The organism is Synechococcus sp. H70.2 (assembly GCF_047462275.1).
Classification (GTDB): Bacteria; Cyanobacteriota; Cyanobacteriia; order Thermostichales; family Thermostichaceae; genus Thermostichus.
Genome location: NZ_JANSIU010000008.1, coordinates 54,795 through 110,424, shown reverse-complemented (window position 1 = coordinate 110,424; position 55,630 = coordinate 54,795). Strand labels below are relative to the sequence as shown.

55 protein-coding genes and 1 tRNA gene (2 of these 56 only partly in view) are annotated in these 55,630 nt (G+C 61.3%); 33 read left to right on the top strand and 23 right to left on the bottom strand.

Going from position 1 to position 55,630, the window contains the following annotated elements; all coding sequences use genetic code 11:
* The 6 genes from truA to rpmJ all read right to left on the bottom strand — a co-directional run.
* Positions 1-806, bottom strand: the 5' portion of a protein-coding gene (truA, locus tag NW822_RS09315) for a tRNA pseudouridine(38-40) synthase TruA (RefSeq protein WP_414404247.1). Its footprint begins 43 nt before the window's first position; the window shows 806 of its 849 coding nt (coding positions 1-806); its start codon is at positions 804-806; the stop codon falls past the left edge of the window.
* Between the two features lie 5 nt (positions 807-811).
* Complete coding sequence (gene rplQ / locus NW822_RS09310) at positions 812-1,162, bottom strand: 50S ribosomal protein L17 (RefSeq protein ID WP_414404246.1); 351 nt, start codon at positions 1,160-1,162, stop codon at positions 812-814.
* 51 nt (positions 1,163-1,213) lie between these two features.
* The gene (locus NW822_RS09305; protein ID WP_414360733.1) at positions 1,214-2,209 is read right to left on the bottom strand and encodes a DNA-directed RNA polymerase subunit alpha; all 996 of its coding nucleotides are present in this window, start codon (positions 2,207-2,209) and stop codon (positions 1,214-1,216) included.
* Between the two features lie 123 nt (positions 2,210-2,332).
* Positions 2,333-2,719, bottom strand: coding sequence for a 30S ribosomal protein S11 (rpsK, locus tag NW822_RS09300; protein ID WP_414360735.1), 387 nt, complete (start codon positions 2,717-2,719; stop codon positions 2,333-2,335).
* A 51-nt stretch (positions 2,720-2,770) separates the two neighbouring features.
* Positions 2,771-3,154, bottom strand: coding sequence for a 30S ribosomal protein S13 (gene rpsM / locus NW822_RS09295; RefSeq protein ID WP_414360738.1), 384 nt, complete (start codon positions 3,152-3,154; stop codon positions 2,771-2,773).
* A gap of 114 nt (positions 3,155-3,268) precedes the next feature.
* Positions 3,269-3,385, bottom strand: coding sequence for a 50S ribosomal protein L36 (gene rpmJ / locus NW822_RS09290; protein ID WP_414360740.1), 117 nt, complete (start codon positions 3,383-3,385; stop codon positions 3,269-3,271).
* A gap of 156 nt (positions 3,386-3,541) precedes the next feature.
* On the opposite strand from rpmJ, the gene NW822_RS09285 reads away from it, so the two are divergent.
* The 5 genes from NW822_RS09285 to NW822_RS09265 all read left to right on the top strand — a co-directional run bounded on the left by NW822_RS09285 (position 3,542) and on the right by NW822_RS09265 (position 10,353).
* On the top strand, positions 3,542-5,458 hold the full coding sequence (locus NW822_RS09285) for a carboxypeptidase regulatory-like domain-containing protein (protein WP_414404245.1): 1,917 nt from the start codon (positions 3,542-3,544) through the stop codon (positions 5,456-5,458).
* A 42-nt stretch (positions 5,459-5,500) separates the two neighbouring features.
* Positions 5,501-6,532, top strand: coding sequence for a carboxypeptidase-like regulatory domain-containing protein (locus NW822_RS09280; protein ID WP_414404244.1), 1,032 nt, complete (start codon positions 5,501-5,503; stop codon positions 6,530-6,532).
* A gap of 104 nt (positions 6,533-6,636) precedes the next feature.
* Positions 6,637-8,262 carry a phospholipid carrier-dependent glycosyltransferase gene (locus NW822_RS09275; RefSeq protein ID WP_414404243.1) on the top strand — a complete coding sequence of 542 codons (1,626 nt, stop codon included), beginning with the start codon at positions 6,637-6,639 and terminating at the stop codon, positions 8,260-8,262.
* 90 nt (positions 8,263-8,352) lie between these two features.
* The gene (locus NW822_RS09270) at positions 8,353-9,402 is read left to right on the top strand and encodes a Gfo/Idh/MocA family oxidoreductase (RefSeq protein ID WP_414404242.1); all 1,050 of its coding nucleotides are present in this window, start codon (positions 8,353-8,355) and stop codon (positions 9,400-9,402) included.
* A gap of 42 nt (positions 9,403-9,444) precedes the next feature.
* Entirely contained in the window at positions 9,445-10,353 is a 909-nt protein-coding gene (locus NW822_RS09265; protein WP_414404241.1) for a sulfite exporter TauE/SafE family protein, read from the top strand.
* A gap of 82 nt (positions 10,354-10,435) precedes the next feature.
* Here NW822_RS09265 and pheA read toward each other — a convergent pair whose 3' ends face one another.
* The 4 genes from pheA to sppA form a co-directional block, all read right to left on the bottom strand.
* Positions 10,436-11,332 (bottom strand): prephenate dehydratase, encoded by an 897-nt coding sequence (gene pheA, locus NW822_RS09260; RefSeq protein ID WP_414404240.1) that lies wholly within the window; start codon positions 11,330-11,332, stop codon positions 10,436-10,438.
* 11 nt (positions 11,333-11,343) lie between these two features.
* On the bottom strand, positions 11,344-11,709 hold the full coding sequence (locus NW822_RS09255) for a late competence development ComFB family protein (protein ID WP_414360753.1): 366 nt from the start codon (positions 11,707-11,709) through the stop codon (positions 11,344-11,346).
* A gap of 82 nt (positions 11,710-11,791) precedes the next feature.
* Positions 11,792-13,102 carry an alanine racemase gene (gene alr, locus NW822_RS09250; RefSeq protein ID WP_414404239.1) on the bottom strand — a complete coding sequence of 437 codons (1,311 nt, stop codon included), beginning with the start codon at positions 13,100-13,102 and terminating at the stop codon, positions 11,792-11,794.
* 35 nt (positions 13,103-13,137) lie between these two features.
* Positions 13,138-14,178, bottom strand: a complete 1,041-nt coding sequence (gene sppA, locus NW822_RS09245; protein ID WP_414404238.1) for a signal peptide peptidase SppA — start codon at positions 14,176-14,178, stop codon at positions 13,138-13,140.
* Positions 14,179-14,532: 354 nt separating this feature from the next.
* Between sppA and NW822_RS09240 the strand changes: the two genes are divergently transcribed.
* From NW822_RS09240 to NW822_RS09225, 4 genes are all read left to right on the top strand, one after another.
* Positions 14,533-14,605, top strand: a tRNA-Ala gene (locus tag NW822_RS09240).
* Between the two features lie 173 nt (positions 14,606-14,778).
* The gene (locus NW822_RS09235; RefSeq protein WP_414404237.1) at positions 14,779-15,978 is read left to right on the top strand and encodes a hypothetical protein; all 1,200 of its coding nucleotides are present in this window, start codon (positions 14,779-14,781) and stop codon (positions 15,976-15,978) included.
* Positions 15,979-16,007: 29 nt separating this feature from the next.
* Entirely contained in the window at positions 16,008-18,401 is a 2,394-nt protein-coding gene (priA, locus tag NW822_RS09230) for a primosomal protein N' (protein WP_414360817.1), read from the top strand.
* A gap of 158 nt (positions 18,402-18,559) precedes the next feature.
* Positions 18,560-19,672 (top strand): isocitrate/isopropylmalate dehydrogenase family protein, encoded by a 1,113-nt coding sequence (locus tag NW822_RS09225; RefSeq protein ID WP_414360762.1) that lies wholly within the window; start codon positions 18,560-18,562, stop codon positions 19,670-19,672.
* A gap of 31 nt (positions 19,673-19,703) precedes the next feature.
* Here the strand turns inward: NW822_RS09225 and NW822_RS09220 are convergent, their stop codons facing one another.
* The gene (locus tag NW822_RS09220) at positions 19,704-20,630 is read right to left on the bottom strand and encodes a D-isomer specific 2-hydroxyacid dehydrogenase family protein (RefSeq protein ID WP_414404236.1); all 927 of its coding nucleotides are present in this window, start codon (positions 20,628-20,630) and stop codon (positions 19,704-19,706) included.
* Positions 20,631-21,188: 558 nt separating this feature from the next.
* Between NW822_RS09220 and pheT the strand changes: the two genes are divergently transcribed.
* Together pheT and argB are read left to right on the top strand one after the other, a co-directional pair.
* Positions 21,189-23,660, top strand: coding sequence for a phenylalanine--tRNA ligase subunit beta (pheT, locus tag NW822_RS09215; protein WP_414404235.1), 2,472 nt, complete (start codon positions 21,189-21,191; stop codon positions 23,658-23,660).
* A 121-nt stretch (positions 23,661-23,781) separates the two neighbouring features.
* A complete protein-coding gene (gene argB, locus NW822_RS09210; RefSeq protein WP_414360819.1) occupies positions 23,782-24,669 on the top strand; it encodes an acetylglutamate kinase in 888 nt (295 codons plus the stop codon).
* A 99-nt stretch (positions 24,670-24,768) separates the two neighbouring features.
* Here argB and NW822_RS09205 read toward each other — a convergent pair whose 3' ends face one another.
* A complete protein-coding gene (locus NW822_RS09205; RefSeq protein WP_414404234.1) occupies positions 24,769-24,963 on the bottom strand; it encodes a hypothetical protein in 195 nt (64 codons plus the stop codon).
* A 314-nt stretch (positions 24,964-25,277) separates the two neighbouring features.
* Here NW822_RS09205 and NW822_RS09200 point away from each other — a divergent pair, with 314 nt between their 5' ends.
* Positions 25,278-27,110 (top strand): ABC transporter ATP-binding protein, encoded by a 1,833-nt coding sequence (locus NW822_RS09200; RefSeq protein ID WP_414404233.1) that lies wholly within the window; start codon positions 25,278-25,280, stop codon positions 27,108-27,110.
* Here NW822_RS09200 and NW822_RS09195 read toward each other — a convergent pair.
* Positions 27,107-27,313: a hypothetical protein gene (locus NW822_RS09195; RefSeq protein ID WP_414360773.1), complete on the bottom strand. Its 207-nt coding sequence runs from the start codon at positions 27,311-27,313 to the stop codon at positions 27,107-27,109. The genes NW822_RS09200 and NW822_RS09195 overlap by 4 nt on opposite strands.
* Before the next feature lie 172 nt (positions 27,314-27,485).
* Between NW822_RS09195 and NW822_RS09190 the strand changes: the two genes are divergently transcribed.
* The 3 genes from NW822_RS09190 (at position 27,486) to NW822_RS09180 (ending at position 29,937) form a co-directional block, all read left to right on the top strand.
* Complete coding sequence (locus NW822_RS09190; RefSeq protein WP_414404232.1) at positions 27,486-27,857, top strand: hypothetical protein; 372 nt, start codon at positions 27,486-27,488, stop codon at positions 27,855-27,857.
* Positions 27,858-27,958: 101 nt separating this feature from the next.
* Positions 27,959-29,470 (top strand): AAA family ATPase, encoded by a 1,512-nt coding sequence (locus NW822_RS09185; protein WP_414404231.1) that lies wholly within the window; start codon positions 27,959-27,961, stop codon positions 29,468-29,470.
* A 116-nt stretch (positions 29,471-29,586) separates the two neighbouring features.
* The gene (locus tag NW822_RS09180) at positions 29,587-29,937 is read left to right on the top strand and encodes a DUF1257 domain-containing protein (RefSeq protein WP_414360780.1); all 351 of its coding nucleotides are present in this window, start codon (positions 29,587-29,589) and stop codon (positions 29,935-29,937) included.
* A gap of 105 nt (positions 29,938-30,042) precedes the next feature.
* On the opposite strand, the gene NW822_RS09175 is transcribed toward NW822_RS09180, so the two are convergent.
* The gene (locus tag NW822_RS09175) at positions 30,043-31,281 is read right to left on the bottom strand and encodes a phosphoglycerate kinase (RefSeq protein ID WP_414360782.1); all 1,239 of its coding nucleotides are present in this window, start codon (positions 31,279-31,281) and stop codon (positions 30,043-30,045) included.
* A 151-nt stretch (positions 31,282-31,432) separates the two neighbouring features.
* Here NW822_RS09175 and pds point away from each other — a divergent pair, with 151 nt between their 5' ends.
* The 3 genes from pds to NW822_RS09160 all read left to right on the top strand — a co-directional run bounded on the left by pds (position 31,433) and on the right by NW822_RS09160 (position 34,695).
* Complete coding sequence (pds, locus tag NW822_RS09170; protein ID WP_414404257.1) at positions 31,433-32,839, top strand: 15-cis-phytoene desaturase; 1,407 nt, start codon at positions 31,433-31,435, stop codon at positions 32,837-32,839.
* Positions 32,840-32,955: 116 nt separating this feature from the next.
* Entirely contained in the window at positions 32,956-33,843 is an 888-nt protein-coding gene (locus NW822_RS09165) for a phytoene synthase (protein WP_414360784.1), read from the top strand.
* 36 nt (positions 33,844-33,879) lie between these two features.
* Positions 33,880-34,695, top strand: a complete 816-nt coding sequence (locus NW822_RS09160; RefSeq protein WP_414404230.1) for an ABC transporter permease — start codon at positions 33,880-33,882, stop codon at positions 34,693-34,695.
* Here NW822_RS09160 and NW822_RS09155 read toward each other — a convergent pair.
* Together NW822_RS09155 and NW822_RS09150 are read right to left on the bottom strand one after the other, a co-directional pair.
* On the bottom strand, positions 34,692-34,958 hold the full coding sequence (locus tag NW822_RS09155; protein ID WP_414404229.1) for a hypothetical protein: 267 nt from the start codon (positions 34,956-34,958) through the stop codon (positions 34,692-34,694). The genes NW822_RS09160 and NW822_RS09155 overlap by 4 nt on opposite strands.
* A complete protein-coding gene (locus tag NW822_RS09150) occupies positions 34,903-35,310 on the bottom strand; it encodes a hypothetical protein (RefSeq protein ID WP_414404256.1) in 408 nt (135 codons plus the stop codon). Before NW822_RS09150 ends, NW822_RS09155 begins: the two co-directional genes overlap by 56 nt.
* 431 nt (positions 35,311-35,741) lie before the next feature.
* On the opposite strand from NW822_RS09150, the gene NW822_RS09145 reads away from it, so the two are divergent.
* Together NW822_RS09145 and NW822_RS09140 are read left to right on the top strand one after the other, a co-directional pair.
* Positions 35,742-36,323: a DUF3727 domain-containing protein gene (locus tag NW822_RS09145; protein WP_414404228.1), complete on the top strand. Its 582-nt coding sequence runs from the start codon at positions 35,742-35,744 to the stop codon at positions 36,321-36,323.
* Between the two features lie 113 nt (positions 36,324-36,436).
* Positions 36,437-38,239: an NFACT family protein gene (locus tag NW822_RS09140; RefSeq protein WP_414404227.1), complete on the top strand. Its 1,803-nt coding sequence runs from the start codon at positions 36,437-36,439 to the stop codon at positions 38,237-38,239.
* Between the two features lie 4 nt (positions 38,240-38,243).
* Here NW822_RS09140 and NW822_RS09135 read toward each other — a convergent pair whose 3' ends face one another.
* A complete protein-coding gene (locus NW822_RS09135; RefSeq protein ID WP_414404226.1) occupies positions 38,244-39,530 on the bottom strand; it encodes a serpin family protein in 1,287 nt (428 codons plus the stop codon).
* 193 nt (positions 39,531-39,723) lie between these two features.
* On the opposite strand from NW822_RS09135, the gene NW822_RS09130 reads away from it, so the two are divergent.
* The 5 genes from NW822_RS09130 (at position 39,724) to NW822_RS09110 (ending at position 44,241) form a co-directional block, all read left to right on the top strand.
* Positions 39,724-40,266: a DUF192 domain-containing protein gene (locus NW822_RS09130; RefSeq protein ID WP_414404225.1), complete on the top strand. Its 543-nt coding sequence runs from the start codon at positions 39,724-39,726 to the stop codon at positions 40,264-40,266.
* Positions 40,267-40,466: 200 nt separating this feature from the next.
* A complete protein-coding gene (locus tag NW822_RS09125) occupies positions 40,467-41,747 on the top strand; it encodes a bifunctional sterol desaturase/short chain dehydrogenase (RefSeq protein ID WP_414404224.1) in 1,281 nt (426 codons plus the stop codon).
* A gap of 192 nt (positions 41,748-41,939) precedes the next feature.
* The gene (locus NW822_RS09120) at positions 41,940-42,716 is read left to right on the top strand and encodes a DUF4397 domain-containing protein (protein ID WP_414404223.1); all 777 of its coding nucleotides are present in this window, start codon (positions 41,940-41,942) and stop codon (positions 42,714-42,716) included.
* A gap of 45 nt (positions 42,717-42,761) precedes the next feature.
* Complete coding sequence (gene thyX, locus NW822_RS09115; RefSeq protein WP_414362901.1) at positions 42,762-43,493, top strand: FAD-dependent thymidylate synthase; 732 nt, start codon at positions 42,762-42,764, stop codon at positions 43,491-43,493.
* A 13-nt stretch (positions 43,494-43,506) separates the two neighbouring features.
* A complete protein-coding gene (locus NW822_RS09110) occupies positions 43,507-44,241 on the top strand; it encodes a class I SAM-dependent methyltransferase (protein WP_414404222.1) in 735 nt (244 codons plus the stop codon).
* Positions 44,242-44,271: 30 nt separating this feature from the next.
* Here the strand turns inward: NW822_RS09110 and NW822_RS09105 are convergent, their stop codons facing one another.
* The 3 genes from NW822_RS09105 to NW822_RS09095 form a co-directional block, all read right to left on the bottom strand.
* Entirely contained in the window at positions 44,272-45,738 is a 1,467-nt protein-coding gene (locus tag NW822_RS09105) for a hypothetical protein (protein ID WP_414404221.1), read from the bottom strand.
* A 209-nt stretch (positions 45,739-45,947) separates the two neighbouring features.
* Positions 45,948-46,295, bottom strand: coding sequence for a hypothetical protein (locus NW822_RS09100; RefSeq protein ID WP_414404220.1), 348 nt, complete (start codon positions 46,293-46,295; stop codon positions 45,948-45,950).
* Between the two features lie 13 nt (positions 46,296-46,308).
* Positions 46,309-47,016: a hypothetical protein gene (locus NW822_RS09095; protein ID WP_414404219.1), complete on the bottom strand. Its 708-nt coding sequence runs from the start codon at positions 47,014-47,016 to the stop codon at positions 46,309-46,311.
* Positions 47,017-47,137: 121 nt separating this feature from the next.
* Between NW822_RS09095 and NW822_RS09090 the strand changes: the two genes are divergently transcribed.
* Positions 47,138-48,592: a BCD family MFS transporter gene (locus NW822_RS09090; RefSeq protein ID WP_414404218.1), complete on the top strand. Its 1,455-nt coding sequence runs from the start codon at positions 47,138-47,140 to the stop codon at positions 48,590-48,592.
* On the opposite strand, the gene NW822_RS09085 is transcribed toward NW822_RS09090, so the two are convergent.
* On the bottom strand, positions 48,589-48,942 hold the full coding sequence (locus NW822_RS09085) for a DUF6464 family protein (protein ID WP_414362866.1): 354 nt from the start codon (positions 48,940-48,942) through the stop codon (positions 48,589-48,591). The genes NW822_RS09090 and NW822_RS09085 overlap by 4 nt on opposite strands.
* Positions 48,943-49,081: 139 nt before the next feature.
* Here NW822_RS09085 and NW822_RS09080 point away from each other — a divergent pair, with 139 nt between their 5' ends.
* The 6 genes from NW822_RS09080 (at position 49,082) to NW822_RS09055 (ending at position 53,237) form a co-directional block, all read left to right on the top strand.
* Entirely contained in the window at positions 49,082-50,380 is a 1,299-nt protein-coding gene (locus tag NW822_RS09080) for an FAD-dependent oxidoreductase (protein WP_414404217.1), read from the top strand.
* A gap of 96 nt (positions 50,381-50,476) precedes the next feature.
* Complete coding sequence (locus NW822_RS09075) at positions 50,477-51,157, top strand: glycerophosphoryl diester phosphodiesterase membrane domain-containing protein (protein WP_414404216.1); 681 nt, start codon at positions 50,477-50,479, stop codon at positions 51,155-51,157.
* Positions 51,158-51,267: 110 nt separating this feature from the next.
* Complete coding sequence (locus NW822_RS09070) at positions 51,268-51,576, top strand: hypothetical protein (RefSeq protein WP_414404215.1); 309 nt, start codon at positions 51,268-51,270, stop codon at positions 51,574-51,576.
* A gap of 68 nt (positions 51,577-51,644) precedes the next feature.
* Positions 51,645-51,884 carry a preprotein translocase subunit SecG gene (gene secG / locus NW822_RS09065; protein WP_414362873.1) on the top strand — a complete coding sequence of 80 codons (240 nt, stop codon included), beginning with the start codon at positions 51,645-51,647 and terminating at the stop codon, positions 51,882-51,884.
* A 6-nt stretch (positions 51,885-51,890) separates the two neighbouring features.
* On the top strand, positions 51,891-52,553 hold the full coding sequence (locus tag NW822_RS09060; RefSeq protein WP_414404214.1) for a YqiA/YcfP family alpha/beta fold hydrolase: 663 nt from the start codon (positions 51,891-51,893) through the stop codon (positions 52,551-52,553).
* Between the two features lie 3 nt (positions 52,554-52,556).
* Positions 52,557-53,237 carry an HAD family hydrolase gene (locus tag NW822_RS09055; RefSeq protein WP_414404213.1) on the top strand — a complete coding sequence of 227 codons (681 nt, stop codon included), beginning with the start codon at positions 52,557-52,559 and terminating at the stop codon, positions 53,235-53,237.
* Positions 53,238-53,379: 142 nt separating this feature from the next.
* On the opposite strand, the gene fabG is transcribed toward NW822_RS09055, so the two are convergent.
* On the bottom strand, positions 53,380-54,123 hold the full coding sequence (gene fabG / locus NW822_RS09050; RefSeq protein ID WP_414362903.1) for a 3-oxoacyl-[acyl-carrier-protein] reductase: 744 nt from the start codon (positions 54,121-54,123) through the stop codon (positions 53,380-53,382).
* 216 nt (positions 54,124-54,339) lie between these two features.
* Between fabG and NW822_RS09045 the strand changes: the two genes are divergently transcribed.
* Entirely contained in the window at positions 54,340-54,825 is a 486-nt protein-coding gene (locus NW822_RS09045; RefSeq protein WP_414362878.1) for a DUF3531 family protein, read from the top strand.
* Between the two features lie 2 nt (positions 54,826-54,827).
* Here NW822_RS09045 and NW822_RS09040 read toward each other — a convergent pair whose 3' ends face one another.
* A protein-coding gene (locus NW822_RS09040; RefSeq protein ID WP_414404212.1) for a sulfatase crosses the window boundary here: on the bottom strand, positions 54,828-55,630 show its 3' end. The gene runs 859 nt beyond the window's last position; only the last 803 of its 1,662 coding nucleotides appear in the window; its start codon lies off the right edge, out of view; the stop codon is at positions 54,828-54,830.

Here is a 55,630-nt window from a genome sequence, read left to right as displayed (position 1 = left end):
GTTGCAGGAGCTTCCCCAAAGGGAAAGGAGGGGGGAAAGCGTCGGCCAAAGGGATCCCTAGCATAGCCCACATCCAGTAGGCACAGGCCCTGCGGGGGAGCGCTGTAGCGGGTGCGCATCTGGCTCCAGTCGTTGTGTTGCCAGAGGTGGACAAATTGCTGCGGGCTAAGCTCGCCCCGGCCCACCACCTCCAGGGATCCCACCAGCAGCCGCATCATCCGGTAGAGGAAGCCGCTGGCCTGCACTTCGATGCTGATGAAGTCCCCTATCCGTTGACAGAGCACCTCCTCCACCCGCACCCACGAGTGGGGTCGATCGGATCCGCGGCAGCGGAAGGCTTCCAGGTTGTGCTCCCCCAAGAGGGAGCGGAGGGCCTCGGCCATTGGCTCCACCTGCAAGGGCCAGCGCACCTGCCAACTGAAGGGCCGCCAGAATACGTCCGGCAGCTCGCGATTGAGGATAAGGTAGCGGTAGCGGCGCCACCTAGCAGAAAAGCGGGCATGCCAATCTTCAGACACAGGGGCTGAAGCCAGCACGACCACATCTTCCGGTAGGCAGTCGTTGAGCACTCGCGCCCACTCCGTTGGCGGAATGCCGCAGGTGGTGTCGAAGTGGGCTACCTGGCCAGCCGCATGTACCCCGGTGTCGGTGCGACCTGCCCCGTACACGGTTACTGGATGGCCAGCCCGTGCGGTAATGGCCTCTTCCAACACCCCTTGCACCGTCCGCTGGCCAGCTTGCCGTTGCCAGCCGCGAAAGCCACTGCCAAGGTACTGAATCTTAAGGGCAATGCGACGGCTCTGCATGGGGCCTACACCAGCTCGATGACGGCCATTTCTGCCCCGTCGCCCCGTCGGCGCACAGTGCGCAGGATGCGGGTGTAGCCTCCCGCTCGATCCCGGTAGCGCTCGGGGGCTTGTTCAAACAGGGAGCGCACCAGCTCCTTGTCGTAGAGGTAGGCTAGGGCCTGCCGCCGCGCTGCCAGGGAGCCGTCCTTGGCTAGGGTAATCATCTTCTCGGTGGTGGCGCGCACAGCTTTGGCCCGAGCTTTGGTGGTAACAATTCGCCCGTAGCGCAGCAAAGCCGTGGTCAACGCCCGCAGCAGGGCCTTGCGTTGGTCAGGGGGCTTGTTGAGGTGAGGGGTACGACGGCGGTGACGCATGGTAACCTCTGCTCTTTGTCCTACGAGTTTTAGGCAGGTCCCCTGAGGAGGCTAGCTCTTGCTCCTTTCGCGGGGCAGCGTCAGGCCAAAGCGGTTTTTCAAAGCCTGCACCACCTCCTCGGCCGATTTCTGGCCGAAGTTTTTGATTTCGAGCAGATCTTCCTCGGTATGGAGCAATAGATCGGCCAGGGTGTGGATCTGGGCTCGCTTGAGGCAGTTGTAGGCCCGCACCGAGAGCTGCAGCTCCTCGATGGGGATTTGGTTTTTCTGGGTGTCCTCTGCTTGCTGAGGGGCTGAGGGGGTGTCAAAGCTAACCTCCTGCAGCGGCGAGAACAGACCTACCAAAATGCGAGCTGCTTGGCTGAGCGCCTCCTGGGGAGTCAGGCTGCCGTTGGTCCAGATCTCCAGGATGAGGCGATCTTTTTCCAGCGACTGCCCCACCCGAGCTGGCTCGACGGTGTAGTTGACCTTGCGCACTGGCATGAAGACGGAGTCAATTTGGAGAAAGTCAATAGACATTGATTTGCTATCGGCGTAATCAACGGCGCGATAGCCCCGTCCGCGGCCAATCATGAACTCCATCTCCAGGATGGCTCCCTCCGCCAGGGTGGCAATGTGGTGACGGGGGTTAATCACTTCCACGCCGCTGGGCAGCTGCAGCTTCTCAGCAGTCACTTCCCCCGGCCCCTGCGCCACTAAACGGCCTACCTGGGGCTCAGGAGAGCTGGAGCGCAGGACCAGCTCCTTCATGTTGAGTAGGATCTCCATCACGTCTTCCCGCACCCCGGGGACGGTGGAAAACTCGTGGGTTACCCCGGCAATGCGCACGGCCGTCACCGCCGTTCCTTCCAAGTTGGAGAGGAGTACCCGCCGCAAGGCATTGCCTACCGTGATTCCTTGACCGCGCTCCAGGGGCCCCAGAGCAAATTTGCCGTAGTAAACACCATTGGCTTCCTGATGGGATTCGATGCACTCAGTTTGATAGGGAGCAGCACTGGCAGCTGCTTTGCTGCTGGGATGGTGGAGGGTTCGGCTAGTTTGCATCATAATGAGTAGCCCCGTCCGTCTGGCTGGATATCCGTTGGAGAACTGAGAAAACTCGAGCTTGTCTCTCCTCTGGTGCTAGGGGGCAAGGGGGGTGGGGTCCTCAAACTAGAGGCCAGGATCCCCCTAGACGCGCCGCCGCTTGGGCGGCCGGCAGCCGTTGTGAGGAATGGGAGTGATGTCGCGAATGAGGGTAATCTCTAGACCTGCGGCCTGGAGAGCCCGAATGGCCGTCTCTCGACCGGCGCCAGGCCCGCTGACCATTACCTCAATCTGCCGCATGCCGTTCTCCATGGCCTGCCGCGCTGCGCTCTCTGCTGCCATCTGGGCAGCAAAGGGGGTACCCTTCTTGGCGCCCTTGAATCCGGTGGAGCCTGCCGAAGCCCAACACACCACGTTGCCGTTGGGATCCGTGATGGTAACGATGGTGTTGTTAAAGGTGGACTGAATGTAGGCCACCCCGTTGGGGATATTTTTCTTGACCTTGCGTCCGCGCCGTTGCTGCTGAGCCATGACCTGTGCGTCCTTGGAACCACTTAGAGTTGCAGGAGGTGGGGGAAAGATTTACTTCTTGGCGGGAGGTTTCTTCTTGCCAGCTACGGTTTTCCTGACTCCTTTGCGCGTGCGGGCGTTGGTGCGGGTGCGCTGGCCACGCACGGGCAGATTTAGGCGGTGGCGCCGACCTCGGTAGGTGCCAATATCTATGAGGCGCTTGATGTTCATGGCCTCCTGCCGGCGCAGATCCCCCTCCACCTGGTACTCGTTTTCCACCACCGCCCGCAGGGCAGCCACCTCCGCGTCGGTAAGGTCGCGGGTGCGGGTGTCAGGGTTGATACCCGTCTTGGCCAAAATTTGGCGGGAGCGGGTGAGTCCAATGCCGTAGATGTAGGTGAGGGCAATCTCAATTCGCTTGTCTCGGGGGAGGTCAACGCCCGCAATCCGTGCCATGGTTAGGGGTACCTTGCCAACAAACTTGCTCGCTGGGTTAGGTTGCTGCTGTTGAGAAGCTTTGCCTAGGAGGGCTCTTGGCGCCGTCAGGGGATCGGTTTTCCTCCGCCGCCTTTAGCCTTGCCGCTGCTTGTGCTTCGGGTTGGAAGGACAAATGACCATCACCCGGCCACGGCGGCGAATAACTCGGCACTTTTCGCAAATTCGACGGACGGAGGGCCGCACCTTCATGGTTGATCCTGTCAAAACCAGCGAATATCCATTCTAAGGTCGCTGCGGCAAGCTGTCAAAAATTGTTCGGGCTTGCTGCCAGGGATCTGGGGAGAGGTTGGCTATGCTGATTGGGCGAAGCAGCAGAGCAGACTTGGTGGGGGAGCGAAAAAGGCCATGCGCTGGCAGTGGCTGGTTGGGGTGAGTGGCCTGCTGGGTCTAGGGGTTGCAGGGTGGGCCCTGCCGGCGGCCTCTGAGGAGGCTGCCAGGCCCGTGACGGTGGGGGAGATACTGCCGCTGCCCAGCTCGGCGGACCGCATTGATGGGGTGTCGGAGCGGGGCTGGCTGGCGGTGGGACTGCTGGAAGCCCAGGCGGTCCTGCTGCTGGATGGAGCAAGCGGCGATCCCCTGTGGCAGGTGGCGGTGGGCTTTGCCCCCAGCGTGGTGCGGGTGGATGCGGCGCATCAGGTGGTCTATGCCTCTGGCCCTACTGCTCCCGGCGTGGTGGCCCTCGATCTACTAACCGGGGAGCTGCTCTGGTCGTACCGGCTGCCGGCGGGGGCCTTGGATCTGGCAGTGGATCCCGCCAGGGGACGGGTTTTCGCCTCCCTGCCTGCCGCCCAGAGCTTGGCGGTAATCCCCGCCCCACCGCGCCCAGGGGAGGAGGCGAAGGAGCTGCAGGCCCGCAGTTTGCCCCTACCGGGTCCCCCCTTGGCTTTGGCCTACGACGCCCAGCGAGGGGTGCTGTTTGTGGGCCTAGCTGGGGAGGATCCCCTCAGTGTGCTGGTGGTCAACCCGGACAATGGCGAGCTGCTGGCCCGCTGGCGCGGCGGCAATACCCCAGAAGCGATGGCTCTGGATGCCCAACGGCAACGCCTAGTAGTGCTCAACTCTGGCAGCCAAGATCTGACGGTGCTGGATCTGGGCCGCAGCGGCGAGGCCCTGCAGCGGGTGGGCCTGGACTGGCGACCGACGCGGCTGGCCCTTTCCCCCGATGGCCGCTGGGCTTACGTAACCTCCCGCAACAGCAACCGTCTGCAAATCGTGGATCTGGAGGCAGGACGATTGGCCACCTCGCTGCGGCTGGAGGGGCAGCCAACGGGCTTGGCAATGCTGGGGGAGCGGGATCTGTGGGTGGTGGCGGCAGGGATCCCAGCTCTGCACCGTCTGGTGGATCGGGATCTTCAAGCTCAAGTTGGCGAGGGGGGGGCGGAGGAAGCTGCCTCCGCAGGCAACCGCGGCGTGGTGACGGGGCGGGTGCTGGACATTGCCGGCCAGCCCGTCCAGACCGGAGTTGTGCGCCTAGCTGCCACCGCCACCCAACCCCAGCAGACGGTTCCCATTGCTGCCGACGGCACCTATGTCCTGCCGCCGCTGCCAGCGGGGCTGTACTGGGTGGATGTGGAGGTACCGGGGTTCCCCCCCACCAGCACCCAGGTGGAGGTGCGGGCCGGTTTTGTATCCACCCAAGATATTCACCTGCCGCCGGGGGAGCCGACCCACAAGCCGGAGGGGATTGGCCTTTTGCCGGATGAGCCGGTTTACTCGGATGAGCTGGCCCGCCACCTCAGCCTGGCCCTGAAGGAGTTGCAGCCGCAGCGACCGGTACTGCTCTTGAAGGGGCCTTTGGGGCCGGATCCCCGCTTTGAGCCGCTTCTGCCTCTTCTCCAGGGACTAACCTTGCTGGATGCGGATGAGCGCTACACCGCTGATTTGGCCAAGCTGAAGGTTATCGGGGATGCCCTTGGCTTGCGCTACATCCTCTTGACCCACCTGCAGATCTCTCGCGATTACAACCGCCAGGGCAGCCCGCTGCTGAATACGGCCTTGCGCTTCCTAGCGCCGGCAATCCCTGTGGAGATCCCCAATTTCACCCCCAACCAGTTGCGCAGCCGCGGGGTAGTGGTGGTAGTGGACTTGCAGCGGGATCGGCCGGGGGATCGGGCTCGCTACTACGAGGCCTATGGGCGGGACGATGTGGGGGGGGAGCCCCTGTTTGAGGATGCGGCGGCGGGCCTGTTTCGGCTGCAGGTGCGCAACATGGTGCCTGTTTTTATCCAACAGTGGCAGACCAACAACCCCTTTGCAGGGTGAGGATCCCTGCCGCAGGATTTTGTCTCTCCAGAAGATGTTGCCATGCCTCTCCTCTTCCTCACTGCGCTGCGGCGCAAAGTTAGCTTAGGCACTTGGGTTCTCTGCAGCTGGCTGGCCCTGGCGGTAGGCGCGTTGGCTCAGGCGCCGGATCCCCCCCTTCCCCACTTCACACCGCTGTTTCCCCCCCGGGACCAGGCGGGATCCCAGGCCCGGCTGGTGGGTCAGGTGAGCAACAGCTTGGGGCAGCCGGTGGCCGGGGCGCAGGTGCAGTTGGAGAGCCTGGAGAACCCGAAGGAGCCAGTTCAGACAGACGCGCAAGGGGCATTTGAGCTTAACCCGGCCCCCCCTGGGCGGTGGCTTCTAACGGTGTGGCACCCCGACTACGAAAGCGTGCAACAGGAGATCCTGCTGCAGGAGGGCCTGACTACCCCTGTGGAGGTGGTTTTGCCGCTGGCCATTCGGCCCCAGCCCCGGCGCCGCCTTGGCATCTTGGGGGTAGGGGGGCTGGAACATACCCAGCTTTTGGGCCAGCGCCTGGCCATGGAGGTGGTGCGGCTGGGCCTGATCCCCAACAGCGAGAAGGTGGTACCCCTAGATAACCGCCGCCTGCAGCCCATTTTGCGCCAGGTGGGCTGGCCACTCTACGAGCTATTTGAGTGGGATCGCCGCAAGCCAGAAGCGGTGGGCCAATTTTTCGACTACCTGGGCCTGGAGGCCATTGTCATTGCCCGCGTCGATGTCCTCACCCGCCCCGCCTCGCCGACGGAGGTGAGCCTGCGCTCCCGCAGCCGCCTGGAGCTGTGGCGATTTGACGAGCAGGGCAACCTCGTGGCAGAGGTATTGGCCGAGGCCAGCCGCGACCAGGTGGAGCGGGGCAATCTTAACGCTGCCGAGCTAATGCAGCTTTATCAAATCCAAGTCACCCAAATGGCCGCCGAAGTCGGATCCCGCTGGAAAGCCAATCACCCCCTTGCCCCCTACCTCAATTTGGCCCCAGGTGAAGCCCCACCACCCCCCTCGCACCTGGATACTGCCGTGGAGCTGGTCATTCCCACCGCCAGCCCCACTCCTTAGACGCTTTCTGCGGGGCTAGCCCTGCACCTAGGGGAACTGGGGGCTGGCCTAATGCAGGCGGCAGGTTAAAGTAGCACTGAGGATCCTTGCTGCCGTTCCCGTCCATGACCTCTGAACCCCACCCTCCCCAACCCACAAGGCCGGAAAGGGACAACCCGCCCCTGGCTGCCTCCGCCCACGAGGGGGTAGCTGCCGGCCATTTTCCAGAGCTAGAGACGGCTGCTTCTACTGCGGCGGCAATTGGGCCAGCGGGAGACCGCCGCTGGCTGTTGGGGGGGGCGCTCGCTATCTTTCTAGTGAGCCTGGGGCTGCGCCTCTGGCGCCTGGCCGAGTTGCCGGCGCCGGTGTTTGACGAGGTGTATTTTCCCCAGTTTGCCCAAAATTACCTCGACGGCAAACCCTTCTACGACGTGCATCCGCCGCTGGGGAAGTACTTCATTGCCCTCAGCATCCAGCTCTTTGGCCGCAACGAGTGGGGCTTTCGCCTGGCCACCGCCCTGTGTGGATCCTTAATTCCACTTTTGCTTACTGGCTTGGCCTATCGCCTTACTTACCATGTGGGCTTTGCCCTCTTGAGTGGGGTGCTGCTCCTAAGCGACGGGCTGTTTCTGGTGGAGTCCCGCTTTGGCCTGATTAACGTGTACTTGGTGGCCTTTGGCCTAGCGGCCACCGTTTTGCTGCTGAGCGGGCTGGAACGCCGCGGTTGGCAACGGGCCGCTCACCTGACGGCTTCTGGGATCCTGCTGGGGGCAGCGGCTTCGGTAAAGTGGAATGGCCTCTGGTTTGCCTTCATGTTTGCCCTGCTGGGGATCCTCGTCTGGGGGGTGGTCTGGCTGCGCCCGCAGTGGATCCCCCGCTTGGGCATTTTGATCCAAATCCGCCACCTGCGCTGGTGGCACTACGCCTTTTGCTTTGTCCTTGCGCCGCTGGCTTTCTACGCCATCCAGTGGATCCCCCACCTGCAGCTTAACCCGCAGCAGGGGCTAACCCTGGACTGGAGCTGGACGGGGATCCAGAACTACTTTCGATCCCTGGTGCTCATCAATCAGGCGGTTTACAGCGGGCACCTGCATGCTGACCTCGTGGTAGATGAAAACACCCCTGTTCACCCCTATTGCTCCACCAGCTTGCGCTCCCTGGTGGCCTGGTTTCCGGCACTGCGCCCTTGGCTAACCACCCCCTTGGCCTCGGCAGGGGCCTGGTCTTGGCCGATTATGGGCCGCCCAGTGGGCTACTACTTCAGCACCCAGGGCAATCTCTGGCGAGTTGTCCATGGCCTGGGCAATCCCTGGCTGTGGTGGCTGGGGACGGGGTCGATCTTGGTACTGGTCTGGCGCGGGATCCGCCGCTTCCACGGCCTAGAAGCCTTTATCCTCATTGGCTATGCAGCCAACTACCTACCCTGGTTTATCGTTAGCCGCTGCGTTTTCATCTACCACTACATGAGTGCTCTGGCCTTTAGCACACTGGCCCTGGCCTGGCTGGTACTGCTGGGCTGGCGGCACTCTCGTCGCTTCTGGCGGAGGGTGAGCCTGACGGCGGTGGGCTTGGTCTTGGCTTCTTTTGTCTTCTTTTTCCCGATTTGGTTTGGCCTCCCCCTGAGCCCCAGTGGGTTCTATGCCCGCATGTGGTTTCGCCCCACGCCGACCCCGCTCTTTTGCTTTAGCCCCCAGGCCTGTGAGCGAGCACCCCTGCGCCTGCCGCCTGTCCCCGGCTTGAACTGGATTTGAGGAGGGCATGGTAAGCTTTGGGCAGTTTGTTTTTTGCCCAGAGGCGGGGTGTGGTTTGTTAAGCGCTTGTGGTGGAGGTAGTGGTAACCTATGGCTCGATCCTGCCCGCGTCCTACCAACTCTCCCCGCCGTTACCCCGGGCAGCCAGTCCCTGTGGGCGTCATTGGGGTCGGCAACATGGGCCAGCACCACGCCCGCGTCTTTAGCTTGATGAAGGATGTGCAAGTGGTGGGCGTGGCTGACATCAATGTGGAGCGGGGCTTGGATGTAGCCAGCCGCTATCGGGTTCACTTCTACGAAGACTACCGGGAACTGCTGCCCCACGTGGCCGCTGTTGCCATTGCCGTTCCCACCGTTCTTCACCACGAGGTGGGTATGGCCTGCCTGGAGGCGGGGGTGCACGTGTTAATTGAAAAGCCCATTGCCGCCAGCATTGCTGAGGCAGAATCCCTAGTCAACCGCGCCGCCGACTGCAATTGTATTCTGCAGGTGGGACACATTGAGCGCTTCAGCCCTGTTTTTCAAAGGCTGGGGCAAGTTTTGCAGCGCGAAGAACCGCTGGCCTTTGAGGCCCATCGCCTTAGCCCTTATTCCGACCGCGCCAGCGATGTGTCGGTGGTGTTTGACCTGATGATCCACGACATTGACCTGTTGCTGGAGCTGATCCCTTCCCCTGTAACCCAGATTACTGCCAGCGGCAACCGCGCCTCCAAGCTGGGCTACCTGGACTACGTCACTGCCACCCTCACCTTTGCCAACGGCGCCATCGCCACTCTCACCGCCAGCAAGGTCACCCACCGCAAGGTGCGCAAAATTGCCGTCCACTGCAAAAATGCCCTCGTGGAGGCCGACTTTCTGCACAACGAGATCTCCATCTACCGCCAGGGAGGCAGCAGCAGCGACTACGGCCAGGGATCCTACCAGCGGGATTGCCTCATCGAGAAGGTTCACATCGAACCTATTGACAAGCTCCATGCTGAGCTGGAGCACTTTATCAACTGTGTGCGGGGGGGCAATCAGCCGTCGGTGGGCGGGGAGCAGGCCCTGAAGGCCTTGAAGTTGGCTTCTGAGGTGGAGCGGATCGCCTTAGATGGATGCGCCTGGAGGGAGGCCAAGCCCTGCCGGAGCTTTTTGTCTTAGCTTTGCCGCCGGTATTCAGGCGGTATCTTCTGCCAGCCGGTCATGGGTGGGGAGGGCGAGGATGGCAAAGGCTTGGTGGAGAGGCAAGGTCGAGCAATCGTGGTAGAGGAAGGGTTGGCCTTGGCAATTGGCGGCCTGGCGGCAGGGATCCTGGCCGGTTTTTTGGGCATTGGCGGCGGGACAATCTTGGTGCCCTTGCAGGTGAGCTTGGGGATCCCGCCGCTGCAGGCGGTGGCCACCAGCAACTTTTCCATTCTCCTCACCTCCCTGGCGGGCAGCCTCCACAACTGGCGCATGGGGATGTTGGATCCCAAACGGGTGATCCTGCTAGGGATCCCGGCTCTGGTTACAGCGCAGGGAGGGGCGCTCCTTGCCAGTTACCTGCCTAGCTATCTGCTACTAGCGGCCTTTGGGGTGCTGTTGCTGGCAAACCTTTACCTGGTGGAGCTGCGCAAAACCGTGGTCGCCCACGCCCAAGCGTTGGAGAGGCCAGTTGTTACTGCCGGCAGGCAGATGCCGCTGTGGCTGGCCCGCGCCCTCACCGGTGGCGCTGCTGGCTTGTTGGCGGGGCTTTTTGGCCTCGGCGGTGGCCTCATCCTGGTGCCCCTGCAGATCCTGCTGTTGGGGGAAAGCCTCAAGGTGGCCATCCAAACCAGCTTGGGGGCAATTGTTCTCACGGCAACTGCCGCTACCCTCGGCCATGCGGGCCTGGGCAACTGGATGGCGAACGCTCTCGGCTTTGGAGATGGCACCATCCGCCAGAATGTGCTCTGGATCCCAGGCCTAATCCTAGGAACAGGGGGGTTGGTGGGCGTCCAGATCAGTACCCGCACCCTGCCCAAGCTGCCGGATGAGATTGTCAGCTTGCTTTTCCGAACCTTTCTTGCTGGGCTTTCCCTCTATGTTTTTTGGCAAGCCTGGCAGAACTACCAGGCCCTGGACAACCAGTAGCTATTCCTCACTTCAACGCCTTGCCCTCCTTATGGGGAAAAACTCGCTGGTGGCCGCCCTTGGGAAGCCTCTGAAGCTGGCGCTAGGAGGCGAGGGAAAGGCTCTCACTGGACTTGCAGAGGTCGTGGACGGGGTAGCTGCCAAAAAGCTTTAGGGTCTCTGCAATCGCTTCCAGAGCAGCAATTACCTCTGCATCTAGGTAGGGCTGGCCGGCCGGGTTCTCCAGATCAACAAAGAAGACGTAGGTACCCGCCGATTTCTTGGTGGGGCGCGACTCGATGCGCGACATATTGAGGCCCCGCTCCGCAAAGACCTGTAGCGGCTTCAGCAGGGCCCCTGGCACATTGTGGGGCAGGCTAAAGGCCAAGGAAGTATGGGATCCTCCGGGTGAGGATCCGTGGCGGCCCACCACCCAAAAGCGAGTGCAATTATCCGGGTGGTCGTTGATTGGGCAGGCCAAGACCGGCAGTTGGTAGAGCTCAGCGGCCCGCTCTGAGGCGATGACGGCAGCCTTGGGCTGTCCTCGCAGCCGATCCAATTCTTCGGTAGTCGACCGGGTCGGGATCAAAGTGGCCCGGGGCAGATGGGATCGCAGCCACGCCTGACATTGGGCCAAGGCTTGGGGATGGGAATAGACCTGCTCAATCTGCTCCAAGGCCGAAGCACAGCCGATGAGGGCATGGCGGATCGGCAGGATCAGCGCCTGGCGAATGCTCAGCCCCTCCAGTTGCCAGAGGGCATCCAGGGTCATGGAGACCCCGCCCTCAACGGAGTTTTCCACCGGCACCACCGCCCAGGCTTGCTCGCCGCTAGCCACGGCTTCCAAGCAGGCGCCAATGGTGGGGTAGGGCACCAGGGGGTGGGATCCCTGGCTGTGCAGATGGGGCTGCTCGGGACAGGCCAGCAGAGCGGCCAACTCCGTATAGGTTCCGGCAGGGCCTAGAAAAGCTACTGGCACAGGGGAGACAACTGCAGCCATCCCTTAGTCAGTCAAGTATCGCTGGGAGCTAGCTCTAACTCTACCGTCTCAGCCTCCCTCTGTAGCAGCGGGCAGTTAGGCTCTGGACAGCGGGGATTGGCTGCCACCCTGTCCATCGCCTTCGCCACCTCCAGGCGAATTTGCCTCTGCAGCTCTTGATCCGCTTGGATAGCTTCCAGAGTGGAGATGGAGCCTTCAAAGCTGGTGGCGTAGCGAGGCGGGAGGTTGTTGAGGGCCAGGGCGGCAGCATCGTGACAGAATCGCTCGCAGAAGCAGTAACGCTGCTGGCTTTCTAGAAGCAGCATCTCGTTCACGACTTCTAGGACAGCCCGCTCCATTTGATTTTCCAGCCTCCTCAGGGGCTTGCGTGCCTCCATGGCTGCCTCCTTTCCATTGCCGATGGCGAATTGTCCCCGCCTCTCTTCCAGCCGGGATCTCCTACCGTCTAGCGTACCCAGCTCAGCAAACAGGGCTACTGCTAGCGGCCCCTTCGTTGACGAGTATCCTCGGCAGGCGGGCAGAAAGCCCACACAGCAGTTCGTAGGAAATGGTGCCCACCTGTTCGGCCCAATCCTGGATGGATAAGCCCATCCTCTCTACGTGAGAGCCCAGCAGTTCTACCTCATCCCCCACCTGGACGTCTGGCCTCTCGGTTACATCCCACATGCACTGATCCATGGTGATGGTGCCCACCTGCTGGATGAGGCCGCCCCGCACCCACCCCCGCAGCCAGCCGGAAAGCTGCCTTGGGATCCCGTCGGCGTAGCCAATGGCTAGGGTGGCAATGCGGCTGGGCCGGGAAGTGATGTAGCGGTGTCCGTAGCTGACGCCGGTGTAGGCAGGTACGGTTTGGATGTGGGTCAGCCGCGCCTTGAGGCGCAGGATTGGTCTCAGCCCCGGCACCTGCAGGTGCGGGGCAGGAGACAAGCCGTAGAGGGCTAACCCCAGCCGCACGCGGGAGTAGTGAAGACGGGTGAGGGCGCCGGCAGAGTTATCCAGATGCAGGGGGGGCAAGGGATCCCCGGCCTGGCGGATCTGCTCCACCACCTGGGCAAAGCGGGCCTCCTGCAGGGCCATTACTGGAGAATCGGGCTCATCTGCTGTTGCGAAGTGGGAAAATAGGCTACGGCCCTCCAGCTCGGGGATCCGGCAGATCTGCCCCCACACGGCGGCAGCCTCCTGCCAAGGGATCCCCAGGCGGGTCATGCCCGTATCGACATTGACGTGCACCGGAACTGGTCGCCCAGCCCAGCAGGCCACCTGGCGCAGCAGGGGGATTTGCTCAGCCCGGGTGAGGCTGACCTCTAGCTGCGCAGCCATGGCCTGCTGCAGCTCCGCCCAGGTATTCAAAGCACCTAGAACCAGGATGGGAGCCTGTAAGCCTATCTGGCGCAGCTCGATCCCTTCGGCCAGGGTAGCCACACACAGCCCCTTGGCCCCGGCAGCCACCAGCAGGGGAGCCACCAAACGAGCTCCATGGCCGTAGGCATTGGCCTTGACCACTGCCCAGATCTCCACATTTGAGCCCAGGCGGGCCTGCAACAGCCTTAGGTTTTCTCGCAACTGGGCCGCGTCAATTTCCACCCACGCCCGGCTGGTCAGCAACTCCCGCTCTAGGTTGCAATCCGGCCAGAGCCTCGTCTTGCCAAGGGGATCCGCCTCCTGGGATCCCTGGCCCAGGGCCTCCCTCTGGCTCCACGGGGCAGACGCCGTAGCCAGAGGGCTAGGCACTGCCGCCACCAGCCCAGCAGCGTCGTCTGGCGTGGACAAGCTCCTCACACCCGGCCAATGCATCAGTGCTAGATTTAGCGCAAAGTCCAGCCCGGTGCCATCCACAGCAGCGGCACTTCCGGGATCCCGGCCACCGCGTCGTTCTCCCCCAAGTGAGCTGGCCAGAGACTTTGCCCTTGCAAAGGCAGTCCTTGGCTCAATAGCCGCCGCAGCGCGCGTTGGAGCGGATCTCTCTCCCCTGCTGGTGACAAGGAGGGATCCCCCGTCATCCGCCGCAGATCCTCCACGGCTTCGGTATATCCTCCCAAGGCATCCACCAGGCCCAGCTCCACCGCCTGGGCCCCAGTAAAGAGGCGCCCATCAGCCAACTGGCGCACGCGGGCCTCATCCAGACTCTGCCGCCGCGCGATCATCTCTGCATCCAGCACCGCCTCTGCGCCTTTTTCCGGCAAGCGTTGGCGCCCACGGGCCACATCGCGAACAAACTGGTCGAGAGTGTCCTCGACCAGCTCTTGCAGCAGACGTTGTTCCTGGGGGGTAGCAGCACGGAAAGGGGAAAGAATATCTTTGTACTCGCCGGTTTTGAAGGTCTGCGGCTCTATGCCGTAGTTTTCGAGCAATTTGCCGAAGTTAAGGCTGCTGATGATCACTCCTATGCTGCCCGTCAGAGTACCCGGGTTGGCGTAGATCTTGTCGGCAGCACTGGCCACGTAGTAGCCGCCGCTGGCGGCAATGTCTTCCAGAATGGCGATCACCGGCTTACCGGCCTCCCGCAGGGCGGTGACGGCGCGGTAGAGTTCCTGGCTGGATCCCACGGCCCCCCCAGGACTGTTGATGCGCAGCAGGACGGCTTTGACCGTGCTATCCTCAACCGCCTCTTGCAACTGCTCCAAAGGGGAGAGGGGCAAGCCCACCAAGGCCGAGCGGCGCAGGCCGCCTATTGGGCCCTCGAGGGTGACCACCTCAATGCGATCCGCCCCCCGAGGAGTCTCTAGACCAACTCCCCCTCGAGTCGACTCGGCAGCAGGTCGCCTGCTGCCAATCAGGGCTGCAATGAGGCAAACCACTAGCAAAGCAGCCGCCAAAATGCGGTTCAGCTGACTTTCCTGGGTCACAGGCTCCCCCTTGTCACTGACTCTGTTCTATCACTCGGCAAGCTTCTGGAGCGACTGACCCCAAGGCACAACTGGCCCCGTCCTCTGCAGGCAAGCAGGGGAAGGGTAGTGCGGACAGTCAAGCAGTTGTAGTATACTGGCTATTGCCACCTAAAGCAGCCTACGGCAGGATAGGCCGAGGCTTGTGCCTGGAGAAGTCCGAAGGAGGAATAAGGCTTGCCCCCGATTAGGTGCTTGGTCAAGAGGGCAGCTATTTCCCAGGAAAGCCAAGCTTCTTGCATCAGCAGAGCTGCTTCTCTAGGCTAGAATTGGGTAGAGGGGGATGCTACTGTCGAACCCTTTGACTTTAGTCTCGGGGCTTTAGCTCAGTTGGTAGAGCACTTCAATGGCATTGAAGGGGTCAGCGGTTCGAGTCCGCTAAGCTCCATTGCCAAAGCAGTTAGGGGAGGGAAGAGAGGTGGGGAGAGACTCTCGGAGAGGGCCAAGGTTGCCGTAGCTGGTCTGCAAAGTGGGGGGCGGGAGGCCATGAAGCTTCGCCCTCTGGCTTGAACCAAGCAGAAAATCTCCCTATACTTCAGGAAGCTTCGTCTCCCTTTACCTATGCGTGTTCCCTCCTCAGGCGACCCGGATCCCACCCTTCCCGAGGCTCAGGCTGGCCAGTTGGCTCGGGAGGCTGTTCCGCTTGCCCAACCAGAGGCGGATCCCCCGGCAGCCCCTCCTTTGACCCTGCGGCAGCAGCAGTTGCAGTCTTGGCTAGCCGAAGCTCCAGGGGAGCTGCAGGAGCAGCACACTCTTCAAAATCTGCAGGCTGAAGTCCAAGCCCTGCGCACTCAGCTGCAGGAGCGGGAACGCGCCCTGCAGCAGTTGCAACAAACCCTGGCAGAGCAAAAGGTTCAGCTCTCGGAGCAAGAAGCTCAGCTGGCGGCACGACAACGCCTCAACGAGCGGCAGCGCCAAGACATCGAAGCCTTACAGGAGCAGATCGAGCAGTTACGGCTGGCCCATGCCCAGGAGCGCCGTCAGTGGGAACACCGTCAGCAGGAGCTGCAGGCGTCGCTGCTGGAAGCCCAGGATCTGGCTGAAAGACGGGGGGGGATGCTGCAGCGCTTCAAGGCCGAGCTTTCTTTGGCCCGCACCCAACTGGCGGAAGCGCAGGCAGAGCTGAGCGGACTACGGGCTCTCTACAACGAGCAGCGGGCCGCTTGGCAGGAAGAACGGGAGCGCCTTGAGGCGCGGCTAGCAGGCTATGCTGAGACGGAGGCGGAAGCGCAGCAGCGCTGGCAGGAGCAACGGCAGGAATTAGAGGCGGCCCTCTCCCAAGCCCAGGCGGAAATTGCCCGCTGGCAGAAGCAGTACACCCAGGCCCAGCAGCATCTTGAGGAATTGGAGCGGCAGCTCCAAGCGGCTTTGGAGCAGCTTGCCGAACAATCTGCTAGGCAATCGCAGTGGCGCTCTGCCCAGGTGGCCATTGCCCATTTACAGGAACAAACCGAAGCCTTGGAGGCCCAGGTGAAGGCTCTGCAGGCAGAGCGAGCGGCTCTTTTAGAAGAGAACCGCGCCCTGAAAGAGAAGTACGAGCAGCAACAAATGCATGTGCTTAGCCTGAAGGCAGCCCTAGAGCGCAGAGGTCTGGAGATTCCGTCTCAGGTTGATAGGGTGGCCAAGGTGGGCGACACGCCAAGGGGAGCCAAGTCTCCTGCCCCCCTCCAGGCCGCTAAGCCTGTGCCTCAGCCACGACCTCTGCTGGCTCGGGCCGGGAGGCAAGCGGTAGACCTGCCGCGGTTTTTGCCCCGTCCGTGAGGGATTCCGCTCCTCCCCGCTGGTTGGAGGTGTGGGTGGATCATCCTCGCTTGGGGGGGTGCTTTATCTACCGCGTGCCGGAGGGATGGGAGCCGGAGGCTGGCGATCTCCTCAGAGTTCCCTTTGGCCAGCAGGTGGTGGGAGCAGTGGCCCTGGGCTGGCGCACCGAGTTGCCGGCAGGGGTAGATCCCCAGTCAGTGCGGGCAATCGAGGCGGTGGTGGCCAAGGGGATCCTGCCCCAGGAGTTCTGGCCTCTGCTGCAGCGGGTAGCCGATTACTATCTCACTCCTCTGGCGCAGGTGGTGCGCACCGTTTTGCCGCCGGGCTTGCTGAGCCGCTCCCAGCGGCGGATCCGCCTGGTTGGATCCCCGCAAGGGGAATGTTCGCCGGCTGCCCAGGCTTTGCTGCGGCTGCTCCAGGAGAAGGGGGGGGAGCTGTCTTGGCGTTACCTCCAGCAGCAGCTGCCCGGCGCCGAGGTGGCTCTGCGGGAGCTGCAGCGGCGGGGTTGGGTGGAGAGCTTCTGGCAGGAGCAGCAGGGGGGCAGGGTGAAAACCCAACAGGCGGCCACCCTAGTGGAGGACTCGCTGGAGGGGCTGAGCCTGCCCCAGCAGAAGGCGCTGCAGATCCTCAAGCAAAAGGGGGGGGAGCTGCTGCTGGTCGAGTGGGAGCGCCTAGCGGGGGTGAGCCGGTCAGTGTTGCAGAGCCTGGCCCGCAAAGGCCGGGTGCACCTCTACGAGCGACCTCTGCTGCGGCTGGGGGAGGCCGGCCGGCCTGTGGAGAAAGATTGGCCCAAGCCTCTGACGCCAGCCCAGGCCGAGGCAGTGGCGGCCATCCAGCAAGCCCTGGGGCGAAACCAACGCTTTCTGCTGCACGGGGTCACTGGCTCTGGCAAGACGGAGGTCTACCTGCAAGTCATTGCCCAGGTGCTGCAGCAGGGGCGGTCGGCCTTGGTGCTGGTGCCGGAGATTGGTCTTACCCCGCAACTGACGGATCGCTTTCGGGCGCGGCTGGGATCCCGCGTGTGGACTTACCACAGCGGCCTCTCGGCAGGGGAGCGCTACGACCTCTGGCGACAGATGTTGGTCTCTGCTCCCCAGGTGGTGATCGGCACCCGCTCGGCAGTGTTTGCCCCTTTGGCCAATCTCGGCCTGATTGTTTTGGACGAGGAGCACGATGACAGCTTCAAGCAGGATCAGCCCCAGCCCTGTTACCACGCCCGCCAGGTGGCGGAGTGGCGGGCCGAGCTGGCCAACTGTCCCTTGGTTTTAGGCAGCGCCACACCGGCGGTGGAAACCTACGCCGCCCACCTGCAGGATCCGCAGCGCTGGGTTCGCCTCTCTTTGCCGCAGCGCATCCCCCAGGCGGGGATCCCGGCCACCCTGCCCCACCTGGAGCTGGTGGATATGCGCCAGGAGCTGCAGGCCGGTAACCGCAGCATTCTCAGCCGCCGCCTGCAACAAGCTCTGCAGGAGACTTTGGACAGGGGGGAACAGGCCATCCTCTTTGTGCCCCGCCGCGGCTACAGCACCTTTGTCCTCTGTCGCAGTTGCGGCTTTGTCCTCACCTGCGCCCATTGCGATGTCTCCCTCACCTTTCACGTGGAGGGCGGGCAAGAGCTGCGCTGTCACTACTGCGGCGCCCGCCAACCCCATCCCCAGCGCTGCCCTGCCTGTGGCTCGCCCTACCTTAAGCACTTCGGCACTGGCACCCAGAAGGTGGTGGAAGTGCTGCAGCAGCACTGGCCGCAGCTGGGGATCCTGCGCTACGACAGCGACGCCACTCGCCGCAAGGGATCCCACCGGGACTTGCTGGAGCAGTTTCGCAGCGGCAAAGCGCAGGTGCTGGTGGGCACCCAGATGCTCACCAAGGGGCTGGACATCCCCCAGGTAACGCTGGTGGGGGTGGTGGCCGCCGATGGACTGCTGCACCAGCCTGACTACCGCGCTGGCGAGCGTACCTTTCAACTCCTGACCCAAGTGGCGGGCCGGGCAGGACGGGGATCCCTGCCGGGCCAGGCAATTATCCAGACCTATTTGCCAGAGCACCCCATCTTGCAAGCGGTGCTGGCCCACAACTACGAGGGCTTTGTCCAGGCCGAGCTGCGCCAACGCCAAGAGGGGGGCTATCCCCCCTATCGGGCCCTGATTTTGGTGCGCTTGAGCAGCAGCCGCCTGGAGGTGCTGGAGCGCTACTGCAGCCGCCTAGCTGAGGGCCTGCAGGGGATCCCGGCGGAGGTGTTGGGGCCAGGACCGGCCCAAGTGGAGCGGGTTGCCGGCCGCTACCGCTGGCAGATCCTCCTCAAACAGCTTCCCGATCAGCCCTGGGATCGCGCCCAGATTGCGGCCCACCTGGGCAGCGCCCTTGGATCTATCCCCCAGGGGATTCGCGTCAGCCTCGATGTGGATCCGCTGCGGATCCTCTAGGGGCGGCAGTTTTGCCGCAGCTTGGCGTTGGATGGCCCCAACCTGTTTTATAGTCGTTTAAGCTTCGTTTAAGCTCAGGGATCCCCCACGGGTCAAAGGCCGGCGCTAGGCGGGATCCCGTCAAGCTGCCAGCGTCAATCCTGGGAGGAGAAGGATTTGTGGCCTATCGTGTAACGTTGATCCCCGGCGATGGCATTGGCCCGGAAGTAACCAGGGCAATGACCACAGTCCTGGAGGCCACCGGGGTGGACTTGGAGTGGATCCGAGTAGAAGCAGGGGTAGAGGTGATTGAGAAATACGGCACACCTTTGCCACCGCAGGTGTTGGAGTCCATCCGGGAAACCAGAGTGGCCATCAAAGGGCCCATCGGCACCCCTGTAGGCACGGGCTTTCGCTCAGTCAATGTAGCCATCCGCAAAGAGCTGGATCTCTACGCCAACCTGCGCCCGGCCAAGTCCATCCCCGGCATCAAAAGCCCCTTTCAAAACGTTGACCTGGTGGTGGTGCGGGAAAACACCGAGGATCTCTACGCCGGGATCGAGTTCGAGCGAGGCACCCCCGAAGCAGCCCACGCTCGCGAGGAGATGATGCGTCTTTCTGGCAAGTTCATCCGCGAGGGATCTGCCATTGGCATCAAACCCATCTCGGAGTTTGGCAGCCGTCGCATTGTCAAGTTTGCTTTTGAATATGCCCGCCAAAACGGCCGCAAAAAGGTAACGGCCGTTCACAAAGCCAACATCATGAAGTTTACCGACGGCCTGTTTTTGCAGGTGGCACGGGAGGTGGCCCAGGAGTACCCCGACATCGAGTTTGAAGATCGCATTGTCGACAACATGTGCCTGCAACTGATGCAAAAGCCCCAGCTCTACGATGTGCTGGTACTCACCAATCTTTATGGGGATATTATCTCGGATCTGTGCGCCGGCATGATTGGGGGGCTGGGGGTGGCGCCGGGGGCCAACATTGGGGATGGGATTGCAGTTTTTGAGGCCATCCACGGCTCGGCGCCCAAGTACGCCGGCCAAAACAAGGTCAACCCCTCTGCCCTTATCCTCTCCGGCGCCATGATGCTGCGCTACCTGGGCGAGCGGGAAGCTGCCGCGAGGGTAGAAGCGGCAGTGCGGTCGGTCATTGCCGAAGGCAAGTACGTCACCTACGACCTGGCGCAAGGGGAGCCCGTCGGCACCCAGGAGATGGCTGAGGCTATTGCCGCCCGCGTGCAGGAGATGGCCCCCCATGAGGGCCGGGATCCTATTCCCATCGAGTCCTAGATCCCTGCTTCCCTCGGGAGAGGGTGAGGGCTCAGTAACCCAGAACCGGATCCACCACCCCCAGCAAGGGTTCTCCCAGCCGAAAGCGGCGCACGTTTTCCCGCACCCGCTCGGAGAGGGCAGGGACAATCATGGCGTCGGTGATGGCCGTGTGGGGGGTAATGAGGCAATTGGGCAAGCGCCAGAGGGGATGTCCCGCCGGCAGCGGCTCTGGGTCTGTAACATCTAGGGCAGCGCCTCGAATGATCCCTTCCTGCAAGGCGCTTACCAGATCTGCAGTTACGATATGTTTCCCGCGGGCCACATTGACCAGCCAGCAGCCGGATCCCATCTGCTCCAGCTCTGGCCGGGCAATGATCCCCTCTGTCTCGGGGGTGAGGGCCAAGGCCAGGATCACCACATCCGCTCCTGCCAGCACCGCCTGCCGCTCTGCCAGGGTCACCACCCGGCTAGCTCCTGGCAAGGGATCCGCCCTGCGCCGCACCACGTCAACGGAGCAGCGGAAGGGCTGTAACAACTGGATCAGCGCCTGGGCAATGCCCCCCGCCCCAAAGATAACCACGCGGCTGCCCCAGAGGCTGGTGCCGGATCCCGGCTGCCACGTCTGGGCCAGAGCGCGCTGCTTGAGATCCCGCAGGCCGGCCAAAGTGAGGGCCAGGGCATGCTCGGCCACCGCCTGAGCGTACACTCCTTTGCCGCAGGTCCACACATAGGCAGGATCCAGAATACCCGCTTGGGCAAAAGGCTCTACCCCTGCCCAGGGCAACTGCACCCAGCGGATCCCTTGGCCCTCTGCTAGGCAACGCCTTAAACTCGGTACATCGAAGCCATCGGTCCAGACCAAGGCTTCTGCTTCGGATAGGGGCACAATTTCGCCACCCCCCGCCAAGACTGCTGCCTTCAGCCAGGGGCGAAGATCAGCCGGCTCAACAGCAATGCGCTTGCCTTGAATGCCCATTGCAGCTGGTGGAGAAGGGCTTTCCTCCGTTTTGACCTCCTTGCCGCCCTCAAGGGGGGATGCCTACCGCACAGTTGCTAAGGGCTCCCTCCTCCTGAGGCAAACGGTGAGCTCCTGGACCGAGGGCCTGCTGGCTACTCCCACCCTGCCGTAGGCGGCAGCAAGACCATTAAAAGCCCATAGCCCGCCAAAGGTAAACCAGGTAGGACGGGACTTGTCACGCATTGGGGTAAAAGAGGGTTAAGGGATCCCAAAAGGAGGAGGGAGGGGCAATGGGGAGGGTCTAGGTTGAGAAGTACTGCCTCTGCTTACCTCTGCGCCATGACCCTTTCTGAGTTTCTGACCCTAATAGCGCTGCTCTTTCCAGGGATCCTGCTGTCATTGATCCTGATGGCCACTTTTGCTGCTGGGGGATAGGGAGGAACCGCAAGCCCGGCACCGCCGCCGCAGCCTTTGGAGAGTTCCGCAGGCCGTCTCCCCGCTTTGGGAGGAGGAGTCCTGCTGAGAGGGGAGCGGAGTAAGCGATAATGAGGGCGGCGTTGGCACGCTGTAGTCGTGATGCGCATCTCCTTGAAGTGGTTGCGGGAACTGGTGGACTTTGAGCTTTCCCCCGAAGAACTGGCAGAAGCCCTCACAATGGTGGGCTTTGAAGTGGAGGAAATCGAGGACCGCCGCCGTTGGGCAGAGGGGGTGGTTCTGGGCAAGATTCTGACTGTCGAGCCCCATCCCCATGCCGATAAGCTGCGGGTTTGCCAGGTGGATTTGGGGGGCAAGCAGCCAGCTACGATTGTCTGCGGAGCGGCCAACGCCCGCCCTGGCCTGCTGGTTGCTGTAGCCACGCCAGGCACCCATTTGCCTGCTGTGGACCTGACCATTGCCAAAGCAGAAAAGCGAGGGGTGCTTTCGGAGGGCATGATTTGTTCTCTGGCCGAGCTGGGCTTGGAGAAAACCTCAGAAGGGATCCACGAATTTCCGCCCGATCTGGACCTCAAGGCCCACCCGCTGGGCTCTGATGTGCGCCCCCTCCTGGGCCTAGATGATGTGGTGCTGGATCTCACCTCCACCGCCAACCGCGCCGATGCCCTGAGCATGGTGGGGATTGCCCGCGAGGTGGCCGCCCTCACCCGCCATCCGCTGCGCCTGCCCCCAGTACAGTCCCTGCGGGCCCAGCCCATCCCCGACTTCAAACTGCGCATTGCCGACGCCAAAGCCTGCCCCGCCTACAGCGGCGTGCTGATTGAGGGGGTCAAGGTTGGTCCTTCTCCCGACTGGCTAAAACACCGCCTGGCCGCCGCTGGGATGCGCTCCATCAACAATGTTGTAGATGTTACCAATTTCATCCTGCTGGAATGGGGCCAGCCTTTGCACGCCTTCGATTGGGATCGCCTCCTGCAGGTCATGGGTAAGCAGGAGCCCACCATTGAGGTGCGCTTTGCCCAGGCGGGGGAAACGCTGAAGACCCTGGACGGCCAAACCCGTACTTTGCAGCCTGAAAGCCATCTCATCGTTGCTGGCAGCCACCCGGTGGCCCTAGCCGGTGTCATGGGAGGAGCGGAGACGGAGGTGGACGCGGCCACCACAAAGGTTTTTCTGGAAGCGGCCCTCTTTGACCCAGTGGTGACGCGCCGCTCAGCCCGCTCGCAGGGACTGCGCACGGAAGCCTCCGCCCGCTATGAGCGGGGTGTGAACATGGCTACCCTTGAGCTGGCACGGGATCGGGCGGTGCAGTTGATTTTGCAGCTGGCCGGAGGCTCGGTGGTTGGCCTCACTACCTTTGACCAGCGGCCACCGCTAGAGCGGACCCTGCAGCTGCGGCTGTCGCGGCTCATTGATGTGCTGGGGGAGGAGGTGCGGCCAGAGGAGGTGGAGGAAATTTTGTCGGCTCTGGGCTTTCAGCTTTCCCCTTGTCAGGAAGCTGCCCCGAAGGCCGGCCCTGCTACCGAGACAGCGAGCGTAGCCCGCTGCGTCTGGCAGGTCTCTGTTCCCCCCCATCGATTGCGGGATATCGAGCGAGAGATCGACCTCATTGAGGAGTTTGCCCGCCTCTACGGCTATGACCGCTTCTCAGAAACCCTGCCCACGGAGCCGCAGGTGGGATCCCTCTCTACACGGGAAGCTTTGACTCGGCAAATTCGCGAGGTGATGCGGGGCATTGGCCTGACGGAGGTGTACCACATCTCCCTCTGCTCGGCAGAAGCAGAGAGCTCCCTAGTGAAAATTGCCAATCCCCTTTCACCAGAGTACTCGGCCGTGCGCAAGGCGCTGCTGCCCGGCTTGGTGGAGGCTTTCCGCTACAACTGGGCTCAGGGGAATGGCCCTCTACAGGCTTTTGAAATTGGCCATGTCTTCGACTATGCCCCTCCCTCTAGCCCTGAGCCCTACCAGGAGGCAGAACACCTGGGCGGCATTCTGGGTGGGGATCTCAACCCCAACGACTGGCGGCACTCCAACCAGCCCATGGACTGGTTTGAGGCCAAGGGGCTCTTGGTCTCAGCCCTGGAGCGGCTGGGATTTGCCCCTGAGTTTCGTCCGGATCCCCCTGCGGCGCAATCGCCCCTGTTGCACCCCGGCCGGCAAGCTGGCCTCTGGATCGAGGGATCCCGCATCGGCATCTTCGGGCAGTTGCACCCCCGCCTCTGCCAGGAGAAGGGGTTGCCGGACGAGGTTTATGGGTTTGAGGTGGATCTGGATCCCCTGCTGGCCGGCCTGGAGAGGCGGAGCCTGGTACAATTTTCTCCCTTTTCACCTTTCCCCGCCTCGGCGCGAGACATTGCCTTCTTTGCGCCGCTGGAGCTATCCGTGGCGGAAATCGAGAAGGTCATCCGCCAGGCGGCAGGTCCTCTGCTGCAGTCGGTGCAGCTTTTTGACGAATATCGGGGCCAGGGGGTACCACCAGGGCAGCGCAGCCTCGCCTTCCGCCTGGTCTATCGCGCTCTGGATCGCACCCTCACCGAGGCAGAGGTGGAAGCTGCGCAAAACCAAGTAAGAGCCCAGTTGGAGAAACACTTTCCGGTTACCTTGCGCAGCTAGCAGCCTGTCAGTTTCTAGTACGATCTTCTGGAAGTTTTTGTCTTCCACGGGACTCCTGGCCGTGCAGACCAACGCCTCTCTTTCAGGAACAACCAGCCCTCAGGCTGTAGCCTGCGATCCCCTGACACGGGCGCAGATTCTCATCGAAGCCCTGCCCTACATTCAGCAGTACCAGGGGCGCATCATGGTCATCAAATACGGCGGCGCCGCCATGGTGCAGCAGGAGCGCCGAGCTGAGGTGCTACGGGATATTGTCTTTCTTGCCTGTGTCGGCATTCGGCCGGTGCTGGTGCATGGCGGGGGGCCGGAAATCAACAGTTGGCTGCAGAAGCTGGGTATCCCCTTCAAGTTTGTCGATGGCCTGCGAGTAACCGATGCTGCCACCATGGAGGTGGTGGAGATGGTGCTGGTGGGCAAGGTTAACAAACAGATCGTGCAGTTGATTAGCCTGGCTGGCGGGTCGGCGGTGGGGCTGTGTGGCCGGGATGGCAACCTCATTAGAGCTCGCTCCCAGGGCCGAGCGGAAATTGGCTTTGTAGGGGAGGTGAGCAGCGTCAACCCCCAGGTGCTGCACACCCTACTGGAGGGCAGCCAGATCCCAGTCATTGCCAGCGTAGCCGCCGACGAGACCGGCCAAGCCTACAACATCAATGCTGATACGGTGGCCGGGGAGCTGGCAGCCTCTTTGGGGGCCGAAAAGTTAATCCTCCTCACCGACACCCCCGGCATCCTCAGAGACCCTGCCGATCCCAGCTCCCTAATTCCACTCCTGGATATCGAGACAGCCCGCCAGTTAATCCAGAGCGGCGTGGTTAGGGGCGGCATGATCCCTAAGGTGCAGTGTTGCATTCGCGCCCTGGCTCAAGGGGTTCGGGCTGCCCACATCCTAGACGGCGGATCCCCTCATTCCCTGCTCTTGGAACTGCTGACCGATGCTGGCGTGGGCACTAAGCTTGTCCCCTCTCAATTTTCCGCCCAGTTGGAGAGGCTCAACAATGGGGCCGGCTAGGCTCTACCCCACCTGGCTAAGGAATTGGCTATCCACGCTAAGCTACAGCTAGGCGGGTTCTTGTTGGACTTGCTGCTGGCGTGAACTGTCCCAGTTGGGCTATGAGGACGGCCAGTTCTTGGGGCAGGCAGCGCTGGGTTTCTTTCTCTTGGTGCAGCCAAGAATGGGGCCTGCTGCCTGCTCAGCCAGCTCAAGAGCATCTTCGCGGGGTACCGGCAGCTGGGCCCCACATTCGGCCAAGTACTCGTAGCCGCCGATGGCCAGGCGCAGCCCCGTCAACAGCAAAGCGGCCACAGTGCTGGGGTAGCCTGCCCAACTGCTAGGCCATAGAAGGCCAGGGCTGAGAGGACATGCAAAGCCACGGCAAGGCGCAGCGGCCAGCGGCTAAGCTTCTGCACAAAGAGAGGTTGAGGCTTCCACCGGGATCCCGCGCTTCTGAGACCCAGCGGCCTCGTGGGGCACGGCTTTGGCCTGAACGTCAAGCCTCCAGGATAGCAATCCCAACCCCCCTCTCCCAGAGGGAGAGGGAACAGGGGGGAGGGCTAAGCCTCCTCAGGGAGGGAGCTTAGAGTAGATCTGTTGCCTTCATCGTTTTTGGGTGTGAGTCAGTGAGCCTTGCCCCCTTTCCTCCTGCTGCTGCTTCCCACAGGGATCCCCGCAGCGATTGGCGGTTGCTGCGGCTGCTCTGGCCCTATGCCCGGCGGCACCTAAAGCTGTTGCTGGCCGCCTTGGCCTTTTTGCCGCCCCTGGCCTTGGCGGATGCGGTGCAGCCTTTAATCTTGCAGCGGGCCTTAGATGGCCCCATCGCCCAAGCCTTTGCCCAAGGTGATAGCAGGCCCCTTGCCGGCCTCTGGCCCCACTTGGGTCTGTTGGTTCTCACCCTGCTAGCCCGCTGGGTTTTCCAGGCCCTGGAGGGCTACAGCAGCCAAAAGCTGGGGCAGTTGATGACCCGCGACCTCCGCAACGATCTCTTTGCCCACGTGCTGGCCCTGCCAGCGCAATTTTTCGATCGCACCCCCGTGGGCAAGCTCATTACCCGCCTCACCAGTGACGTGGAAGCGTTGGGGGACGTGTTTTCCACCGGTGCGGTTGGCATCGTCAGCGACCTGTTTACCCTGATAGTCGTTGCAGCGGTGATGCTTAGCCAGCGCTGGGATCTGGGCCTACTGCTGATCCTCATCGTCCTGCCGATTAGCGCCCTTGTCCTCGAGCTGCAGCGTCGCTTCCGAGACGCCAACTCTCGCGCCCGGGAAGAGCTCTCCAAGCTCAACGCTTGGATCCAAGAAAACGTCTTGGGCATTGCCGTAGTGCAACTATTTCGCCGGGAGCGGCTCAACAGCGAGATTTTTCAAGCCACCAATCGGCGCTATATCCAAGAGGTGGATCAGACCATCTTCTACGACGCTGCCCTTTCTGCCGTTTTGGAGTGGGTTGCGTGGCTAGCGGTGGCCGCTCTCCTGTGGGTGGGCGGACAGCAGGTGCTGGCAGCCGGAGGGGGATCCCTGCCTTTACCCCGAGAACCCCTCACCTTCGGCAGCCTCTACGCCTTCATTCTCTTTTCCCAGCGCTTTTTCAACCCCCTGCGCCAGTTGGCGGAAAAGTTCACCGCCCTGCAGGCGGGGTTCACTGCCGTGGAACGCATCGACAACATCCTCAGCCTCCCCGTGGCCATTCGGGATCCTGCTCAGCCGCGCCACCTGCCCCCAACGGCCAAAGGGGAGGTGCAGTTCGAGCAGGTCTGGTTTGCCTACAACCCCGGCGAGTGGGTGCTCAAAGACCTCAGCTTCACCATCCGCCCCGGCGAAAAGGTCGCCCTGGTGGGGCCCACCGGCGCCGGTAAAAGCTCCATCATCCGCCTACTTTGCCGCCTTTACGAGGTAACTCGCGGCTGCATCCGCATCGACGGCGTGGACATTCGCGATCTGCCCCAGGCCGAGCTGCACCGCCACCTGGGCGTGATCCTGCAGGATGGATTCTTGTTCTCTGGAGATATCCAACAAAACATCACCCTGGGAGAGGCAGGGGATCTGGCGGCAGTAGAGCGGGTGGCCCGCCAACTCCACCTGCACGAGCTCATCCGCGAGCTGCCCCAGGGTTACGCCACCCCCGTGCGAGAGCGGGGCAGCAACCTCTCCAGCGGCCAAAAACAGCTCATTAGCTTTGTGCGGGCCCTGTGGCGGGATCCGAAAATCTTGGTCTTGGATGAGGCCACCGCCAGCCTGGATGTGGGCACCGAGGCCCTAATCCAGTCCGCCCTGCAAACCCTCCTGCGGGATCGCACCGCCCTCATCATCGCCCACCGTCTCTCCACCATCCGCAATGTGGATCGCATCCTGGTGCTGCAGCGGGGGGAGCTGAAAGAAGAGGGATCCCACGCCGAGCTCATGGCCCGCAACGGTCTCTACGCCAAGCTCTATCGGCTCCAGGATCTGGGCAGCTAGCGAGTCGAGCCAGACCGAGAGCGAATTGCCTTGAGGGTGGTGAAGCGGGCCTCCGCCAAAGCAATGCGAGCCCTGCAGAGGAACAGGCTGCCACTGTCGAGGGCCGCGTCTTTCAGGCTGGCCAAAGCGTCGCCAGCTTGTACCAGGAAACGACGGCCCCAGCTGGAGAAGCCTTTGCTGAAGGTGGTGATGAGGCGTTCCATAGGGGATGAACCTTCTGCATCTCCTCCTTAGCCTACTCTGCCAGCAGGGGATCTCCACAAGCTAGAGAGGCCCCCAGGAAGATCGTTACAGATTATTAAAAATTTGCCGTCAAGGCGTCAGGCTGGCTATGATAGCTCCCAAGCCTGGCACACAACGAGAAAACAGTAAGCCATGAGTCAGCGGCCAGAGGTTGTAGAAGGCCCAGAAGCCAAGCAAAAAGTTACGCTGTATCTTTCGCCTGAACTCCACCGCAGTCTAAAGATTCGGGCTGCCGTAGAGCGGGAGCCAATGTCAGCGGTGGCAGAGAAAGCCCTCAGCTTCTACCTGCTTCACCCAGAGGTAATTGAGGGAGTACAGGGCAGTACCTACCGGGTTCACCGCTGCCCTGAGTGCAGCCACCCGTTTGTCATTCGCAACGGGGAGGTGGTCTCTCTCCACCACCAGTCTGCCACTACAGCCATCCTTGGAGAGGTGGAGCCGGAATACTGGGGAGCGGCCACGAGTTCAGGGGAGCGGTGCCAGGATGCGTTGGTGCCCTGCTGAGGCGCTTCTTAGGGTGCCTCCTCCGCCCCGAGTTAGGGCATAGACTTTCTTAGTCTTGCTTTTACCTCAGCTTCTTTCCCTCCGCGCAGTTGGTGTTTTCCATGCAAGAGCTCAGCATCCTTATCCAAGCTCAATACCCACTGCTTTACCTGGTTACCTCAGAGGAGGAGCGGGCGGAGGCAACCCTGGCGGCAATTGCCCGTACTCTTAGGCCGCAGCGCCGCTTGTTTATCTGGACGGTTACTCATGGCATTGTTGAATACGGCAACCCCCGCAGCCTAACCCAGCACAACACCCAGTCTCCCCAGCCCGCTATTCAGTGGGCAATGGAGCAAAAGGATCCTGCCATCTTCGTCTTCAAGGATCTGCACGACTTTCTCGACAACCCTGAGGTCAAGCGCTGGCTACGGGATGCGGTGGCCAGCCTCAAGGGATCCTACAAAACCCTCCTCCTCATGTCGCCAGTCCAGGTGATTCCGGTTGAGCTGGAAAAGGATGTCTGCGTGGTGGACTTCCCGCTGCCCGACATGGCCACGTTGGAGCGCATCCTCAACCGGCAGTTGGAGCAGCTTCCGCGGGGGGGATCCGTGAGCCCTGAAACGCGGGAAAAGTTGGTTAAGGCGGCCCTGGGGCTGACGCAGGAGGAGGCAGAAAAAGTTTACCGCAAGGCCGTGGTGATGCATGGCCGCCTTAGCGAGGCGGAGGTGGACATCATCCTTTCCGAGAAAAAGCAACTGATCCGCCGCAATGGCATCCTCGAGTTCATCGAAGAAGACGAGTCCATCGACGCTGTTGGCGGTCTGGAAGAGTTAAAGCGCTGGTTGCTGCAGCGTTCCGAGGCCTTTACTGAGCGAGCCCGAGCCTATGGGCTGCCTGCTCCCAAGGGCCTGCTGATCCTAGGGGTGCCGGGCTGCGGCAAGTCCTTAATTGCCAAGACTACTGCTCGTCTCTGGGGCTTGCCCCTGCTGCGCCTGGACATGGGCCGTGTCTACGATGGCTCTATGGTGGGGAAATCAGAGGCCAACCTGCGCAGCGCTCTGCGCACCGCTGAGTCGCTGGCGCCAGCCATCCTCTTCATCGACGAGCTGGATAAAGCCTTTGCCGGCGCCGCGGGCTCCAGTGACTCCGATGGAGGTACCTCCAGCCGCATCTTCGGTTCCTTCCTTACCTGGATGCAGGAGAAGCGCTCGCCAGTCTTCGTCATCGCCACCGCCAACCGCGTGGATCGCCTCCCGGGGGAGTTTCTACGCAAGGGCCGCTTTGACGAGATCTTCTTCGTGGATCTACCCAACATCAACGAGCGCATGGAGATCTTTCGGATCCACCTGCAGAAGCGGCGGCGCGACATCAGTCGCTTTGACCTGCGGCAGTTGGCCGCTGCCTGCGAGGGCTTCTCCGGCGCGGAGATTGAGCAAGTTTTGATTGCTGCCATGTACGAAGCGTTTGCCCAGAACCGTGAGTTTACCCAGTTGGACATTTTGGCAGCAACGAAAGCAACTCAACCGCTATCCCGCACCATGACGGAGCAAGTGGTAGCGTTGAGGGAATGGGCCCAGCAGCGGGCTCGGCCAGCAGCAGCTGCTGTGGCCGAGTACCAGCGACTGGAGTTCTAGCGAACGGTTAAGGCCAAAATGCCGCTGCAGAGGTAGAGATGGCCTTAACTCACTGCTAGAAGTTGCCCATTGTTTCTGTTGATGTTCCAACCCCTACACAAAGGAGGAGAAACACCATGTCTCATTTTAGCACTCTGCGCACCAAAATCACCGACGGTCAAATCCTAATTAACTCCCTGCGCGATCTTGGCTACACCGTTAAGCTGAACGCGGAGGTACGTGGCTACAATGGCCAGCGGGTTCGCGCCGACATCGTAGCTCAGTTGGAGGGCGACTACGATCTGGGCTGGTCCAAGAACCCTGATGGTTCCTACGACCTGATTGCCGATCTGTGGGGCGTAGCCAAGAAGTACAACCAAACGGAGTTGATCAACTCCATCAACCAGAAGTACGCCATCAACAAGACTTTGGCCGAGGTGAAGCGTCCTGGCTTGAACAACGCCAACGTTAAAGTGGTGGTGCACTAGGCTAGGCGCTGCCCTACTGGGCTATAAGGGGAGCTACAGCAAGGAATTGCCAAGGGGGCTAGCTGTAGCCCCCTTTTTGTTGGCTTTCTAGAACTGTCCAGGATCTTAGGCATCACTGAGGGCGGCAATCCCGGGCAGCTCTTTGCCTTCCAGCAGCTCCAGGCTGGCGCCGCCACCGGTGGAAATGTGGGTCATCTTGTCCGCTAGGCCGACTTTTTCCACAGCCGCCACTGAGTCGCCGCCGCCAATGATGGTGATGGCCCCCGCCTGGGTAAGGTCGGCCAGGGTGCGGGCAATGGCTTCTGTACCGGCGGCAAAGCGGTCGAACTCAAACACACCCATCGGCCCGTTCCAGACCACGGTTTTGCACCCCTGCAGGGCAGCCTGGAAAGCTTTGACCGATTCGGGGCCAATGTCCAAGCCCATCCAGTCGTCGGGGATGGCGTGGATGGAAACCGTCTGGGCGTTGGCGTCTTTGTCAAACTTATCGGCCACCACCACATCCACGGGTAGCAGTAGCTCTACACCCCGGGCTTTGGCCTTCTCCATTAGGGAGCGGGCCAGCTCCAGCTTGTCGGTTTCCACCAAAGACTTGCCGGTTGGGATCCCTTGGGCTTGGTAGAAGGTGAAAATCATGCCGCCACCCAGCAGGAGCTTGTCCACTTTTTCCAGCAGCCGCTCAATGACGCCAATCTTGGTAGAGACTTTGGAGCCGCCGATGATAGCCGCCAAAGGCCGCTGGGGGTTCTCGATGGCCCCCGAAAGAAACTGCAGCTCCTTTTCCACTAGATAACCAGCCACAGCAGGCTGGAGATAGGCGGCAACGCCAGCCGTAGAGGCGTGGGCGCGGTGAGCACTGCCAAAGGCGTCGTTGACGAATAGATCAGCCAGGGAGGCCAGCTTGCGAGCAAACTCTGGATCGTTGGCTTCCTCTTCTGGGTAAAAGCGAACATTTTCCAAGAGGGCCACCTGGCCATTTTCCAGGCGGTTCACTATTGCTTCCGCCTCAGGGCCAATGCAGTCGGGGGCAAAGGCCACCGGCTGGCCCAGGAGTTGAGATAGGCGGACGGCCACAGGGGCCAGGCTATTGCCCTCGCGGATGATCTGGACGGTGCCTGTCTCTTTGTCTTTCTTGATGGGGCGGCCCAGGTGGCTGGTGAGGATGACCTTGGCGCCCGCTTGGGTGAGGGCTTTGATGGTGGGCAGCGAGGCGCGGATGCGGGTGTCGTCGGTAATGTTGCCCTGCGGATCCAGGGGGACGTTGAAATCAACTCGCACCAGCACACGCTTGCCGGTCAGATCAAAGCCGGATGACAGTAGGGATCCCAGTGTTTGTTTGGCCATCGTCCTCCCTCCCCCTGGATTACTTTTGCTTCCGTATCCTACCAGGGATCGGATCCCGGCGGTAAACCAGGGCTCTGCGGCCTCTCCTGGGACCGCCAGCAATTGTAACGGTTTGCAAATAGAATGGAAATGTTGCTTGATCAGCATCATCATGCGTGTTGCCATTGCTGGAGGCGGGCTGGCGGGGTTGGCCTGTGCCAAGTATCTGTGCGATGCCGGGCATCAGCCGCTGGTGTTTGAGCGGCGGGAGGTGCTGGGGGGGCTAGTGGCCGCCTGGAAGGATGCCGACGGCGACTGGATCGAGACGGGGCTGCACAACTTTTTCGGCGCCTACCCCAACACCTTGCAACTGTTCCGCGAGCTGGGCATTTCCGACCGCTTGCAGTGGAAGGAACACAGCTTAATCTTCAACCAGCCGGACAAGCCGGGCACCTACTCCCGCTTTGACCTGCCGGACCTTCCTGCTCCCTTCAACGCCATCGTGGCCATCCTGCGCAACAATGACATGCTCACCTGGAGCGAAAAGGTGAAGTTTGCCCTGGGCCTAGTGCCGGCCATGGTGCGCGGCCAGCGCTACGTGGAGCAAATGGATCGCTACACCCTCCTGGAATGGCTGCGGCGGCAAGGGATTGACGAGCGGGTCAACACCGATATTTTCATTGCCGTCTCCAAGGCGTTGGCGTTCATCAACCCGGACGAAATCTCAGCCATGGTGCCCCTGACGGCCTTAAACCGCTTTTTGCGCCAGAAAGATGGCTCTAGGATTGCCTACCTGGATGGCGCCCCGCCGGAGCGGCTTTGCCAGCCCCTGGTGGACTACATTGTGGCCCGCGGCGGCCAGGTGTATTTGAACGCGGCACTGCAGGCCATCGACCTCAACCCCGACGGCAGTGTAGCCGGCTTTCGCTTTCTCACCCCTTCCGGGCCGCTTCAGATTACTGCTGATGCTTATGTGTCGGCCCTCTCGGTGGATGCGCTCAAGGAGCTGCTGCCGGCCCAGTGGTGGGGGATCCCCTTTTTCCAAAAGCTGCGCGAGCTGGAAGGGGTGCCGGTGATTAGCCTGCAGATTTGGTTTGACCGCAAGATTACTCACATTGACCACTCCCTGTTTTCCCGCTCGCCGCTCTTGAGCGTGTATGCCGACATGAGCAACACCTGCCGCGGCTATGCGGATCCAGAGCGCTCGATGCTGGAGCTGGTGCTGGCCCCGGCTGCCGAGTGGATCGAGCGCAGCGATGAAGAGATCTTCGCGGCCACGCTGGAGGAGCTCCAAAAACTCTTTCCTCAGCACCTTGCCGGCCCCAACCCGGCGCGGGTGCGCAAATGGGTGGTGGTGAAAACACCGCGCTCGGTTTACAAGGCTACGCCCGGCCGGCAGCAATACCGTCCCACTCAGGTCACTCCCATCCCCAACTTTTTCTTGGCGGGCAGCTACACCCTGCAACCCTTCCTGGGCAGCATGGAGGGGGCCATCCTCTCTGGCAAGTGGGCGGCTGAGGCCATCAGCAAAGGGATCCCCTCCCATGCGGCTGCCCCTTTGGTTGCAGCAGGGGTCTGAGGCCTCAGTTCTGACAACTTGACTGCCTGGGCTATTCCCCCTAGCCGCTTTCCCGTAGTGTTGATGATGTGCCCTCGCTGTCCCCATCTGGCCCTGCGCCCTTGGAGATGAGCCCGATGAGTCCGCTGGAGCAATCCTTTGCCCTCTGCCGCCAGATCACGGCCAAGCACGCCAAGACGTTTTATTTGGGATCCCTGCTCTTGCCCCGCCCCAAGCGGCGGGCCATCTGGGCCATTTACGCCTGGCTGCGGCAGACTGACGAGCTGTTGGATGGGCTGGAGGCCAGCCAGACGGCGGTGGAGGTTACCCGCAGCAAGCTGGAGCAGTGGGGATCCCATCTGGAGTCCTTGTTCCAGGGGGGGGAGCCCCAGGTCCCCACTGACCTGGCTCTCATCCACACCATCCGCACCTACCGCCTTTCCATTGAGCCCTTCCGCGAGATGCTGCGGGGGCAGAGCATGGATCTGGACACCCGGCGCTACGCCACCTGGGAAGACCTGCGGGTCTACTGCTACCGCGTGGCCGGGGTGGTAGGTCTGATGTGCTCGGAGATCATGGGGTTTGTGCCGGGTCGGGATGGCCGCGAGGAGGCGGTGGCCCTGGGGATTGCCATGCAACTGACCAATATCTTGCGCGATGTGGGGGAAGATGCCCGTCGTGGGCGGATCTATTTGCCTCTGGAGGACTTGCGCCGCTTCAACTACTCAGAGCGGGATTTGTTTAACTACGTCATCGACGAGCGCTGGATAGCCCTGATGGACTACGAGATCCAGCGAGCTCGAGAGCTCTATGCCCAAGCGGAACGGGGGATCCCTACCCTGCAGCCGGACTCCCGCTGGCCGGTGGCCGCTTCTTTGATGCTCTACCGGCAGATCCTCAACGCCATTGAGCGCAACCACTACCAGGTGTTTCGCACTCGGGCCTACGTGTCCACCCTAAGGAAAGCCTTGGCCCTGCCGGTGGCCTGGTGGCGGTCGCGGCGCTCCAACTACTACGGCTATTGACAAGTGGGCAACCCCAAACCTGGAAGAAGAAAACCTATGCTAAGCCGTGCCCTGGCTTTACCCTATTGGCAAATCTGGGAAGACAGTTTAACCATCTTCTGGCGCGACTGGCTGGATCTGCGCGGGCGGGTCTGGCAGGTGGTGGCCTCAGGGCTAGTGGCCCCCCTCATCTACATCGTTGCTTTTGGGGTGGGGCTGGGCGGATCCCTGGAGGCCGAGGCCCTGGCTGACGTGGCTGGATCGACGGCGGCAGGTTCCTATTTACGCTTTATTTTGCCGGGGATGGTGGCTCTTTCGGCCATGACGATTAGCTTTGCCGGCACTACTTTCTCCATTTGTGGATCGCGGCTGTTTACCAAGAGCTTTGAGGAGCTGCTGCTCTTGCCGGTGCATCCGCTGGCGCTGCATTTGGGCAAGGTGTTGGCAGGCATTGCCCGCGGCCTGCTCACGGCCCTGGGAGTGTTGGCGGTGGGGGTGCTGGGCACGGGGGCCTGGGGCCTCCTTCATCCCCTGGCGCTGTTGGTGTTGCTTTTGGATTGCGCCGTCTTTGCCGGGATCGGGGTAATTGCCGGCTTAAAGGTGCCCAGCTTGGAGAGTGTGGGCGTGCTCACCAACTTTTTGATTACGCCCATGTCCTTTCTGGGGGCCACCTTTTTCGATCCCAGCCAGTTGCCGGGCTACCTGCAGGTGCTGGTCTACTGCCTGCCCCTTTCCTACGCCAGCATCGGCATGCGGGCAGCCGCCTACCAGCCCCTTGCGGAGTTCCCTTGGTATACGGTGGGGGTGCTAGCGAGCCTGGCAGCTATCCTGGCCCTGGTGGGCGCCTACCTGTTTTCCCACCAGCAGGATTAGTTGCCCTTGCCAAGCACCTCTGGGTAGCGGGCCAGTTGCTCCTGCAGGTCTTGGTCGTAGCGCAGGGCAATTACCCGGTGGCCCTGTCCCAAAAGCTGGGAGCGCAGTTGGCGATCCTGGGCAGCCTGGTCGGGCTTGTCATGCACTGCGCCATTCCAGAAAACAGAGACGTTGGGCTCGTAGAAGAAGTCAACCACGCCGCGGGGATCAGGGATGGCCTTCTGGGCGTCGTTGGGAAGGCGGTAGCCTTCTTCGGCCAGCAACTCCACGGCGCTCCAGGTGCGAGCGAGGATCGATGAGCTGGCGCAGCCACTCCAGCTGCTCTTGACGGGAGCGGCCCAGGCGACGCAGCTCGGTGCGGCTGTGGGCCAGCTTGCCCAGGAGATTCCGGATCTGGTGGCGGTCCAGCTGCAGCACCTCCCTTTGGTTGGCGTAGCTGAGTAGGCCCTCGTAGCAGGCGGCGCCGCACTTGGGCCGCAGGTCTTGGATCCCGGCTTCTAAGAGCTGGAAGTGGCAGATCTCTAGGGCTGCTCGCGCCACCTCCGCCATGGCCTCTGGCTCCTCCACCAGTCGCTGGAGGACGCCGGCTCCCCCTTCTGCCGTCTTGTAAAACAGCAGGGCCCGATGGGATCCCTGGCCAATGGACTCGGCGGCCAGCTCCGTAAGCGCTTGAGGGCGTAGCGAGGCTGGTTTCTAACCCAAGAAAGACCACCTCAACCCCCGCCTTCATGCCCAGGGACAAGCCGCCTCTCGTCCTTTTGGAAGTAGCCCTTGAGGGGAGCTGGGGGAACGTAAAGCGTTGGCAACCAACTCTGTAGCTGGGGGAACTCTTGTAAGTTGCGGGTTGCAATAACCAGTACCAGGATCCCACCTCAACCGGCGTCCGCATTAGCAGGGCAGAGTCCTACGCACCGCTGTCGTCAAAGGGCAGCCGGATAGGGTAAGTGCTGTCGTAGAATCAAAAGCAAGAAGGCTCGCCCTACCGCTACGCAGTTTGCTCTGGTGGAAGAGGAGGGCGGGGAGAAGGTTAATCTGGGCTGTTTTCCATGACTAAATCCTGCGAAACCCTGGTGCTCCGCGACGAGCAGAACCAGCCCCTCACCTGCGAAATTCTGAGGCAGGTGGTCATTGAGGATCAGGTTTATGCCTTGGCCACCCCTGTTGATGCCGTCATCAAGGTGCTGGTGTGGGAGGAAGAGGAGGAGGCCGGGCAGGCGGTGAATGGGGATGCAGATATGGAAGGGATCCTCGACGAGCCAGATCCAGAGGAGCTCCGGGCCGCCATCCCCACCCTCCAGGCCGTTTTGGGAGAGTTGAACTTGACCCTGCAGCAAAACGGCTTCGACATCCTGACGGTGCAGGGAGAGTTGCCCCCTGTGGAGGAGGAGGATGTGTTTGAGCTGGGCGAAAGTGAGGAAGATGCCCAGGAGTTCCAACTGTTGGCTACTTTCTTCCACCAGGACAAAAAGTACGGCATTTTTACACCCCTTGATCCGCCGTTGATCTATGTCGCCCTGCCCGATGGGGGGGATCCCTACCTCCTGAACCCAGAGGACTCGCCAGCCCTGTTTGACCAACTCAATGCTGTGCTGCTCGATCTGGACGAGGCAGGGGAAGAGGAGGACTAGGGTTTCCCTGGGCCAGAAAGCCTATTGGTTGACCTTGCCGCCAGGGCCAGCTAGGGCGAAGGAGGCCCTCGTTTAGGTCCCGGGCGTTGCCCACTCCCTAAGGAGCAGCAGGGATGCAACCAGTTGATCTAACCACCCTCCGTGCTGTGCTGGCGGATTTAAAACGCGCTGAGCCCGGTCGGGATTCCCTGCTACCGGCGCGGGTGGAGTGGATCCAGCAAACCGATCTGTGGACAGTGGTGATCGGCTTGCGCACTCTTAGGGCCCGCCCTTGCTTGCTGTTGTCTTGGCATCCGCAGGCGGCCCGAGTTCACCTCTGTCAGGCTCCTCCCAAGGAGCCAGAGGACTTTCCATTTAGCCAACACCTGCAGCGGCACCTGCGGGGCTTGGCCCTGACGGAGCTGGCGCTGCTGGACGAGTGGGAGCGGGTGATTGACTTTCGCTTTGGCCCTCGCCCCGGGGATCCGCCGCAGCGCCACCTTTATCTGGAAGTGATGGGGAAGTACAGCAATGCCATCTTGGTGGACGAGGCAGGCCTGATCCTAGCCTGTGGCCACGGGGTAAGCGAGCGGCAATCGCGGGTACGCCCCGTGCAGCCGGGACTTGCTTACGAAGCCCCCCCTGCCCTGACCGACCCAATCCCGCAGCGAAGCGAGCCCTTCTCCCAGTGGCAAGAGCGCCTGGCTCTAGTCCCTGGCCCTATTGCTCAGCGGCTCCTGCGCTGCTACCGCGGCCTCAGCCGGCACTTGGCAGAGGCAATGTGCCTCCAAGCTGGGATCCCCCCCCAAACCCCCAGCAACCAACTCTCGCCCCAGGAGTGGCAGGCGCTGTTTTTTTGGTGGCAGGACTGGCTGGCCCGTCTGGAAACAGCTCGGTTTGAGCCGGCACTCACCTCCCAGGGGTACACTGTTCTCGGCTGGAGGGGCTCTAGCGGGGATCCCTCTCAGCCCAACTTGCACCAGCTCCTGGAAGCCTACTACCAAGCCCAGCTTAACCGCGAACGCTTTGAGCGGGAGCGACAGCGGCTGGGGCAAAAGCTAGCCACCCTGCTCAAAAAACTCCGCCAGCGGCGCGACCACTTCGAGAAGATGTTGGCCGACTCAGCCCAAGCAGAAGCCTCCAAGCAGGCTGCCGATCTCCTCATGGCCCATCTCCACCTCTGGCGGCCAGGGCTGAGCTCGATAGAGCTGCCAGACTTTTTTAGCGGCCAGATGGTCAAGATCCCGCTGGATCCGGAGAAAAACGCTGTTCTCAACGCCCAGGCCTACTACCGCAAGCACCGCAAACAAAAGCGAGCCCAGGAGGCAGTACAACCTTTGCTAGCAGCCACAGAGCAAGAGATCCGCTACCTAGAGCAAGTGGAGGCAGCCCTGCAGCAGCTGGAGGCCTACCGGGATCCCCAGGACTTGGTCATCCTTGCAGAAATTGAGGCGGAGCTTATTCAGCAAGGTTACCTCGAGAGTCCTAGCAAGGCGGAGGGAGCTAGACGTTCCCCTGCAGCCAGCTTCAACCCCTATTGCTTCACTAGCCCCAGTGGTTTCCCTATCTGGGTGGGGCGCAACAACTGGCAAAATGAGCGGCTGACCTTTCGCTTTGCCCAAGACCAGGATTGGTGGTTTCACGCCCAGGAGATCCCGGGTAGCCATGTGCTCCTGCGCCTGCCTCCCGGGGCTGTGGCCGAAAGCGAAGATCTGCAAGCGGCTGCCGACTTGGCGGCGTATTTTAGCCGCGGTCGCCTTAGCGACCAGGTGCCGGTGGTATATACCCGCCCTAAGTGCGTCTTTAAGCCCAAGGGATCCCCCCCTGGCATGGTGGTCTACAGACAGGAGCGGGTGCTGTGGGGCCGCCCCAGCCGCGCTCAGTTGCTCGTGGAAAAGGACGGAGCGCCCAAGTCGGATGTCCCAGCAGGGTTATAGCCCTCTACTCTGGGTTGACTACAGATCCCATAAACAGCACAGTTTGCGCCTCCCGGTTGGCTCCGGAGGCCACAATGGCCAACCAGAAGGGGCGATCCGCTACAAATTGGAAGGGCTCTTGCCGGTCGAGGGCGGTGCGGGAGACGATTACCCCGGTGGCAGCAGCCGCCTCGGATCCCTCTTCGTTAACTTCGATGGCCGCCTTGTGCAGGACTCTGCTGACCTGCGTTGGCTCTGGGGTCAGTTGGCTAAAATCGGCCCGCCGGGAAAAGGCAATCCCCATGCCCAACTGCTGCAAAGCTGGCCCCAGATCCATTTCGTAGGCCAGCTTAAACTTGGGGATCCGCACCGAGCCGGGGCGGCTAGGCAGGGATCCCGTCCATTCTTGCCAAGTTTCTAGGCTAAGCTTCTCCCGCAGGGCTGCTAAGCTCACCCCTGGTTTGGGCAGCAGGAGCAGCATGGCCAGTTCCCCTTCCCCATAGGGCAGGCGCACCACCTGGAGCTGCTCGGTCTCCCGGTAGCCGTAGCGACCGGATTGGGCCATCAGCGGCACTTGGACACGGCGGCCATCGGCGCGGGTGAAGGGCTGGGGCTGGGTCAGGGTCGGATCGAAGGGCTGGGTCCACTCTCCCTTGAAATAGATGGCGTTGAGCAAAACCATCCTGTCTTCACGGCTGAGGCGATCCACGATGCGGTCAATCTGGCCCTGGGTGCGCTCGGCTACCCAACGGTTAATCGCCTGCACCGTCTGGCGGAATCCCAGCTCCACCCGATTGGCCACTGCTTGGTAATAGGTGGCCAGGGCTTGCAAAAAGGAGGGGCGCAAGGTGAGGGTTGTATCGACCCAAAGGCCGTTGGCCATTTGCAGCTGGATCGGTCCTTCTGCTTGGGATCGCTCCACCAGCCAGCGCACCATCTGGGCATTGGTCCAGTTCAACTCATTGAGGGAGAGTTCTTGAGCCTCCAGCACCTTAGCCATCGCCGCTTGGGTCTCTCCAGCAGCGCCGTTGTACAGCATGCTTAGAGCCAGACGAAGGCTCAAGGGGGAGAAAAAGAGGTTCTCTTGCGGTTGCTGCTGGAGTAGGTAATCGAATAGCTTTAGCGCAAAGCGACTTTGGGCTTGCTGGGCCACCGCCTCCTCTCCATAGCCTTCCCCATAGGTCACGGTTGGCTCAAACGGGATCCGCACCGGGGTTTCCCCGTGGGTGGGCCGAAGACCCAAAAGCAATAGGCCCAGCAGAGCCAGCAGCGGGATCCGGCTCACCGAGGACATGCTCAAAAGGTCTTTCATCGGGGCTCTCCTGGCCGGGTGGGGAACGAGTCTATAGCTATGGTATCGGGTTGGGGGTGGATGGCCCCTGCCCAGGCCGGCCATTGCGGCTGCGCTTGAGGTGAGATCGACAGGCCAAAGCCCGCAGGGGATCCCGGCCAAACTCTAGAGAGCAGGGTAGGATTAAGCCTGCACAGCTCAGCAGGAGAAAGGGATGAGTTGGTGGGTAAGAGAGCGCCAGGTTGTCACAGCGGGCGGGATCGCCTTGGGCCTGGCTCTACTGCTGGGATGCGCCGCTGGAGGAGAAGCCCAGGGGACGGCAGCCGTTGCCAGTGCGACCCCGGCCAAAGGACAGCCCCAGTACCTGCCGGTGGAAGCGGAAGTAACCATTGCCGGCAAGCGCTTTGAGCTCGAAGTGGCCCGCACCCCTGAGCAACAGCGCTTGGGCCTAATGTTTCGCACCGATTTGCCTCTTGATCGCGGCATGTGGTTTCCCTTCGACCCGCCCCAGCCAGCTGCCTTCTGGATGTTCAACACGCCGCTTAACCTGGACATTATCTTTCTCTATCGGGGCCGGGTCGTCTACATCGCCGCCGATGTGCCCGGCTGCCCTGCCCAACCCTGCCCCGTTTATGGGCCACCCCCTGACCAGTTGGTAGATGGCGTGCTGGAGTTCCGCGGCGGGACGGCGGCGGCCCTGGGCTTGCAAGTGGGAGATGTTGTGGAGATCCGCCAGCTTCCGCCCCTAACTCCTTGATTTCTCTCTTTGGGAGAAGGGCCAGGGGTGAGGGAAAACAAGCTTGCAGAAGAAGCTGGGATCCCAAGGGCAGCCGTTTGCCCTCTTCCTCGCGGTCTAGGATGATTTTCTCAGGGATCTTTGGGATGATTTTTGAGGGTCGCCAACTGTGGGAGGTTGATGCCAAGAGGCGACGGCGAGCTCAGGATGGTTTAAACCCTATGGATGTTAGCAGCGTAACTCAGTGGCTGGAGGTTGGAACTATTGCCTTGGCTTCCGTCCTTTGGGCGGAGATCGTGCGGGATGTGCGCCATTGGCTGGCCCACCAGTGGCCCTGGCTGCTGCCCAAGCACACCCTGCACCACCGCCTGTTCCGCCCCGATCTCAGCGTGGTAGACCCCAAGTTATACCGAGAATCCCAGTGGCACCACGATGTTCCCGAGGCAGCAACGATGGTTCTAGCCGGGATCCCTTGGGTGGTGCTCTTGGGACAGGGATCCCTCCTCTATGGCCTGGCAGCGGCAGTGGGGGTACTCTACTCGGCCAGTTTTCTAGTTGCCGGCGCGCTGCGGGGCTGGGGGCTGGCCTTGCAGACGGATATCACCCACCAGCCGGGGCCTTTCCCCGCCCCTCCTGCGCAGTGGTATGTGAACCGCGCCTACCACTGGCGGCACCACTTCGACGATACCAACGCCTACTTTTGCGGCACCCTAACCTTGGTGGATCGGATCATGGGCACCAGTCTCTCTTTCAAGGGCAAGCGCGTGGCCGTCACCGGCGCCTCTGGTACCCTGGGCCGGGCCTTGCTGAAGCATTTTTACCGCCACGGAGCCAAAGTTATTGCCCTTAGCTCCCATGCGGATTCGGTTGCCATTGAAGTGGACGGCCAGCTCCAGCCGGTGGAGACCGTTCGCTGGCAGGTGGGGCAGGAGGGATCCCTGGCCGAACTCCTGGAGCGGGTCGATATCTTGGTCATCAACCACGGCCTGAACGTCCATAGGCAACGCGATCCCGAATCTGTCCGCCAGTCTTACGCCGTCAACACCTTCTCGGCATGGCGCCTGATGGAGCTGTTTTTCCAGACGGTGCGCAACAATCCGGAAGTGGCCACCAAAGAGGTTTGGGTAAACACCTCAGAAGCCGAGGTCAGCCCTGCCTTTAGCCCCCTCTACGAGCTTTCCAAGCGGGCCCTAGGGGATCTGGTTACCCTGCGCCGCCTGGATGCTCCCTGCGTGGTGCGCAAGATTATCCTCGGCCCCTTCAGGAGCCAGCTCAATCCCATTGGAGTGATGTCAGGCGATTGGGTGGCCGCCCAGATCCTGGCCCAGGCCAAACGCGACTGCCGCAATATCATTGTCACCATCAACCCCTTGACCTACCTGCTCTTCCCCCTTAGAGAGCTGGCCGTGAGCACCTACTTCCGCCTCTTCAGCCTGCCGGGGGCAGCCCCTAGCCTCAGCCTAGATCCTGCCGATAGCAAGCAGGTCGGCGGGATCCCTTGAAGGTGAGGCAGAAATCCTGCCCCCCTCTGTGGTCTTAGGCGCAAAACTGGGGTAAGACAAGAGCAGGTTCTTTGGCGGCAGGAGAGGGGATCCCTTGCGCCAATGTGAACCTTGCAGGGAGCGAAAGGGCCCTTTGTTTGGAGGAATTCAACAGCTCGCTCTCCGAGTGAACGTTGGGTGTGAGGAGTAGGAGTGAGCGTCAACATGGTGCGACAGTGGGTAAGTGCAGTTCTCTGCGTAGTGGGTGGGTCTTTAGGGACGGGGCTTTTGGCGGGTTGTGCCATCCCCATAGCCTCTGCAGAGGTGGCGGAAGTGCAGGTGCGCTTAGTGCATGTGGCCCCCAATGCCCCTCGGATTGACTTGGAAGTGGGAGGGGTAAGGGCTGCTCAGGGTGTAGCCTATGGCACGGTGAGCGAATACGTGCGCATGCCGGCGGGCGAGTACGACATTGTTTTGTTTTCAACACCTGAGAACCCCGGCCAGCCCACAAGTTCTAAGGACTCCGTCGCGCGAACGGTTGCGGCCAGGACTGTGGCCAACCTCAGAGGCGGGGGAGTGTTCTCAGTGGTGGCCGCCGACGAGCCCAATCGCGTCACAGTCTTGGTACTGGAAGACAATATCAACCCTCTGTTCGATCAAGCCCTGGTGCGGTTTGTTCACGCTGCCCCCGACGCCCCACCCCTGCAATGGCAAGGGGAGCAAGGGCGAGTGCTGATACCTCAGTTGGCCTTTGGGCAAGTATCCACTTTTCAAGCCATGCGCCCCGGCTTTACCCAAATCCAGGTGGCCACAGCCCCTTCTGCCTCAGGCGGGCAGACGTCTCCCAGCCGGAGCATTCCCCTGCAACGGTTTGATCTCCAGTTAGAGGCGGGGAAAGTCTATACCCTCTACGTGGCGGGGTTACTGCGCAGCAATCCAAGCTTGAGTGGGGTGCTGGCGGAGGAGACGCGGGCTCGCCGCCTTCTCTAGGTGTCTTCCCCCTATACTTTGGGGAAAGGGTACGACTTTCTACCCGTGGATGCCCTGTTTCAGGTAGTGGTGCTTAGCCAGACTCCAGATCCCGAGCGGGTGATCTGGCAGGCAATGCACCAGGACTACAGTGCCGAGTACGTCACACCAGCAAGCCGGGTGCCAGCCAACCCTGGCGAGGCGGTGGTGCGGCACCTTCTAGAGGGCGACCGTGGTCACTACGGCCCTCTGGAGCACCCGCAGATCACCTTCGGGGTGGGCTACTTCCCCCACCTGGTGGTGCAGCAGGCGCGCACCCACCGCATTGGGGTGTCGTTCGATGTCCAGTCGTACCGCTACACCGGCCAACAGCTTTTGGAGCTGGGATCGGATCCCAGCCCTGACCAACTGGAGCAAGTTTTTTACGTGCCCGCCAACATCAAGGAGGGCCAGGCCAAGACCCGCGACGGGATCCGGCCTATCGCCCCCGAGGCGCTGGGCATTGTGCTGGAGCAATACCGCAGCCAGGCCGTTGCCTACCGCCGCCTAGTGGAAGAGTGTGGCGTTCCGCCTGAGGATGCCCGCTGCATCCTCGGCTACGGGATCCGACAGCACTTTGTGGTGTCGTTCAACTGCCGCAGCCTGATGCACTTCCTGGACTTGCGGGCCAAGGCCGATGCCCAGCGGGAGATCCGTGAGCTGTGCGAGCTCATCTGGCCCCACTTTGAGGCCTGGTGCCCTCATGTTGCCGCCTGGTATCGCAAAAATCGCTGGGGTAGGGCTAGGCTTTCTCCCTAACAAGTTCCCAACTATGGATCCCAAGGCTTATGAACAAATGGCGGCCTTAGAAGATCGGCATTGGTGGTTTCTGGGCCGTCGCCGCATTCTCAGCCGGGTTATTACAGGGATCCCTCTTCCGCCTGAGGCTTGTATCCTGGAAGCTGGCTGTGGCAGTGGCGGCAACCTAGAAATGTTGTCTCAATTTGGCCAAGTCTTCGCAATGGAAAGAAGCGAAATAGCATTGCCTCTTGCCCGTGCCCGCGGGATCGGGATTGTAGCCGAAGGTGAATTGCCGCATCGGATCCCTTTTGGCTCTCAACAATTTGATTTAATTGCTCTGCTGGACGTCCTGGAACACTTGGAGGAAGACAAAGCAGCTCTGGAAGCCCTCATCCAGAGGTTAAAGCCATCTGGCTACATGGTGATTACAGTACCGGCCTACCCCTGGCTGTGGAGCGCCCATGACGAGCTCAATCACCACAAGAGACGCTACACGCGGCTGCAACTTCTCTCCTTACTCAGGAGCGCCGGCTTGCAAATTCATATCCTTACCTTTTTCAACAGCTTTCTCTTTCCATTAGCAGCAGGGATCCGCCTAGCCCAAAAGAACCTTCACCTCAGACAGAGCCAAGATCTAAAAATGCCCTTGCCTTGGGCCAATCGGCTTTTAACCGAGATTTTTGCCGCAGAAGCCTATTTGATCCCCAAGTTTTCCCTACCCTTTGGCCTGTCGTTGTTAGCAGTAGCTAGTCTTAGGAACGCTTAACCCTGGGAAAAAAGGCAGAGATGAATTGGCCTAATCTCCCAGCTCTGGATCCGGCCGTACCCGCACTTCCATTTGGCGCAGCAACCGCAGTGAGCTTTCCGGCCCGTCGATCATCTGCTGCTCGTTGATCCAGTAGGTGGCGATGCCCAGGTCTTCCAGAAATTGAATGTAGGGATCTGGGGGCGGACCATCGAAAACGGCAGCCTTCTGGACAGAAAAGCCCTGTTCGATCCAGGGGGTGAGAGCAAAGCGCTCGTAGTAAAGCAACTGCCCCACCACCTCCTGCAGCGCCTCTGCGGCATCTTTGTGGTGCAGCAACTTCACCTCGGCCAAAAGCAGGTGCCCGTCGGCCACCGCCAGAAAGTCAAACGTGTGCTGGTCTTCCCGCACCTCTAGACCCGCTAGACGGAACCAACGGCGAAACTGGTGCAAGATCTCGTTGTGGCGCTCGCTGCGCTCCAACTGACGCCGGCGGCGGCGCTCCGCCATCAGCGGGTCTGTCCCGGCATAGGAAGGGATCCCACTGCTGCGAAACTGGGGCGGCTCATCCGGATCCAAGACCACCTTACCCCCAGCAGGTTGATGGAGGAGAGGGGGCATAGAGGGCCACAACTCGGCAGATCCCCACTCCACCTCCGGTTGCGCTGCCAAAGCAAGCAGATGGCGATTGAGAGGGTGCTCAGGGTGGGTGTCGAACAACAGCTGGAGTTGGGAGTGGCTGAACTGAAAATCCAGGCGAAACTGTTCCACCGAAAGGCTGCTCCGCCCCTTCTGCAGAGTCTCCTGGCCGAAGTAGAGCATCACCAAGAGAGGGTAGATGGGCAGGGGGCGATGGGGGGGGATGAGCATGGCCCACATCTGGTCCGTCCAGGGGGGAAGCAGGATCTCGGCCTGTTTGCCCTTGCCCACCACCTGCAGCATTTTGGGATGGCCGGGCTGCCAACCACAGGGGTGGTCGTCGAAGCCACAGGTCTGCCGCCCTTGATCCACACTTAAGGGGTAGCGCCCGTCATAGAGGCGAAAGGGACAGAGATCCCGGTCTGCTGCTAGAAAACGCTCGTCCTGCCACAAGTGGGCGGCCAGGGCATGGCAGCCAATGCCCTCCTGGCTGTTGCAGGCTTTGAGCCAGCGGCGTTCGGCCAGTTTCCCACCCACTTTGCTCGGCGCCAGAGGCCGGACAAGGCCATTTTCCCCTTGGTTAAACAGAGGCCACACCAGGGGCTCCCCCGTCTCTGGCAGGGTAGGCAAGAGAGGATGGGTTTTGGTGTAAAACGGGTCGCAAATGCGCTGAGCCACCTCCTCTAGGGGCAGGCCGTGGGAGGATCCCACTGGGGGCAGAAGGGATCCCGAGCCAGCCTGAGCGCGATGGTACTGGATAGCCAGAGCTACCTCCAACCCTATCGGACGCAGTTCCGGCGTCAACTGCCGGTAGCGCTGCAGCAGCCGCGAGGCTTGCACAAAAAGGTCGTAGCGCCGAACAGAAATTGCGTCAGCCATAGGGTTACTGGAAAAAATCCCCAAGGGTTGGGCAAAAGCCAGCTAGAACAGAAACCTCGCCTGTAGACAGGATTGAGGCTGAGTTTTGCTGAGATACAAATACCACCTGTGCCAAGCCCAGTAGCCGGAAGGCCCATTTCGCTTGGCACCAGGTCAGTTGTCAGTGTAGTAGAGAAACTCCGGCGCGGGAAGATAACTAGCAGTAAAGGCTAGCGTCGCAGCCACCAAGGAAAGGGAAAGGGACGCTCGGTTTCGGCGTCGCGGTCGTACTCGGTCGGGCGGCCTGTGTCTGGCTGGATCACCAAGCTGCCCACGTAGTCGGCCTCTCGATAGACGCGGTCAATCTGGCGGTGAATTTGGGCCATATCCTCGGCGGAGACCACGCCGTTGTCGGTGGCTTTGTAGAACTGGATGGTGACCCGAATGGGAAAGCGGGGATCCCGTTCGATGTTGAGGTTGTTGATCTCGGTGAAGGGGCCTTCCACCTCCCCGTGGCCGATGACGGCAGCTTCTAGATTGCTAGGGAAGCAGTCCCCTAGGCCTAGGGTCTCCGTCAAGTATCTGACCTGCTCAACTTTCCTTTGCTTTCAGCATTACCAGGTTCAGAGCTTCTTCGGGGACTTCCGCTGAGTCAGGATCCCTGGGGGTTGGCTCGGCAGCTTGCTGGGCTTGGAAATCGCTGAGGCGCTGCCCAGTAAGGCTGGCCCGTTCCCCGTTTTGGTTGAAGAAAAGGCGCTGGCCCCAGATCTCCCCCCATCCCTCCTCCGGGCGGTTCTCGATCACTGTAATGCTGGTGCCCTCGCGGGTGGCCAAGATCGCCAGCACGCCTGGGTTGCCCGGATAAGACTGATAGTTGAACAGCACCGGGTTGAATTGGGCGGATCCCCCGGCAGGGATGGGCAAAAAGGCGGCCTGGGCGCTCACCAGCACATGGCTATCCCGTGGGGCCAGCAGGGAGTTCCGGTTGCCGGCCCAAGAGCGGGGATTGTGCAAGTAGCGGCGCAGGTTCCCCAGCAGCTCCTGCAGCGACACCACGCGCACCAGCACCTTTAGGCGGTTGAGGGGCAGGTCGGCAGAGAGATCGGCAAAGTTGGGGTAGCGGATCACCGGCATCAGGCTCAGCTTGCGGCGACCCGTCAGGGGGTTGAGCTGCTGCACCTGGATGGTCATGTCGCTGATGTTGGGGCCGAGGGCGGATCCCTTATGCCGTCCCGTGTCCTCCCAGGTGAGCTCAACGATATCCAGCCCGTAGTGGGCTGCTAAGGATGCCCTGACCATAACCCGGTTACGGAGAGCCAGCACGGCAGTTTCGCTTTCGGCAATCCAATGCTTCTGCCGGGATCCCGGTTTGCGTGGGCTACGATAAAAGGCTGTAGCGCTCCTGCCGACTTTTTCGGATATGGCCAATATCCAACGGGATCCTGAAGTCAACTTGTCGGCTGCCTCGGCTCTTGCCCAAAACCCTCCACCGGCTGCCTCCCCCTTGCCTTTGTCCGTCATGTTTCGCCTAGGCCTATTTCAGATGGGCCTGGGGATGATGTCGCTGCTGACTCTGGGGGTGCTCAATCGAGTCATGATTGACCCGGAGCTCTTGGCCATCCCAGCCACAGTGGTAGGGGGATCCCTGGCCATGCACCAGTTGGTTTCCCCAGCCCGCGTCTGGTTTGGGCAGCTTTCCGATGCCAAGCCTTTGTTTGGGACGCACCGTAGCGGCTATGTGCGCTTGGGATCGGTGCTGTTTGCCCTGTGCATCTTCTTAGCGGTGCAGGTGGTGTGGGGGTTGGGGCAGAGCTTTGCCAGTAGCGGCTGGTCACTGGCTACCTACGGCTGGATTGCTCTGGCCGCTTTGATGTTTGCACTCTACGGGCTTTGTCTCAGCGCCTGCTCCACGCCCTTTGCGGCGCTGCTGGTGGATGTTTCCGATGAGCACAACCGCTCCCAGTTGGTGGGGATCGTCTGGTCGATGCTGATGGTGGGCATTGCCGGGGGGGCAATTGGCTCGGCAGTGCTGCTGCGCGGCCTAAATCCAGAGAATCTCCAGACGACGATCAACCGCCTTTTCATGGTTATTCCCGCCGTGGTGGTCCTGCTAGGGGTAATCGCCACCTGGGGGGTGGAAGAACGCTATTCCCGCTATGGATCCCGTTCCACCATGGCCGGGCGGGAGGACCAGATCACCCTAGGCACGGCCATTAAGGTGCTCACCGCCAGCCGCCAAACCCTGATCTTTTTTAGCTTTTTGGCCCTGATGACCATGGGCCTGTTCATCCAACAGCCGGTTCTGGAGCCCTATGGCGGCGAGGTGTTTGGCATGACCGTGGCCCAGAGCACCCAGCTCAACGCCTTCTGGAGCCTAGGCGTCTTGGTGGGGATTGTGGTGACTGGCTTTCTCATCGTTCCTAAGCTGGGCAAGCAGACAACTGCCCGCTTGGGCTGCCTGCTGGTGGCCCTTTCTTTTGGGCTGACCATTGCCGCAGGGTTTACAGGCAAGCCACAGCTGCTGCAGCTGTGTATGATCCTGTTTGGCTTAGCCTCTGGGATCACCACCAACGGGGCCATTAGCCTGATGTTGGACTTGACAGCGCCTGAGACCGCTGGCACTTTCATTGGGGCTTGGGGCCTGGCTCAGGCGATGTCGCAGGCACTCTCTACCCTCATCGGTGGGGCTTTGCTTGACCTGGGGCGGCTATTTTTCCCCACTTCCTCGGTCCTAGCCTATGCCACAGTCTTTGGAGTGGAGGCGGCGGTGATGTTGCTTGCAGTGTATTTGCTAGGACGGGTGAGCGTAGCGGAGTTCCGGGAGAAAACTAGCCGCACCCTAACCGAGGTGCTGGCGCTGGAGCTGGAAGGCTAACGCCGTTGGACCGGCTCGTAGTGGGGGCAGCCTTGGCAGGGCCCGCTGGGATTAACGGCGCAGCGCAGCAGCGGCGAATGGGCATTAAATCGACAGGAGGGATCTCCCAGAAGCTGGCCTATCTCGAGGGGTGAGCTCACTGGGCGAATGAGGGCGCGGATGCTGCACAGGTGGTATTTGCCCTGCCGCAATTGGTAGGAGTGGCGCTTTTCCAAAACCAGGTAGTGCTGCTCAGCAAGCTGAACGTAGGTACCTGGATGGGGACTGCTTTCCCAGGGGCATTCGTCCACCACCTCTCCCGAATCGGCATCGATCCACTGAATGGGCAAGGTTGGGTTGACAGAAGCCATAAGGTGCCGCGACGGCCAGCCTGGAGAACAGCTTGGCAAGCCGGTTAGCTTGTACTACTAGCTCTACTCAGTGTAGAGGATTTTCTGGAGTGGGTGGACAACTGGGGTGAATACGTGACCAAGGAGGGATCCCGGCAGCATGGGCAGAGTGGTCATTATCGGGGCAGGGCTGGCCGGCTTAACCTGCGCCAAGGTGCTGAGCCAGGCGGGATGGAAGGATGTCCTAGTCCTGGAAAAAAGCGACGGCCCCGGCGGGCGGGTGCGCACCGACGCGGTGGAGGGCTTCCGTTTGGATCGCGGCTTTCAGGTGCTGTTTACGGCCTATCCCCAGGTGCGGCGGCATCTGGATCTGGGCAGACTTGCCCCCCGCCCCTACCGGCCGGGAGCCCTGCTGGCCCAACCCGGTCGCTGCTGGCTGTTGGGGGATCCCCTGCGGGATCCAGCCAGCATTGTCCCTTCCCTCTTCAACCCCTTGGCCAGCTTTGGCGACAAGCTCAAGGTGCTGCAGTTGCGGGCGCAGCTGGCACGGCGCACGCCGGAGCAGGTTTTCCAAGAAGGACTGGGGGGATCTGACTGCTCGGTGCGAGAGTTCCTGGAGGAGTACGGATTTTCCCAAAAGATCTGCCAGCACTTCTTCTACCCTTTTTTCCGCGGCATTCTCTTGGATCCCGATCTGGCTAGCAGCGCCCGCCTCTTTGCCTTTTACTTCAAGATGATGGCCGAGGGAGCCATCGTCACCCCGGCGCTGGGCATGGGAGAGATCGCCCGCCAACTGGCCAGTCACCTTGCTCCCGAGCAGATCCGCTACCAAACTCCGGTAGAGCGCATCCTAGTGGAAGAGGGAAAAGTGCGCGGGATCCGCACCGCCAAGGGCGAGGAGATCCCTGCTGAATGGGTGGTCTGTGCCACCGATGCCCCTCAAGCGCGGGCCTGGCAGGCCGAGCTCTGCCCTCAAGCTGCTGTGCCCATCCCCAGCCAGGGACGAGCAGTGACCTGCCTTTATTTCTGCGCCCCCTTTTCCCTGACCCGTGGCGCCTACTTGTACCTCAACGCCAGCGGCCAAGGCTGGATCAACCACTGGGTTCAGCTCACTCAGCTTAGCCCAGCACTGGCTCCTGCTGGCCAACACCTCTATTCGGTGACGGTGTTGGGGGATCCCCCTCTGGGCGACGAGGAGCTGGCCCAAGCCTGCCGGGCCGAGCTGCAGGCCTACTTTCCCAAAGCCCCCTTGGAACGATTGCGCCTGCTGCGGGTGTATCGGATCCCTTTTGCCCAGTTTGTCCAGCCAGCCGGTTTTCAGCAGCACCTGGTTCCCACCGGCAGTGGCCTGTCGGGCCTTCTCTGGGCTGGAGAATACACCCACCAGAGCAGCATCGAGGGATCCCTGCGCAGCGGCGAACAAGCGGCGGCTTGGATTTTACAAAAATCTTCTGTATAGCAAGACCCAGACTTTGACTTTCTTAATCCCCTTCTCAGCCCAAAAAGGGGGATGGTGTGGTATGTAGAGGGTGTCTACCCCAGGGATCCCTCTGCCATGCAAAGCGCTACTCTTAACCCGTTTTCCCTTCTGCAGCGCTCGTTTGAAGTTGTAGGCCCCATCTATGGGCTGCTGGTGATTCTGGCCTCTCCTGGCTTTATCATTCCGGTCGTCGCAGGGCTGATCCCCCGTTTTGGGGGGATCCTCAATTTGGCATACATCCTAATTGTTGCTCCCATCCTGGCTGGCGCAGCCTTTTGGCTGGTGGATCAGCACCTGAAGCGGCAAGCTCCCCTGCTGGGCAACAGCCTCGACCGGGCCCTTGCGAAGGCAGTGCCTCTGGTTTTCGGCAGCATCTTAGCAGAACTCCTCTCTTTCCTTGCCTCCCTCCTTTTGATCCTTCCTGGCATTTACGTGGGAGTCAGGCTGGCTTTTACCCCTTGTGCCATTGCCTTGGAAAATCGAGGAGCTACAGAAGGGCTGCGCTACAGTTGGAACCTTGTCAAGGGCCGCTGGTGGGGCGTGTTTTGGGCTCTTCTTGTGGTTTCAGGTTTGATTTTGGCTGTTGTCTTTTTTGTTGTTTTTGCAGGAGTCTTAGGTTCGATCCTCGGCTTTGATGGGACTGTGCTTGGGTTGGTGCTTTGGGTGGTCGGGGGGGTAGCAGTTACGCCACTTGCCTGGACCTATATCGTGCTCCTGTTCCGATCCCTGCAGCACTTGAAGGGTCAAGCGGCCTAGCTTCCGCATGCCAGCTCAAAGGGTGGACATTCAATCCGCCATTTAGCGGAGCCCATAGCAGAAGCTCTTGCCGAAAATAGACAAAGACTTCCCTCGAGAGCTTCTCTGCTATGAGTGAAGCTAGGACAACCGCCATCCAGCGGATTATCCAAGCAGCTATGGTGACTGGTCTGCTTACAGCTGCCCAGGAGCACGAGCTAAATGTGAGGCTATTTCAAGATGGGTGTTCTGAAGCGGATTTCTTCTTGCTGCGTCGCTTGCACGCCTGCTTGCGCCAGGGATCTATCCGTCAAGTGCCAGGCTTGCCCAACCCCGCAGCTAGAGGTGGCTTTGGCACCTCTCTACGTCTAGTGACAGACAGAGCCAAGAAGGCCCAGCCCCAACCTCTGAGGCTAGTGGGCAATCCTAGGGTTAGCTAGTAGCTGCGCTAGGGTCGGGATCCGGGCGATAATAACTCCAGCAATGTGCCCTAGGGGGATGCTCTGCAATGGAAGCTTTTTTCGAGTTCCTCTGGTCTGCTTCGGCGGTTTTGCTGGTGATCCTGGTGTTGTTGCATAGCCCCAAGGGAGATGGCCTGTCGAGTATTAGCGGGCAAGCCCAGTTATTTGCCAGCCCTAAGAGCGCTGAGCAAAACCTAAACCGCATCACCTGGACGGTGGCTACCCTTTTTCTCTCCGTCAGTGTGGTGTTGGGAGCGGGCTGGCTCTCCACAGGCGCAGGGCAATAGCGTAGCGTGGCAGTCATCTACTTGCATGGCTTCGGCTCTGGGCCGCAATCGGCTAAGGCTGCCTTTTTCCGCCAGCGGCTGCAGCAGCTAGGGATCCCTCTGCAGGTGCCAGATCTCAACCAGGGCAATTTTACCCAGCTCACTCTCTCTCGTCAGATCCAGCAAGTTTCTGAGCAGCTGGCTGCCATGGGGCATCCTCCCGTTACCCTGATTGGCTCTAGCCTAGGCGGTGTAGTGGCTGCCTGGGTGGCTGAGCAGCAGCCTTGCGTGGAACGGCTGGTGTTACTGGCGCCGGCTTTTGGCTTTTTGGAACATTGGCTGCCGCGACTAGGGGCTGGGGCCGCGGAAGCTTGGCAACGCAGCGGGCAAATGCTGGTTTTTCACTACGGAGAAGGGCGGCTGCTGCCCTTGGACTATAGCTTTGTTACTGACGCCCAGCGCTACCCTGACGCTGCTTTGCGCCGGCCTGTGCCCACTTTGATTGTGCACGGGATCCACGACGAAGTCATCCCCATTCGCTCCAGCCGCGACTACGTTGCCCATCGCCCCTGGGCGCAACTGGTAGCCGTGGAGAGTGACCACGCCCTCACCAATGTGTTGGAGACCCTCTGGGAGGTGGTTAGCCGCTTCTGTGGCTGGCAGCAGCCTTCCTTGGAGGCAGGGACCTAGGAGATGGCAGTGCGACCTCTTGCCGGCCTTTTCTTGGATATGGACGGGGTAATTGTGGATTCGGAGCCAATCCATGCCCGCGCTGGGGCTATTGCCCTGGAGCGCTGCCAACTGTTTCTGGATCTGGCCCCCGTCTCCCTGCAGTTTAAAGGGCGCACTGACCGCGACATGTTTGAGTATCTCGTGGAACACCTGACGGACACCCCGCCTGCGGAACGGCCCCTGCTGGTGGAACGCCTAATTACAGAGAAGGCCAAGGCCTTTAGCGAGCTGCTAGCAGAAGTGCCTTTGCTGCCAGGAGTGGTGGAGTTCTTGGAGCTCAGCCGCCGTTGCTTTTCGGCCCTTGCCCTCACTACCTCTGCTACCCGTCGGGATCAGGAGCAGATTTTCCAACGCTTTGACCTGGACCGCTGGTTTGACGCCGTGATTACTGCGGAAGATATCCAGCGAGCCAAGCCCGACCCCGAGCCTTATTTGAAAACAGCTGCCAAAGTGGGCTTGGATCCCAGCGTGTGTTTGGTGGTTGAAGACTCTGCCCACGGGATCCGCGCTGCCAAGGGGGCGGGCTGCCTTGCTGTTGGCCTCACCACTGCCTTTACCCCAGCGGAGCTGCGCCAGGCAGGAGCCGATGCCGTGGTGGACAGCTTTGCCGAGTTGGTAGAATTTCTGGGTCTGGAGAGGTAACTCTGCCCCGCTCGCCGGCAAGAGCAGGGAGGAAGAGGGAACCTGCCTAGCCCCACGGCAGAGGCAGCGCTGAGGGAGATTGCCTGCTAGGCCACCCACCTGACCCTGGGTGTCCCTGGGGCCTGGGAGAGCCGGAACAGCTTTAGCTCATCACCATGCCCCCGTCAATGGCAAAGACTTGCCCCGTGATGTAGGCCGCCGCTGGGTCAGCCGCCAAAAAGCGCACCAGCCCCGCTACTTCGGCTGGGGATCCCAGTCGTCCCAGGGGGATCTGGGCCAGAATGGGGCCGGGATCCAGCTTTTCTGTCATCTGGGTGGTGATAAAGCCAGGGGCAACGGCATTGACGGTGATGTTGCGGCTGGCCAGCTCGCGGGCTGCTGTCTTGGTTAGACCAATTACCCCTGCTTTAGCAGCGCTGTAGTTAGCCTGGCCAGCGTTGCCCACCAAGCCCACCACCGAGGTGATGTTGATGATGCGTCCCTGCCGCTGCTTGACCATGATCTTGGCGGCTGCCTTCAGGCAGAGGAAGACCCCCGTGAGGTTGAGATCCAGCACCGCCTGCCAGTCTTCCGGCTTTAGGCGCAGCAAGAGGGCATCGCGGGTGATACCGGCATTGTTTACCAGCACGTCCACCCGGCCCCAGCGCTCCATCACCTGTTCAAAGAGCTGCTCCACTTCTACGGCCTGGGAGACATCGGCGGCCACGGCCATTCCTTCCCCCCCCAGGGCGGCAATCTCCTGCACCAGCGCCTCGGCCTCGGCAGCGGAGTGGGCGTAGTTGACAACCACCTTAGCGCCAATGGCCCCCAAATGAAGGGCAATGGCCCGGCCAATGCCGCGGCTGGCTCCAGTAACTACGGCCACCTGGTTGTGGAGCGAGGGCAAGGGGAGAAGTTCAGACATAGGCGGCAGCTTCCTTGCAAGGGCGACAGCCGCAATAGTATAGGATGCTTTGGCTTCCTTGGGGATCTTGCCATCCCGGGCTAGGCAAAGGCAGGCCTTCCCAGGGGGGAAAGTTGCTCAGCCAAAAGGAGGCTGCCCCGCTTGGGGAAAGAGCCAGATTTTAGGATAGAGAGTTGGCTTGTATGAGAGAAACTATCCATGCAAGTGGAGTTTCGGGAGTGCGATCCAGGCAACCTCTGGATTTGGTTTGAGTTTGCCGAGCCCCCCGTGCCAGCGGAGCTGGAGTATCTTCGGGAAGTGTTGGAATCGTGGTACGTGCTGGGCAAGCTGGGAGGATTTAACGCCGAACGCCTGGTGGTCCAGGAGGCTGAGACGGATCTCAGCTATCTGGAGTATCCCAGTGACTTGGCTCCGGTGACCTCGCTAATGCACAACATGGGATCCCTTGAGGAGAAGGGCAAGTGGGCCCGCTGCTGGTTTGACCTAGGCACTGCCGATGCCATGGCGCTGGACGTGTTGATCAATGCCCTGCGCACCCTCAGCTTGGAATACATTGGTCTCACCCGCGTCATCATCGGTGGGCAAAACGAGGATTGGCCAGTGCCGGATCCCGAGGAAACTGATGTTTACGATCTCAGCAGCTACCTCCGGGATCACTGGGGGGAAAAAGGAGATCTAGAGTAGCCCTACTCCAGGTAGCCCAGTTCCTGCATCCGCCGCAGCAAGTCCGCATCGCTTTCCGTGTCCACTTTGCGGGGGGCCAAGCTGGGGCGGCGCGATTCAGCCCACTCCAGCCACCGCCTTAGCCCTTGTTGCAGGCGAACCAGCCAAGCTTGGGGAGAAAGGGATCCCACCTCCGGAGCCCCAGGCTCGGCCAAGAGCAGATCCCGCTGCTCCCCCGGATCCTGCTCTAGGTTGTAGAGGCTAGCGTCCTCCCCCGTTTGGATGAGCTTAATCACTCCCTCATAGAGAGCGCGGCGGGTGGCGTAACAGGCGCGGGCCTGCAAGAGGCTGTCGTTGCGGCTTGCCATGGCCCGGAGGAGAATCTGCGGTGGGAAAGCCTCGCTAAGCACCACTCCTTGCTCAGGATCCTCTCCCGCTAGAGTACGGCTGAGGCTAAGGCGGGCAATCTCGCGGCGGAGCCGGAGGCTAGCCCAAGGGGTGCCGTCAGCTAGGGAGAGGCTGGGGCGGAAGCCGGCAGCTTCCAAGAGGGTATGGAAGAGGCGGCGGGTGGAAACAGGGGTGGCCACCCGCTTTCCTGAGGGAAAGTAGCCGGGGTAGTGCAGGATCAGGGGCACGCGGATGAGCTCTTCGTAGACCACAAAGGCGTGGCCGACGAAATCGTGCTCCCCTAGGCCCTCGCCGTGGTCGGCAACGATGGCTAGCAGAGTGTTCTGCTCCAGGCCGGTTTGGCGCAGGGTGGCGAAGACAGATCCCAGCAGGTAATCCTGGTAGGCTACTTCGGCATCGTAGATGTCCCGCAGCACCC

Bases quoted from the DNA above. Each gene is read 5' to 3' on its own strand.
- NW822_RS09105 (WP_414404221.1), bottom strand. From the start codon at position 45,738: ATGGCTGACGCAATTTCTGTTCGGCGCTACGACCTTTTTGTGCAAGCC.
- NW822_RS09185 (WP_414404231.1), top strand. From the start codon at position 27,959: ATGCAAGAGCTCAGCATCCTTATCCAAGCTCAATACCCACTGCTTTAC.
- NW822_RS09180 (WP_414360780.1), top strand. From the start codon at position 29,587: ATGTCTCATTTTAGCACTCTGCGCACCAAAATCACCGACGGTCAAATC.
- NW822_RS09080 (WP_414404217.1), top strand. From the start codon at position 49,082: ATGGGCAGAGTGGTCATTATCGGGGCAGGGCTGGCCGGCTTAACCTGC.
- NW822_RS09135 (WP_414404226.1), bottom strand. From the start codon at position 39,530: ATGAAAGACCTTTTGAGCATGTCCTCGGTGAGCCGGATCCCGCTGCTG.
- NW822_RS09265 (WP_414404241.1), top strand. From the start codon at position 9,445: ATGGGTGGGGAGGGCGAGGATGGCAAAGGCTTGGTGGAGAGGCAAGGT.
- secG (WP_414362873.1), top strand. From the start codon at position 51,645: ATGGAAGCTTTTTTCGAGTTCCTCTGGTCTGCTTCGGCGGTTTTGCTG.
- NW822_RS09275 (WP_414404243.1), top strand. From the start codon at position 6,637: ATGACCTCTGAACCCCACCCTCCCCAACCCACAAGGCCGGAAAGGGAC.
- NW822_RS09075 (WP_414404216.1), top strand. From the start codon at position 50,477: ATGCAAAGCGCTACTCTTAACCCGTTTTCCCTTCTGCAGCGCTCGTTT.
- NW822_RS09095 (WP_414404219.1), bottom strand. From the start codon at position 47,016: ATGGTCAGGGCATCCTTAGCAGCCCACTACGGGCTGGATATCGTTGAG.
- NW822_RS09140 (WP_414404227.1), top strand. From the start codon at position 36,437: ATGCAACCAGTTGATCTAACCACCCTCCGTGCTGTGCTGGCGGATTTA.
- rplQ (WP_414404246.1), bottom strand. From the start codon at position 1,162: ATGCGTCACCGCCGTCGTACCCCTCACCTCAACAAGCCCCCTGACCAA.
- NW822_RS09165 (WP_414360784.1), top strand. From the start codon at position 32,956: ATGAGTCCGCTGGAGCAATCCTTTGCCCTCTGCCGCCAGATCACGGCC.
- NW822_RS09055 (WP_414404213.1), top strand. From the start codon at position 52,557: ATGGCAGTGCGACCTCTTGCCGGCCTTTTCTTGGATATGGACGGGGTA.
- NW822_RS09305 (WP_414360733.1), bottom strand. From the start codon at position 2,209: ATGATGCAAACTAGCCGAACCCTCCACCATCCCAGCAGCAAAGCAGCT.
- NW822_RS09235 (WP_414404237.1), top strand. From the start codon at position 14,779: ATGCGTGTTCCCTCCTCAGGCGACCCGGATCCCACCCTTCCCGAGGCT.
- pheT (WP_414404235.1), top strand. From the start codon at position 21,189: ATGCGCATCTCCTTGAAGTGGTTGCGGGAACTGGTGGACTTTGAGCTT.
- NW822_RS09285 (WP_414404245.1), top strand. From the start codon at position 3,542: ATGCGCTGGCAGTGGCTGGTTGGGGTGAGTGGCCTGCTGGGTCTAGGG.
- NW822_RS09255 (WP_414360753.1), bottom strand. From the start codon at position 11,709: ATGGAGGCACGCAAGCCCCTGAGGAGGCTGGAAAATCAAATGGAGCGG.
- rpmJ (WP_414360740.1), bottom strand. From the start codon at position 3,385: ATGAAGGTGCGGCCCTCCGTCCGTCGAATTTGCGAAAAGTGCCGAGTT.
- NW822_RS09270 (WP_414404242.1), top strand. From the start codon at position 8,353: ATGGCTCGATCCTGCCCGCGTCCTACCAACTCTCCCCGCCGTTACCCC.
- rpsK (WP_414360735.1), bottom strand. From the start codon at position 2,719: ATGGCTCAGCAGCAACGGCGCGGACGCAAGGTCAAGAAAAATATCCCC.
- NW822_RS09145 (WP_414404228.1), top strand. From the start codon at position 35,742: ATGACTAAATCCTGCGAAACCCTGGTGCTCCGCGACGAGCAGAACCAG.
- pheA (WP_414404240.1), bottom strand. From the start codon at position 11,332: ATGGCTGCAGTTGTCTCCCCTGTGCCAGTAGCTTTTCTAGGCCCTGCC.
- NW822_RS09125 (WP_414404224.1), top strand. From the start codon at position 40,467: ATGGATGTTAGCAGCGTAACTCAGTGGCTGGAGGTTGGAACTATTGCC.
- pds (WP_414404257.1), top strand. From the start codon at position 31,433: ATGCGTGTTGCCATTGCTGGAGGCGGGCTGGCGGGGTTGGCCTGTGCC.
- NW822_RS09175 (WP_414360782.1), bottom strand. From the start codon at position 31,281: ATGGCCAAACAAACACTGGGATCCCTACTGTCATCCGGCTTTGATCTG.
- NW822_RS09130 (WP_414404225.1), top strand. From the start codon at position 39,724: ATGAGTTGGTGGGTAAGAGAGCGCCAGGTTGTCACAGCGGGCGGGATC.
- rpsM (WP_414360738.1), bottom strand. From the start codon at position 3,154: ATGGCACGGATTGCGGGCGTTGACCTCCCCCGAGACAAGCGAATTGAG.
- NW822_RS09045 (WP_414362878.1), top strand. From the start codon at position 54,340: ATGCAAGTGGAGTTTCGGGAGTGCGATCCAGGCAACCTCTGGATTTGG.
- NW822_RS09085 (WP_414362866.1), bottom strand. From the start codon at position 48,942: ATGGCTTCTGTCAACCCAACCTTGCCCATTCAGTGGATCGATGCCGAT.
- NW822_RS09195 (WP_414360773.1), bottom strand. From the start codon at position 27,313: ATGGAACGCCTCATCACCACCTTCAGCAAAGGCTTCTCCAGCTGGGGC.
- NW822_RS09160 (WP_414404230.1), top strand. From the start codon at position 33,880: ATGCTAAGCCGTGCCCTGGCTTTACCCTATTGGCAAATCTGGGAAGAC.
- NW822_RS09090 (WP_414404218.1), top strand. From the start codon at position 47,138: ATGGCCAATATCCAACGGGATCCTGAAGTCAACTTGTCGGCTGCCTCG.
- NW822_RS09190 (WP_414404232.1), top strand. From the start codon at position 27,486: ATGAGTCAGCGGCCAGAGGTTGTAGAAGGCCCAGAAGCCAAGCAAAAA.
- NW822_RS09110 (WP_414404222.1), top strand. From the start codon at position 43,507: ATGGATCCCAAGGCTTATGAACAAATGGCGGCCTTAGAAGATCGGCAT.
- NW822_RS09070 (WP_414404215.1), top strand. From the start codon at position 51,268: ATGAGTGAAGCTAGGACAACCGCCATCCAGCGGATTATCCAAGCAGCT.
- NW822_RS09220 (WP_414404236.1), bottom strand. From the start codon at position 20,630: ATGGGCATTCAAGGCAAGCGCATTGCTGTTGAGCCGGCTGATCTTCGC.
- NW822_RS09280 (WP_414404244.1), top strand. From the start codon at position 5,501: ATGCCTCTCCTCTTCCTCACTGCGCTGCGGCGCAAAGTTAGCTTAGGC.